This is a genomic window from Blautia sp. AF34-10 (assembly GCF_003477865.1).
Lineage (GTDB): Bacteria > Bacillota > Clostridia > Lachnospirales > Lachnospiraceae > Fusicatenibacter > Fusicatenibacter saccharivorans.
This window is the reverse complement of the sequence record NZ_QUED01000012.1, coordinates 57,672-115,342: the sequence shown is the minus strand read 5'-3', so window position 1 is coordinate 115,342 and position 57,671 is coordinate 57,672. Positions and strand designations below refer to the sequence as shown.

General features: G+C 49.8%; 52 protein-coding genes, 1 other RNA gene, 7 pseudogenes and 1 riboswitch (2 of these 61 cut by a window edge). Of the genes and pseudogenes, 56 read left to right on the top strand and 4 right to left on the bottom strand.

The annotated features are described in order from the left end of the window. The 3 genes and pseudogenes from DWZ60_RS09395 to DWZ60_RS20775 form a co-directional block, all read left to right on the top strand. Window positions 1–98 carry the end of a substrate-binding domain-containing protein gene (locus tag DWZ60_RS09395; protein ID WP_119221560.1) on the top strand. It extends 547 nt beyond the left edge of the window, so the window shows 98 of its 645 coding nt (coding positions 548–645); the start codon falls outside the window, past its left edge; its stop codon occupies window positions 96–98. A 32-nt stretch (window positions 99–130) separates the two neighbouring features. Further along, window positions 131–1,717: pseudogene (locus DWZ60_RS09390) on the top strand (xylulokinase); the annotation flags it as partial. A gap of 39 nt (window positions 1,718–1,756) precedes the next feature. Next, the gene (locus DWZ60_RS20775; RefSeq protein ID WP_022461490.1) at window positions 1,757–2,452 is read left to right on the top strand and encodes an L-ribulose-5-phosphate 4-epimerase; all 696 of its coding nucleotides are present in this window, start codon (window positions 1,757–1,759) and stop codon (window positions 2,450–2,452) included. Between the two features lie 113 nt (window positions 2,453–2,565). Here the strand turns inward: DWZ60_RS20775 and DWZ60_RS09385 are convergent, their stop codons facing one another. Further along, a complete protein-coding gene (locus DWZ60_RS09385) occupies window positions 2,566–3,594 on the bottom strand; it encodes a LacI family DNA-binding transcriptional regulator (protein WP_119221558.1) in 1,029 nt (342 codons plus the stop codon). A 311-nt stretch (window positions 3,595–3,905) separates the two neighbouring features. Here DWZ60_RS09385 and DWZ60_RS09380 point away from each other — a divergent pair, with 311 nt between their 5' ends. The 5 genes from DWZ60_RS09380 to DWZ60_RS09360 all read left to right on the top strand — a co-directional run bounded on the left by DWZ60_RS09380 (window position 3,906) and on the right by DWZ60_RS09360 (window position 9,929). Continuing rightward, on the top strand, window positions 3,906–5,309 hold the full coding sequence (locus DWZ60_RS09380; RefSeq protein ID WP_119221557.1) for an ABC transporter substrate-binding protein: 1,404 nt from the start codon (window positions 3,906–3,908) through the stop codon (window positions 5,307–5,309). Further along, complete coding sequence (locus tag DWZ60_RS09375; protein WP_022461493.1) at window positions 5,306–6,178, top strand: carbohydrate ABC transporter permease; 873 nt, start codon at window positions 5,306–5,308, stop codon at window positions 6,176–6,178. Before DWZ60_RS09380 ends, DWZ60_RS09375 begins: the two co-directional genes overlap by 4 nt. Beyond that, complete coding sequence (locus DWZ60_RS09370) at window positions 6,178–7,038, top strand: carbohydrate ABC transporter permease (RefSeq protein ID WP_119221556.1); 861 nt, start codon at window positions 6,178–6,180, stop codon at window positions 7,036–7,038. Before DWZ60_RS09375 ends, DWZ60_RS09370 begins: the two co-directional genes overlap by 1 nt. Before the next feature lie 117 nt (window positions 7,039–7,155). Further along, window positions 7,156–8,475 carry a glycoside hydrolase family 32 protein gene (locus DWZ60_RS09365; protein ID WP_119221565.1) on the top strand — a complete coding sequence of 440 codons (1,320 nt, stop codon included), beginning with the start codon at window positions 7,156–7,158 and terminating at the stop codon, window positions 8,473–8,475. 134 nt (window positions 8,476–8,609) lie between these two features. Continuing rightward, entirely contained in the window at window positions 8,610–9,929 is a 1,320-nt protein-coding gene (locus DWZ60_RS09360; protein WP_117509063.1) for an aspartate kinase, read from the top strand. Between the two features lie 61 nt (window positions 9,930–9,990). Here DWZ60_RS09360 and DWZ60_RS09355 read toward each other — a convergent pair whose 3' ends face one another. After that, entirely contained in the window at window positions 9,991–10,221 is a 231-nt protein-coding gene (locus DWZ60_RS09355; protein WP_117509062.1) for a hypothetical protein, read from the bottom strand. Window positions 10,222–10,320: 99 nt separating this feature from the next. Between DWZ60_RS09355 and pyrH the strand changes: the two genes are divergently transcribed. From pyrH to pgeF, 19 genes and pseudogenes are all read left to right on the top strand, one after another. Continuing rightward, window positions 10,321–11,019 carry a UMP kinase gene (gene pyrH / locus DWZ60_RS09350; RefSeq protein ID WP_022461497.1) on the top strand — a complete coding sequence of 233 codons (699 nt, stop codon included), beginning with the start codon at window positions 10,321–10,323 and terminating at the stop codon, window positions 11,017–11,019. Window positions 11,020–11,229: 210 nt separating this feature from the next. Continuing rightward, a complete protein-coding gene (frr, locus tag DWZ60_RS09345; protein ID WP_373141022.1) occupies window positions 11,230–11,748 on the top strand; it encodes a ribosome recycling factor in 519 nt (172 codons plus the stop codon). A 67-nt stretch (window positions 11,749–11,815) separates the two neighbouring features. Further along, window positions 11,816–12,553 carry a polyprenyl diphosphate synthase gene (uppS, locus tag DWZ60_RS09340; protein ID WP_022461499.1) on the top strand — a complete coding sequence of 246 codons (738 nt, stop codon included), beginning with the start codon at window positions 11,816–11,818 and terminating at the stop codon, window positions 12,551–12,553. A gap of 5 nt (window positions 12,554–12,558) precedes the next feature. Continuing rightward, window positions 12,559–13,350: a phosphatidate cytidylyltransferase gene (locus tag DWZ60_RS09335; protein ID WP_022461500.1), complete on the top strand. Its 792-nt coding sequence runs from the start codon at window positions 12,559–12,561 to the stop codon at window positions 13,348–13,350. Window positions 13,351–13,400: 50 nt separating this feature from the next. After that, a complete protein-coding gene (locus DWZ60_RS09330; protein ID WP_117760369.1) occupies window positions 13,401–14,555 on the top strand; it encodes a 1-deoxy-D-xylulose-5-phosphate reductoisomerase in 1,155 nt (384 codons plus the stop codon). Window positions 14,556–14,561: 6 nt separating this feature from the next. Further along, window positions 14,562–15,854: an RIP metalloprotease RseP gene (gene rseP / locus DWZ60_RS09325; protein ID WP_022461502.1), complete on the top strand. Its 1,293-nt coding sequence runs from the start codon at window positions 14,562–14,564 to the stop codon at window positions 15,852–15,854. A 73-nt stretch (window positions 15,855–15,927) separates the two neighbouring features. Next, window positions 15,928–17,181, top strand: a complete 1,254-nt coding sequence (locus DWZ60_RS09320; protein WP_117804040.1) for a peptidoglycan-binding protein — start codon at window positions 15,928–15,930, stop codon at window positions 17,179–17,181. Between the two features lie 160 nt (window positions 17,182–17,341). Next, window positions 17,342–17,686, top strand: a complete 345-nt coding sequence (ylxM, locus tag DWZ60_RS09315) for a YlxM family DNA-binding protein (protein ID WP_330377042.1) — start codon at window positions 17,342–17,344, stop codon at window positions 17,684–17,686. A gap of 2 nt (window positions 17,687–17,688) precedes the next feature. After that, window positions 17,689–19,037 (top strand): annotated as a pseudogene (gene ffh, locus DWZ60_RS09310) (signal recognition particle protein). A 54-nt stretch (window positions 19,038–19,091) separates the two neighbouring features. Further along, window positions 19,092–19,337 carry a 30S ribosomal protein S16 gene (gene rpsP, locus DWZ60_RS09305; protein ID WP_022461506.1) on the top strand — a complete coding sequence of 82 codons (246 nt, stop codon included), beginning with the start codon at window positions 19,092–19,094 and terminating at the stop codon, window positions 19,335–19,337. Window positions 19,338–19,358: 21 nt separating this feature from the next. After that, a complete protein-coding gene (locus tag DWZ60_RS09300; protein ID WP_022461507.1) occupies window positions 19,359–19,589 on the top strand; it encodes a KH domain-containing protein in 231 nt (76 codons plus the stop codon). 176 nt (window positions 19,590–19,765) lie between these two features. After that, a complete protein-coding gene (rimM, locus tag DWZ60_RS09295) occupies window positions 19,766–20,272 on the top strand; it encodes a ribosome maturation factor RimM (protein WP_022461508.1) in 507 nt (168 codons plus the stop codon). An 18-nt stretch (window positions 20,273–20,290) separates the two neighbouring features. After that, window positions 20,291–21,415, top strand: a complete 1,125-nt coding sequence (trmD, locus tag DWZ60_RS09290; RefSeq protein ID WP_119221555.1) for a tRNA (guanosine(37)-N1)-methyltransferase TrmD — start codon at window positions 20,291–20,293, stop codon at window positions 21,413–21,415. Between the two features lie 88 nt (window positions 21,416–21,503). Continuing rightward, window positions 21,504–21,851: a 50S ribosomal protein L19 gene (gene rplS / locus DWZ60_RS09285; protein ID WP_022461510.1), complete on the top strand. Its 348-nt coding sequence runs from the start codon at window positions 21,504–21,506 to the stop codon at window positions 21,849–21,851. Between the two features lie 81 nt (window positions 21,852–21,932). Then, window positions 21,933–22,493 (top strand): signal peptidase I, encoded by a 561-nt coding sequence (gene lepB / locus DWZ60_RS09280; RefSeq protein WP_243038274.1) that lies wholly within the window; start codon window positions 21,933–21,935, stop codon window positions 22,491–22,493. A gap of 24 nt (window positions 22,494–22,517) precedes the next feature. Next, window positions 22,518–23,360, top strand: a complete 843-nt coding sequence (gene ylqF / locus DWZ60_RS09275) for a ribosome biogenesis GTPase YlqF (protein WP_055226467.1) — start codon at window positions 22,518–22,520, stop codon at window positions 23,358–23,360. Further along, entirely contained in the window at window positions 23,361–24,161 is an 801-nt protein-coding gene (locus DWZ60_RS09270) for a ribonuclease HII (protein ID WP_119221554.1), read from the top strand. 34 nt (window positions 24,162–24,195) lie between these two features. Next, window positions 24,196–24,558: a YraN family protein gene (locus DWZ60_RS09265; RefSeq protein WP_022461514.1), complete on the top strand. Its 363-nt coding sequence runs from the start codon at window positions 24,196–24,198 to the stop codon at window positions 24,556–24,558. A gap of 13 nt (window positions 24,559–24,571) precedes the next feature. Beyond that, window positions 24,572–25,426 (top strand): peptidoglycan editing factor PgeF, encoded by an 855-nt coding sequence (gene pgeF, locus DWZ60_RS09260; protein ID WP_055226466.1) that lies wholly within the window; start codon window positions 24,572–24,574, stop codon window positions 25,424–25,426. 97 nt (window positions 25,427–25,523) lie between these two features. Here pgeF and DWZ60_RS09255 read toward each other — a convergent pair. Next, window positions 25,524–26,686 (bottom strand): annotated as a pseudogene (locus DWZ60_RS09255) (ribose-phosphate pyrophosphokinase). A gap of 211 nt (window positions 26,687–26,897) precedes the next feature. Here DWZ60_RS09255 and DWZ60_RS09250 point away from each other — a divergent pair. From DWZ60_RS09250 to DWZ60_RS09215, 8 genes and pseudogenes are all read left to right on the top strand, one after another. Beyond that, window positions 26,898–28,291 (top strand): annotated as a pseudogene (locus tag DWZ60_RS09250) (DUF512 domain-containing protein). Beyond that, window positions 28,245–29,573 carry a ribosome biogenesis GTPase Der gene (gene der / locus DWZ60_RS09245; RefSeq protein WP_022461518.1) on the top strand — a complete coding sequence of 443 codons (1,329 nt, stop codon included), beginning with the start codon at window positions 28,245–28,247 and terminating at the stop codon, window positions 29,571–29,573. Before DWZ60_RS09250 ends, der begins: the two are co-directional and overlap by 47 nt. Before the next feature lie 6 nt (window positions 29,574–29,579). Beyond that, entirely contained in the window at window positions 29,580–30,227 is a 648-nt protein-coding gene (gene plsY, locus DWZ60_RS09240; protein WP_117509053.1) for a glycerol-3-phosphate 1-O-acyltransferase PlsY, read from the top strand. Between the two features lie 3 nt (window positions 30,228–30,230). Further along, a complete protein-coding gene (locus DWZ60_RS09235) occupies window positions 30,231–31,244 on the top strand; it encodes an NAD(P)H-dependent glycerol-3-phosphate dehydrogenase (protein ID WP_022461520.1) in 1,014 nt (337 codons plus the stop codon). Window positions 31,245–31,431: 187 nt separating this feature from the next. Continuing rightward, complete coding sequence (locus DWZ60_RS09230) at window positions 31,432–32,955, top strand: 4Fe-4S dicluster domain-containing protein (RefSeq protein ID WP_022461521.1); 1,524 nt, start codon at window positions 31,432–31,434, stop codon at window positions 32,953–32,955. Window positions 32,956–32,980: 25 nt separating this feature from the next. Then, on the top strand, window positions 32,981–34,003 hold the full coding sequence (locus DWZ60_RS09225; protein ID WP_243038273.1) for an ABC transporter substrate-binding protein: 1,023 nt from the start codon (window positions 32,981–32,983) through the stop codon (window positions 34,001–34,003). Next, window positions 33,981–34,763, top strand: a complete 783-nt coding sequence (locus DWZ60_RS09220) for an ABC transporter permease (RefSeq protein ID WP_119221553.1) — start codon at window positions 33,981–33,983, stop codon at window positions 34,761–34,763. Before DWZ60_RS09225 ends, DWZ60_RS09220 begins: the two co-directional genes overlap by 23 nt. Beyond that, window positions 34,760–35,416: an ATP-binding cassette domain-containing protein gene (locus DWZ60_RS09215; protein WP_118666283.1), complete on the top strand. Its 657-nt coding sequence runs from the start codon at window positions 34,760–34,762 to the stop codon at window positions 35,414–35,416. Before DWZ60_RS09220 ends, DWZ60_RS09215 begins: the two co-directional genes overlap by 4 nt. Window positions 35,417–35,464: 48 nt before the next feature. Here DWZ60_RS09215 and DWZ60_RS09210 read toward each other — a convergent pair whose 3' ends face one another. Next, window positions 35,465–36,286 (bottom strand): aldo/keto reductase, encoded by an 822-nt coding sequence (locus DWZ60_RS09210; RefSeq protein ID WP_055226455.1) that lies wholly within the window; start codon window positions 36,284–36,286, stop codon window positions 35,465–35,467. A 363-nt stretch (window positions 36,287–36,649) separates the two neighbouring features. Here DWZ60_RS09210 and DWZ60_RS09205 point away from each other — a divergent pair, with 363 nt between their 5' ends. From DWZ60_RS09205 to DWZ60_RS09115, 21 genes and pseudogenes are all read left to right on the top strand, one after another. Beyond that, window positions 36,650–37,000, top strand: a complete 351-nt coding sequence (locus DWZ60_RS09205) for a hypothetical protein (protein WP_055218122.1) — start codon at window positions 36,650–36,652, stop codon at window positions 36,998–37,000. A 14-nt stretch (window positions 37,001–37,014) separates the two neighbouring features. Beyond that, complete coding sequence (locus tag DWZ60_RS09200; protein ID WP_022462432.1) at window positions 37,015–37,197, top strand: CooT family nickel-binding protein; 183 nt, start codon at window positions 37,015–37,017, stop codon at window positions 37,195–37,197. Between the two features lie 135 nt (window positions 37,198–37,332). Then, on the top strand, window positions 37,333–38,265 hold the full coding sequence (locus DWZ60_RS09195) for a methylenetetrahydrofolate reductase (RefSeq protein ID WP_119221552.1): 933 nt from the start codon (window positions 37,333–37,335) through the stop codon (window positions 38,263–38,265). 38 nt (window positions 38,266–38,303) lie between these two features. Further along, on the top strand, window positions 38,304–39,074 hold the full coding sequence (locus tag DWZ60_RS09190; RefSeq protein ID WP_022462430.1) for an ATP-binding protein: 771 nt from the start codon (window positions 38,304–38,306) through the stop codon (window positions 39,072–39,074). Between the two features lie 126 nt (window positions 39,075–39,200). Beyond that, window positions 39,201–41,092 (top strand): annotated as a pseudogene (gene cooS / locus DWZ60_RS09185) (anaerobic carbon-monoxide dehydrogenase catalytic subunit). A gap of 62 nt (window positions 41,093–41,154) precedes the next feature. Further along, window positions 41,155–41,340 (top strand): nucleotide-binding protein, encoded by a 186-nt coding sequence (locus DWZ60_RS21210; RefSeq protein WP_330422219.1) that lies wholly within the window; start codon window positions 41,155–41,157, stop codon window positions 41,338–41,340. After that, window positions 41,337–41,942, top strand: a complete 606-nt coding sequence (locus DWZ60_RS09180) for a hypothetical protein (protein ID WP_330422218.1) — start codon at window positions 41,337–41,339, stop codon at window positions 41,940–41,942. The genes DWZ60_RS21210 and DWZ60_RS09180 overlap by 4 nt, the downstream gene beginning before the upstream one ends. Window positions 41,943–41,957: 15 nt before the next feature. Then, window positions 41,958–44,085 (top strand): annotated as a pseudogene (acsB, locus tag DWZ60_RS20770) (acetyl-CoA decarbonylase/synthase complex subunit alpha/beta). 297 nt (window positions 44,086–44,382) lie between these two features. Beyond that, on the top strand, window positions 44,383–45,324 hold the full coding sequence (gene acsD / locus DWZ60_RS09170) for an acetyl-CoA decarbonylase/synthase complex subunit delta (protein ID WP_117509163.1): 942 nt from the start codon (window positions 44,383–44,385) through the stop codon (window positions 45,322–45,324). Between the two features lie 37 nt (window positions 45,325–45,361). After that, on the top strand, window positions 45,362–45,544 hold the full coding sequence (locus DWZ60_RS21205; RefSeq protein ID WP_330422215.1) for a (Fe-S)-binding protein: 183 nt from the start codon (window positions 45,362–45,364) through the stop codon (window positions 45,542–45,544). Beyond that, window positions 45,541–46,596: an acetyl-CoA decarbonylase/synthase complex subunit gamma gene (acsC, locus tag DWZ60_RS09165; protein WP_330422214.1), complete on the top strand. Its 1,056-nt coding sequence runs from the start codon at window positions 45,541–45,543 to the stop codon at window positions 46,594–46,596. The genes DWZ60_RS21205 and acsC overlap by 4 nt, the downstream gene beginning before the upstream one ends. Window positions 46,597–46,809: 213 nt before the next feature. Continuing rightward, complete coding sequence (acsE, locus tag DWZ60_RS09160) at window positions 46,810–47,595, top strand: carbon monoxide dehydrogenase/acetyl-CoA synthase methytransferase subunit (protein ID WP_022462424.1); 786 nt, start codon at window positions 46,810–46,812, stop codon at window positions 47,593–47,595. A gap of 139 nt (window positions 47,596–47,734) precedes the next feature. Then, window positions 47,735–49,660 (top strand): corrinoid activation/regeneration protein AcsV, encoded by a 1,926-nt coding sequence (acsV, locus tag DWZ60_RS09155; protein ID WP_117509044.1) that lies wholly within the window; start codon window positions 47,735–47,737, stop codon window positions 49,658–49,660. Window positions 49,661–49,754: 94 nt separating this feature from the next. Next, window positions 49,755–50,426, top strand: coding sequence for a DUF3786 domain-containing protein (locus tag DWZ60_RS09150; RefSeq protein WP_055226447.1), 672 nt, complete (start codon window positions 49,755–49,757; stop codon window positions 50,424–50,426). A 61-nt stretch (window positions 50,427–50,487) separates the two neighbouring features. Beyond that, the gene (locus DWZ60_RS09145) at window positions 50,488–51,120 is read left to right on the top strand and encodes a cyclodeaminase/cyclohydrolase family protein (RefSeq protein WP_117812876.1); all 633 of its coding nucleotides are present in this window, start codon (window positions 50,488–50,490) and stop codon (window positions 51,118–51,120) included. Between the two features lie 87 nt (window positions 51,121–51,207). Beyond that, a complete protein-coding gene (locus DWZ60_RS09140; RefSeq protein ID WP_022461835.1) occupies window positions 51,208–52,059 on the top strand; it encodes a bifunctional 5,10-methylenetetrahydrofolate dehydrogenase/5,10-methenyltetrahydrofolate cyclohydrolase in 852 nt (283 codons plus the stop codon). Between the two features lie 171 nt (window positions 52,060–52,230). After that, window positions 52,231–53,699, top strand: a pseudogene (gene spoIVA / locus DWZ60_RS20765) (stage IV sporulation protein A). A 104-nt stretch (window positions 53,700–53,803) separates the two neighbouring features. Further along, window positions 53,804–53,998, top strand: a non-coding RNA gene (gene ssrS, locus DWZ60_RS09130) — 6S RNA. 70 nt (window positions 53,999–54,068) lie between these two features. Next, window positions 54,069–55,112, top strand: coding sequence for an aldose epimerase family protein (locus tag DWZ60_RS09125; RefSeq protein ID WP_055218365.1), 1,044 nt, complete (start codon window positions 54,069–54,071; stop codon window positions 55,110–55,112). A 576-nt stretch (window positions 55,113–55,688) separates the two neighbouring features. Next, window positions 55,689–55,889, bottom strand: a riboswitch (cobalamin riboswitch). Window positions 55,890–55,990: 101 nt separating this feature from the next. Beyond that, entirely contained in the window at window positions 55,991–57,430 is a 1,440-nt protein-coding gene (locus DWZ60_RS09120) for a SpoIID/LytB domain-containing protein (protein ID WP_117800944.1), read from the top strand. A 78-nt stretch (window positions 57,431–57,508) separates the two neighbouring features. Further along, on the top strand, window positions 57,509–57,671 hold the 5' portion of the coding sequence (locus tag DWZ60_RS09115) for a LacI family DNA-binding transcriptional regulator (protein WP_055226539.1). 815 nt of this gene lie beyond the right edge of the window; only the first 163 of its 978 coding nucleotides appear in the window; it begins with the start codon at window positions 57,509–57,511; the stop codon falls past the right edge of the window.

Here is a 57,671-nt window from a genome sequence, read left to right as displayed (position 1 = left end):
CGGAAGAAGAAAGCAGCGTCAAACGCCTGATTTCCCCGGAACTCATCGTAAGAGAATCCACCGCAGGAAAAAATCTGTCAACAGAGACGAAAAAATAGAAAAGAACCCAAGGGAGGAAAAAACAATGGGAATGGATGCAAAAACAGCAATCCTCGAACAGAAAACAGCACTTGGTATTGAGTTCGGCTCAACCAGAATCAAAGCCGTCCTGATCGGCGCAGACAACGCCCCGATCGCATCCGGAGATCACGAGTGGGAAAACCGCTACGACAACGGCGTGTGGACCTACACCCTCGAGGACATCTGGACGGGCCTGCAGGATGCCTATACCAAAATGGCAGCTGATGTCAAAGAAAAATACGACATCACCCTGACCCGCGTCGGAGCCATCGGCTTCAGTGCCATGATGCACGGCTATATGGCATTTGACAAAGCAGGAAACCTCCTCGTGCCGTTCCGCACCTGGAGAAACAATATCACAGAAGAAGCAAGCGAGAAACTGACCGATCTTTTCGGATTCCACATCCCGCAGAGATGGACTATCGCCCATCTGTATCAGGCAATCTTAAACGGTGAGCCGCATGTGGCAGATATCGACTACGTGACAACCCTTGCCGGATACATTCAGTGGAAAATGACCGGCGAGCGTGTCGTTGGTGTCGGCGAGGCATCTGGAATCTTTCCAATCGATTCTGAAACCAACACTTACTTTGCCGACATGATCGCCAAATTTGACGAGGCAGTCGCAGACAAAGCATATTCATGGAAAGCACTCGATGTTCTGCCGCACGTTCTGACCGCAGGTGACAATGCCGGTGTTCTGACAAAAGAAGGTGCCGCACTTCTCGACATGTCCGGAAATCTGGAAGCAGGCATTCCGCTCTGCCCGCCGGAGGGAGATGCCGGAACAGGTATGGCAGCAACAAACAGCGTCCGCGTCAGAACCGGAAACGTGTCTGCCGGAACTTCCGTTTTTGCTATGATCGTTCTGGAGAAGAACCTCTCTAAAGTATACCCGGAGATCGATATGGTAACAACCCCGTCCGGTCATCCGGTTGCCATGGTGCACTGCCAGAACTGTACTTCTGATCTGAATGCATGGGTCAATCTCTTCCGTGAATTTGCGCAGACCTTCGGCATGGAAATCAGCACGAATGATCTGTTCGGCAAGCTGTACAACAAAGCCCTGGAGGGTGACGCAGACTGCGGCGGACTCCTTGCCTACAACTACTTCTCCGGCGAGCACGTAACCGGTTTCAACGAGGGCCGTCCTGTCTTCGCACGTACTCCGGATGCGAAATTCAATCTGGCAAACTTTATGAGAGTCAACCTGTTTACTTCCCTTGGCGCCCTGAAAGTCGGCCTTGATATCCTGATGAAAGAGGAGCATGTGCAGGTCGACCAGATTCTCGGCCACGGCGGTCTCTTTAAGACAAAAGGTGTCGGCCAGAAGATCCTCGCAGGTGCCATCGACGCACCGGTTTCCGTCATGGAGACAGCAGGAGAGGGCGGAGCCTGGGGCATCGCACTGCTGGCTTCTTATATGATCAACAAAGAAGAGAATGAAACACTCGAGGATTACCTAGATGCAAAAGTCTTCGCAGGAAATGCCGGAACCAAGATGGATCCGGACCCGGCAGACGTCGCTGGATTTGAAGTATTCACCGAGCGCTACAAAAAAGGCCTGCCGATTGAGCGTGCAGCAGTAGAGAGCTTAAATGAACCATCGTTTGGGAAAGACAGAGAGGACAACACAATGTTAGAAGAACTGAAAAAAAGAGTATACGAAGCCAACATGCTTCTTCCAAAATACGGACTGGTTACCTTTACCTGGGGAAATGTCAGCGAGATTGACCGGGAAAGCGGTCTGTTCGTCATCAAACCAAGCGGCGTGGATTACGACCTGCTGACACCGGACGATATGGTTGTCATGGATCTGAACGGAAACAAAGTAGAAGGACGCTACCGTCCGTCTTCTGACACCCCGACCCATCTGGAGCTGTACAAAGCATTTCCGGAGATCGGCGGCATTGTTCACACCCATTCCTCCTATGCGACAAGCTGGGCACAGGCGGGAAGAAGCATTCCGTGCTACGGAACAACCCATGCAGACTACATCTACGGTGAAGTACCGTGCCTGCGCTGCCTGACAAAAGAAGAGATTGACGAGGCATACGAGGAAAACACCGGCCATCTGATCGTCAATGAGTTCAAACGGATGGGAAAAGATGTAAAAGCCGTTCCGGCCGTTCTTTGCAAGAACCACGGACCGTTCACCTGGGGCAAAGATGCGCATGAGGCTGTTCACAATGCTGTTGTCCTCGAAGAGGTTGCCAAAATGGCATACCGTGCCGAGACCATCAACCCGAGAATCCAGCCGGCACCGCAGGAGCTGCAGGATAAACACTATTACCGTAAGCATGGTGCAAATGCTTATTACGGACAGAACTAAAAAAGAGTAAGAAGATAAGAAAAGTGTCATCCACAAACTGCAGGGCACACAGCCCGCAGGTGGATGACACTTTTTGATAAAAACATTTTTATGATAGAAATCTGTTTTTAAAATCAAGTAGTCGTCTGACGCCGGATCAGAAGCGGCGGAACGGTCTTGTGAACCGGCTCGGCAAGCGGCACCGGGTGGCGTTTTTTCCGTTCCTGCATCTGGGAGACCAGAAGGGAAACAGCCTCGTCTGCAATCTGGTCAATCTGCTGGCCGACAGTGCTGATCGGATAGATAGCCTGCTCGGAAATCGGCGCACCGTCGAAGCCGATGAGTTCGTAATCGTCCGGCAGGGTATGGTATTTGCGGATCAGAAGATTTAAAAGAATATTGGCATGATCATCGTTGGAGAGGAAGATGCCCTTTTTCTGACCGGCATATTTTTGTTCGATGTTGTCAAAGATTTCCTGTAGCGGTGCTGCGGCTTCCTGATAGGAGAGTCCGAAATCCCGAATGATAACCTCGTGCGGTACACCGGCCTTTACACAGGCATCCTGGAAACCGGCGCGACGGCGGTAGGCAGGAACATTTTCTTTGGTCGGTGAGTTCAGATGAATCAGGACATCACAGTGGTTATGAATCAGAAGCGAAGTCGCTTCGTGCGCGCCGAGGTAGTTGTCTGTATTGACACTGCAGACGAACTGGTCTTCGCGCTCAATTGTAACGACCGGGATCTGCAGATCGGAGAGTTCGCGGGAGGAGAGTGTATGGGAGAGGACGATGAGGCCCTCGATTTTGTACGACATCAGCTCCTGAATGTAGCGGCGCTCCGTCTCGTCGTGGCCGTTTCCGGCGAAGACGAGGAATTTATAGCCATATTTCTTATAAGAAGCAAGAATCTGATTCAGCATCTCGGAATAGTAATTCATGGAAAGACTCGGAATCAGAACGCCGACGAACTCCGTCTGGCCGTTCGCAAGAATTTTTGCTACTTTGTTTTCTTTATAATTCAGTTTATCCAGTGCATCGGAAATGATCTGCTGATTTTCCGGTGTCAGGGAATCCGGGTTGTTGAAATACCGGGAAATGGTTGTTTTGGAAAAATGCGTGTACTGTGCAATATCATTAAAGGTTACATTTTTTTTTCGTGCCATAAGTTCAAGTGTCCTTTCCTTCAAAAGTGTTGCGTGAATCATGTAAGCTTTCAGAAAAAACAAATAATATATGAAGATAGTATAACATTTCTCGCCCGCCGGAACAAGCGGGAATCGGTCAAGTAACCGGTTTTGTAAAAGTTCCACAAAAGCCAAAAACAAAATTATGGAAAATCACGAAAAGTAAAGAAAATATTGACGAAACCCACTGCCAATGCTATGATAAAGGCAATGAAAGTAACCGGTTACTTGACCGGTTACACAAAACGAAGGACAGAACCCGCTGTCCAGAGATAACAGGAGGAATTGTGATGAGAAAGAAATTTAGTGCCAGGGCGGCAGCTCTTGGAATGTCCGGCGTGCTTCTTACTTCTGCACTGACCGGATGCACCTTCGGCTTCGCAAGCGATCCGGATGACCCGAACGCAGTAAAAGAAGAAGTGCCGATCGACATGACCACCGACACCTTCCAGTACGATACGTCGCTTTCCGGAACGAGTATCGTCATCATGAACACAAAAGCAGAAATCCAGACAGCACTGGAAGAGATTGCAAAAGTGTTCGAGGAGAAAGCAGGCGTACATATTGAGATCATGCCGGTAACGGACGGCGATTCTCCTTATACCAAAGTAGTCAGCCTCTACAACTCCGGAAACCCGCCGACACTTTCCATTCTGGATACGACCGATGTCATTGCACTGGCAGAAGAAAAAGCAGCCGACTTAAGCAATGAAGCATGGACCGGCGAGGCAGAAGAGTACCTGACCAAAATCAACGGAAAGGTTTACAGCTTCCCGCTCTGTATCGAGGGCCGCGGTATTATCTACAACAAGAGCGTGATTGAAGATACCTTAGGTACCGAGTTCGATCCATCCGATATCAAAACCCAGGACGATTTCGCAGCACTTCTCCAGAGCCTGCGGGACAACGGAATGAAGAATCCGATCTCCATGGCAAAAGAAGACTGGTCCCTTGGAGCACACCAGCTGCAGTACATCTACGAGACATACAACGGAACCTCCGACGGTGCAGCAGAAGTCATCAACGAGCTGAAGGACGGAACCTTATATCTGCCGGACTACACCCGCATGAACGAGTTCCTGAATACCTTTGACCTGTTAAAAGAGTACAACGTAGCAAAAGGCGATCCACTCGGCGCAGATTACGATGAGATGGCAATTGATCTGGCAGACGGAAAAACCGCTTTCTGGTTCAACGGAAACTGGGCATGGCCGAACCTTGAGGAGGCAGGAGCCGAGACGACCGACGAGTACGGTTTCCTTCCATACTTCCTGAACAATGATCCGGACGACTTCGTCAACAGCAAAATCCAGGCATCCCCGTCCAAACAGATCATGCTGGATGATATCGTGGCTACCGACGAGCAGAAAGCAGCAGCAAAAGAGTTCCTGAACTGGCTGGTTTACAGTGAGATCGGACAGCAGATGGTTGTAAAGACCTGCAGCCTGATCCCTCCGTTTAAAAACAACCCGAACGAGCCAAGCGATCCGTTAAGCCGCGACATTTACGAAAAAGTACAGAACGGCGGAGCATTCAACGCATCTGCGATCGTGCCGAACGATCACTGGTCTGTCCTTGGTGCGGCAATACAGAAATATCTGGCCGGAAGAAGTGACCGCGAGGAACTGATAGATTCCATCCAGCATACTGGGATGAGCAGTAAGCCGGAGGATATGAAGGAGGAACGAAAATGAAATCAAGCAACAAGGGAAAAGATTTCTGTGTATTTGCGCTGCCGGGCCTGTTCTGCTTCCTAGCAGTCGTCATGGTACCGTTTATCTACGGTATTTACCTGACCTTAACCGACTGGAACGGTGTTTCCAGCGTGAAAAACTTTGTAGGACTTTCCAACTTCGCAGCCGTTATGCGCGACGCGCAGTTCTGGAAATCCCTGCTGTTAACCTTTAAATATGTCATTGCGGTTGTTGTTCTCGTCAATGTGATCGCCTTTTTACTGGCTTATATCCTGACCCGCGGCATCAAAGGTCAGAACTTCTTCCGCGCCGGATTTTTCACCCCGAACCTGATCGGCGGTATCGTACTTGGATACATCTGGCAGTTCGTATTCTCCCGTGTTTTCGTCAGCATCGGTGAGACCACAGGATGGAGCCTGTTTGAAATTTCCTGGCTTTCTACCCCGAACAAAGCATTTGCAGCGCTGGTGCTCGTTTCAGTATGGCAGCTGGCAGGCTATATGATCCTGATCTACGTTGCCGGCTTTATGGGACTTTCCGAGGACGTGCTCGAGGCGGCAAGCATCGACGGTGCATCCGGCTGGGTAAAAATGAAAAACATTATCCTTCCGCTGATGATGTCCTCCGTTACTATCTGCCTCTTCCTGACCCTGTCCCGTGCGTTCATGGTATACGATGTCAATCTGTCCTTAACCGGCGGTGCTCCGTACGGAACCACCGAGATGGCAGCCATGCACGTATATGAGAAAGCATTCACATCGAGACAGTTCGGTGTCGGCCAGGCAGAAGCCTTTATCCTGTTTATCATTGTAGCCTGCATCAGCGGTATTCAGGTATACACCACCAAGAAGAGGGAGGTTGAAGCATAATGAATCAGAAGAAAATTGGCGGAACAAAGAAAAAAGTAACTGACGCGCTGGCTATGCTCCTTATGATCATCGTTTTCTGTGCGTTCATGTTCCCGTTTGTCATGGTTATCATCAACTCCTTAAAACAGAAACGTGATATCATCAAGAGCCCGTTCTCCTGGCTGTTTACGATCAAAGGTCTTTCGTTTGACAACTTTGTAAAAGCATTCAATCAGATGAACTTCCTGAATGCCTTCAAGAACTCTCTGGTTGTAACCGTAACAGCAACCGTGCTGGTTACGGTACTCGCAGCCATGCTGGCTTACTACATCGTGCGTAATGTCACCGTATTTTCCAATATCATCTTTGCACTGATGGTTGCATCCATGATCATTCCATTCCAGGCAATCATGATCCCGCTTGTCAGTGTATACGGCGGAACCTTAAACATTCTGAACCACAGACTGACCCTGATCTTCATGCACACCGGATTTTCCATGGCGATGTCCGTGTTCATGTTCCACGGATTCATCCGCGGAAGTATCCCGCTGGCGCTGGAGGAGGCCGCTTACATCGACGGCTGTACCCACACCCAGACCTTCTTCCGCATCGTGTTCCCGCTGTTAAAGCCGATCATTTCCACCATGGTAATCATGAATGCGATGGCATTCTGGAATGACTTCCTGCTGCCGTCCCTGGTGCTGACCGACAAAAAGCTGCTGACTCTGCCGCTTTCCACCTACAGCTTCTACGGAACTTACTCCGCAGATTACGGAACCATCATGGCAGGTCTTCTGCTCTGCGTCATCCCGATCCTGATTCTGTACGTGGCACTGCAGAAACAGATCATCAACGGTGTCGTAGCCGGAGCAGTCAAATAAGTAAATCATAGAAATCAAGAACAAGCCGGGCAAAGGAGGGCGGAATTAAAAATGCTTTCTTTTTCCGGCTTTTCTTATCGGAGACAACAAGAAAGAGACAGAAAGGAAATCAAACACATGAAAAACAGATTACACGTAAAAGCGCCGGGCAACTGGGTGAATGACCCGAACGGCATGATTTATTATAAGGGACAGTATCATCTTTTTTATCAGCATTTTCCGTACGCGCCGCGCTGGGGTACCATGCACTGGGGCCATGCGGTGAGTCCGGATCTGATTCACTGGGAGCATGTCGGCGTTGCCCTGTTCCCGAGTCTTTCCGAGGACCAGAACGGCTGCTTTTCCGGAAGCGCAGTAGAAGAGAACGGCGTGATGCATCTCTTTTACACGGGTGTTCACTATAATCAGGTAAATCCGAAGGATATTCATCAGTGCCTTGATCAGGATTTTACCTCGGCGCAGCTTCACCTTACTTCGAAGGACGGTATGCATTTTGATGTCTTCGGGGATAAGGAGGTTGTTATCCCGGCACTCACCGATCCGGAAATCGGCGACAATACGCACACGCGTGACCCGAAAGTCTGGAAGGGAAGCGACGCATGGTATATGGTGCTTGGAAGCACGACGAAGGATCACAAGGGCGAGGCATTATTCTATAAGAGTGAGGATCTTTCCCACTGGCATCTGGCCGGACAGGCGACGACGAAACAGAAGCTCGGCTGGATGTGGGAGTGCCCGGATCTCTTTAACGTAAACGGACGCAGCGTCTTTGTATTCTCCCCGATGGAACTGATCGAGGGCACCGACGGCTATGCGGATCGGGCGATCTGTATGCTGCCTGAGTTTGATGAAAAAACCTGCACAATGAAATTTCCGGAGAACTGGCAGCTTCTGGACTGCGGCGGTGACCTCTATGCACCGCAGACCATGACGGATGCGGACGGAAACCGGATTTCCATCGCATGGCTTCGGATGCCGGAACCGGTAGATGGTATATGGCAAGGCATGTTCTGCCTGCCGCGTGTGGTGGATGTACAGAACGATCATATTTACTTCCGTGTTCTGCCTGCCATCCGCGACGGATTCTGCAAAAAGACGGATTCCCTCGTTTCGGCATGCGGAGAGTGTGCCATGATCCGCGCCGAATTAAAAGAGGGTGAAAGCCTGGAAATCGGCGGCTATAAGATCTGGCGGCAGAGCGGAAAAGTCTGCGCAGACCGCACGGATGTCTATCCATCCGGTGCAAAAGGATGGCTTCATGCCGAGACGCCGCAGTTAAAAGAGGGCGATCTTCTTGAGATTTTCGTGGATCCGAATATGATCGAAATTTATGCAAACAACGGCGAGTACGTATTAAGCCAGGCGGTTTACGGGCTTGGAGAGACATTCTCCTATAAAATGGAGAAAAAACCGGAAATTTATCTGTGGAATGAATGAATCAGCCAAAAAAGTTCTTGACGCATACGGGATTTTGTTCTAATCTAGTACGTAACAGCTTTCTAACGTTAAAGTGACGGGCTGAAAAACGAGATTTCGAAAGATATCCGAAAAGAACGCAAGGAGAGATTATTATGAAGAAAGTAGTAAAATTCGGCGGCAGTTCCCTCGCGAGCGCAGAGCAGTTTAAGAAGGTCGGAGACATCATCCGCGCAGATGAGGGAAGAAGATACGTGGTACCTTCCGCTCCTGGAAAACGAAATTCTGCTGATACGAAAGTAACCGATATGCTGTATGACTGCTATCGCACTGCAGTTGCCGGAAGAGATTTCAAGAAGAAACTGCAGAACATCAAAGCGAGATATCAGGAGATCATCGACGGTCTGAACCTCAGCCTGGATCTTTCCCCGGAATTTGAAAAAATCGCAGAAAACTTTGCCGCAGCAGCCGGAGAGGACTACGCCGCATCCCGCGGAGAGTACCTGAACGGTATCGTGATGGCAAATTATCTGGGATATACGTATATTGATTCTGCAGAAGTGATCTGCTTCGACGAGAACGGAAACTTCCTTGCAGACAAGACTGACGAAGTGCTCTCCGAGCGTTTAAAAGATCTGGATAACGCAGTCGTTCCTGGATTCTACGGCGCAAAACCGGACGGAAGCGTAAAAACCTTCTCCCGCGGCGGATCCGATATCACTGGTTCCATCGTGGCAAAGGCCGTACACGCTGACATCTACGAGAACTGGACCGATGTTTCCGGTTTCCTGGTAACCGATCCGCGTATCGTCAAGGATCCGGAAGTCATTTCCACCATTACCTACCGTGAGCTGCGTGAGCTTTCCTACATGGGAGCTACCGTCCTTCATGAGGACTCCATCTTCCCACTCCGTCAGGAGGGAATCCCGATCCACGTGCTGAACACCAACGCACCACAGGATCCGGGAACCATGATCGTGGAGAATACCTGCAGTAAACCGAAATTTACAATCACCGGTATCGCAGGAAAGAAAGGCTTCGCATCCATCACGATTGAGAAGAGCATGATGAATACCGAGATCGGCTTTGGCAGAAAAGTACTTGGCGTCTTTGAGGATAACAATCTTTCCTTTGAGCATATGCCGTCCGGCATCGATACCATGACGGTATTTGTTCATCAGAGTGAGTTTGCAGCAAAAGAACAGCAGGTTATCGCAGGACTGCATCGTGCCGTACAGCCGGATTCTATTGATCTTGAATCCGATCTGGCGCTGATTGCTGTTGTAGGACGCGGTATGAGAAGAACGAGAGGCACAGCCGGAAGGATTTTCTCTGCACTGGCGCATGCACACGTTAATGTCAAGATGATCGATCAGGGTTCCAGCGAGCTCAACATCATCATTGGCGTTGAAAACCGCGACTTTGAAACAGCAATCAAAGCAATTTATGATATCTTTGTCGTAGCGCAGATCTAAAATGAATCTATAAAAAATCTCTGTCAGGAGTCTGAACTTCCGACAGAGATTTTTATGGTTTTTATGCCGCCGTATCGCGGAATTCTTTTCGAATGGTGAATGTAAAAATACAGATTACCACACAGCAGATGATCCAGGCCGTCGGTTCGCAGAAGCCGCCGCAAGCGTTCACCTCTCTCCACGGGAATGTCAGCGGATTTTCAAAGCGTATCTGCACCGGACGCCGATGGAATGATGGAATATCTGCAGTGGAGACGGATTCTCGCAGCGGCAGACGATCTGCGGAACACAAACGAATTTTGCCCTTGTCGTTTTTGGGAACAGATGGTATAATCATTTCATAAATGCAAGACATTTGTGAAAAAATATCATAAAGGAACGAGGATGCAAGATGAAACGACGAGTATTACTGAAATTGAGCGGAGAAGCTCTTGCAGGAGAGAAACACACCGGTTTTGACGAGCCGACTGTCACAAAAGTGGCAAAACAGGTAAAAACTCTGGTAGACCAGGGGATTGAAGTCGGCATCGTAATCGGAGGAGGAAACTTCTGGAGAGGACGCAGTTCCGAAAATATCGACCGTACCAAAGCAGACCAGATCGGTATGCTGGCAACCGTTATGAACTGTATCTATGTATCAGAAATCTTCCGTTCCCAGGGAATGATGACCGCAGTTCTGACTCCATTCCCATGCGGAGAGTTCACAAAAGGATTTTCCAAAGACCGTGCAAACAAATATTTCCAGCACAACATGGTTGTATTCTTTGCCGGCGGTACAGGCCATCCATATTTCTCAACCGATACGGCAACCGTACTTCGCGCGATTGAGATCGAGGCAGACGAGATTCTGCTTGCAAAAGCAGTAGACGGTGTCTACGACAGCGATCCGAAAACAAACCCGGATGCAAAGAAATTTGACGAGATTTCCATTCAGGAAGTCATTGAAAAGGATCTGAAAGTGGTAGATATGACCGCATCCATCCTTTGCAAAGAAAACAAAATGCCGATGCTGGTATTTGGTTTAAATGAAGAGAACAGCATTGTAAATGCTGCAAACGGAAAAATTAACGGCACAAGAGTAACGGTATAATTAATAAAAATTCAGCAGTAAAACACTTGCTGTTTTACTGCGTAAGAAAATGATTCAGGTGTGAGCAGCTCTCCTTTTGCGAAGCAAAACTTTAAATGAGAGCTGCGAATGTCACAGTTCGCAGAACTGTGACCGTATAAGAGATAGCAGGAGGACAAATTTAATATGGCAAATCAGATCGACGAGAGAGTAAAACCGTTTGAGGTAAAAATGGGCAAATCCATTGCAAGCCTCGATTCCGAATTCGGAACCATCCGCGCAGGCCGTGCAAACCCGCACGTACTGGACCGCATTACTGTAGATTACTATGGAACACCGACTCCGCTGCAGCAGGTGGCAAACATCTCTGTTCCGGAAGCACGTATGATCCAGATCCAGCCGTGGGAAGCATCCCTGGTAAAAGAGATCGAAAAAGCGATCATGATGTCTGACCTTGGCATCAACCCGTCCGATGACGGAAGAGTCATCCGTCTGGTATTCCCGGAGCTTACCGAGGACCGTCGTAAAGAGCTGGTAAAAGAGGTAAAGAAAAAAGCAGAGGGCGCAAAGGTAGCCATCCGCAACATCCGCCGCGATGCCAATGATGCGTTCAAGAAACTTGCCAAAGAGGACGTTTCCGAGGACGAAATCAAAGAGCTCGAGGAGCAGACCCAGAAATTAACAGACAAATACATCAAAGAAGTAGATCAGATGGTGGACGTAAAATCCAAAGAAATTATGACCGTGTAATACAAAGAAAACGAGGGGCTGCCTGTCATTTGCAGGCAGCCTGTTATCGTTTACGGAGGAAAAAAGTATGGATAATGAATTAAAAGTGCCGAATCACATCGCCATCATCCTGGACGGAAACGGCAGATGGGCGAAAAAACGCAATATGCCGCGCGGCTACGGCCATATCGTCGGATGCGACAATCTGGAAAAAATGTGTGACGTGATCAAAGACATGGGTGTCAAATATCTGACCGTCTATGCGTTCTCAACCGAGAACTGGAAACGCTCCCGCGCCGAGGTGGAGGGCCTCTTAAAGCTGTTCCGCCAGTATCTGAAACGATGCATCAAAAAAGCACATAAAAATCAGATGCGCGTCAAAATCATCGGAGATCCGAGCGCATTCCCGCAGGATATTCAGGACAGCATTCATGAACTGGAGGAGTGCTCCAAAGATTACGATCACATGTACTTCCAGATCGCAATGAACTACGGTTCCCGCGATGAGATTCTGCGCGGCATGACCCGCATGATCGAGGATGTGAAAAACGGAACTCTCGCAGAGAATGCGTTTGATGAGAACGGAAAACTGACGGAGCAGTGTTTTGAGAGCTACCTCGACACCGCCGGAATCCCGGATCCAGATCTTCTGATCCGTACAAGCGGCGAGCAGCGCCTTTCCAACTACCTGATGTGGCAGCTTGCCTACACGGAATTTTACTTTACCGAGGTTCCGTGGCCGGATTTCCACGAAGAGGAATTGAGAAAAGCCATCGAACAATATAATAACAGAGACCGGCGTTACGGCGGCGTGAAGGAGGAATAAAAAAGATGTTTAAGACAAGACTGTTAAGCGGCATCGTGCTCGTCCTTGTGGCGCTGCTTACGATCTGCAGCGGCGGAACCGTGCTCTATATGACGGTTCTGTGCCTGTCGCTGATCGGTGCAGGAGAGCTGTTCCGCGTGATGAAGGTAAGAGAAGATAAATGGAATCTGTTGGAAATTACGGGCTATGCGGGCGTTGTGATTTTCTATCTGTCCCTGCTGCTTCATGACCCGATGTACCAGATGCTCGCGCTGATCCTGGATCTCGTGCTTCTGATGGCAGTATACGTATTTACTTATCCGAAATACAACGCCAATCAGGTGATGCCGGCGTTCTTTGCGATTGTCTATGTCGGCGTAATGCTTTCCTATGTATATCAGACCCGTATGCTGGACGGCGGAAAATTCCATGTATGGCTGATTTTCCTGTGCTCCTGGGGCTGCGATACGTGTGCATACTGTGTCGGCGTACTCTTTGGAAAACATAAAATGGCGCCGGTTTTAAGCCCGAAAAAATCCGTAGAAGGAGCTGTCGGCGGTGTCGTCGGAGCGATTCTGCTCGGCATCATCTATGCGGCTGCGACAAAGGGCGGCATGGTGGAATACGCCATCATCTGCGGTGTCGGCGCGCTGATCTCCATGGTCGGAGACCTTGCGGCATCCGCAATCAAACGAAATCAGGGCATCAAGGATTACGGAAAGCTGATTCCGGGCCACGGCGGTATTCTTGACCGCTTCGACAGCGTGATCTTTACCGCACCGATCATCTATTTCCTGTCGGTGCTTCTGATTCATTAAAAAAGCTTCCCCTACAGCATAAACGGGAAGCAGATGGGAGAAACTGGAATATGAAGAAAATAGCAATTCTTGGTTCAACCGGTTCGATCGGAACCCAGACCCTCGATGTCGTGCGTGCCAACGGCGATCTTGAGGTGGTCGGCATCAGCGCCGGAAGTAATATTACACTGCTCGAGCAGCAGATCCGGGAATTTCATCCGAAGTTTGCGGCAGTCGGCGATGAGGCGAAAGCGGCAGAACTCCGTGACAGAGTGAAGGATCTTCCTGTAAAAATCGGCAGCGGCATGGACGGCATGATCGAGCTTGCCACGATGCCGGAGAGCGAAATCCTTGTGACAGCGATCGTCGGCATGATCGGCATTCGCCCGACGGTTGCGGCGATGAAGGCAGGAAAAGACATTGCATTGGCAAACAAAGAGACACTGGTAACGGCGGGACACATTATTATGCCGCTGGCAGAGGAATGCGGTGTGCAGATCCTTCCGGTGGACAGTGAGCACTCGGCGATTTTCCAGTGCCTGCACGGGGAAAACAGAAAAGAAATTGAAAAACTTCTGATTACTGCATCCGGCGGTCCGTTCCGCGGAAAAACAAGAGCGGAGCTCGAAAACGTAACGGTAGAGCAGGCGCTCCGTCATCCGAACTGGTCGATGGGGCACAAGATCACGATTGATTCCGCGACACTCGTTAACAAAGGACTGGAAGTCATGGAAGCAAAATGGCTGTTCGGTGTTGATCTCGACCACATCCAGGTTGTGGTACAGCCAAAGAGCATTATCCATTCCATGGTAGAATTTAAAGACGGCGCTGTCATGGCACAGCTTGGCACACCGGATATGAAACTGCCGATCCAGTACGCACTGTATTACCCGGAGCGCCGCTTCCTTGCAGGCGACCGCCTCGACTTTGCGGCGCTGACACAGATCACGTTTGAAGAACCGAATATGGATACCTTCCTCGGCCTTCCGATGGCAATGCAGGCGTCCCGGACGGGCGGCTCCATGCCGACGGTCTTCAATGCGGCAAATGAACGCGCCGTTGCACTGTTCCTCGCGAAGAAGATCCGTTTCCTCGAGATTTACGACGTGATCGCCGGTGCAATGGAAGCACACAAAACGATTGCCGATCCGACGCTGGAGCAGATTCTCGCGGCGGAGCAGGAGACGTATGAATGGATTGCGAACAGATATAAGATGGGAGAATAAGACAGCATGATTGTAAAAATCCTGATAGCCGTACTCATTTTCGGAATCACCGTCATTATCCATGAGCTGGGGCATTTTCTTTTGGCGAAAGCGAATGGTATTACCGTGACGGAATTTTCGATCGGCTTTGGCCCGACGGTGGTAAAGACAGAAAAAGGAGGAACGGTCTATTCCTTAAAACTTCTGCCTTTCGGCGGTGCGTGCCAGATGCTCGGCGAGGACGGTGAAGAGGAGGGGGAAGGAACCTTTAACAGCAAATCCGTGTGGGCAAGAATTTCCGTCGTTGCGGCGGGACCGGTGTTCAACATGATTCTGGCATTTTTCTGCGCAATCTTTGTGATCAGTTACGCGGGAAGTTCCCCGGCGCGCGTCACAGAAGTGGCAGACGGTTCGCCGGAGGCAGAGGCAGGCCTGGAAGCGGGAGATATCATCACTTCCTATGAAGGAAGACATATTTCCATCGGAAAAGAGCTGAACTCTGTGATGACGGTACGGGGTGTGCCGACGGATGAGATTACGCTGGAGGTTAAAAAGGCCGACGGGGAAAAGAAAACGATCACATATGAACCGACGGTGACAACGCGGTATATGATGGGCTTTAACTACGATGACTGTGACCGCGGCATGGAATTCACGTATGTGCAGCAGAATATGCCGCTTGCCGCTGCGGGTGTTGTCGCGGGCGACCTGCTCGTATCGATCAACGGAGCGCCGATCACCTGTGTGGCAGATTTTACTGCTTACCAGACAGAGCATCCTTTCGATGGAAGCGCTGTGACGCTGGAGTATGAGCACAGCGGAAAGACGAAAGAGATTACGGTGACACCGGTTGAAAATACGTATGCGAATGTACAGTTTTCGTATCAGCTCCGGGAGAAACAGTCCCCGATCGGCGTGCTGAAATACAGCGTGCTGGAGATCAAATACTGGGTGCGCACCGTCATTGACAGCGTCAGTATGCTGATCACCGGACAGTATTCTGTGAACGATCTTTCCGGCCCGGTCGGCGTGGTGGATGCGATCGGAACCGCCTATGATGATGTAAAATCGCAGGGCGTTTTGGTTACGGTGATGACGATGCTGAACATGGTGATTCTGCTGTCATCGAACCTTGGCGTCATGAACCTGCTGCCGCTCCCGGCACTCGACGGCGGACGGCTTGTTTTTCTGATCATAGAAGCCATCCGCAGAAAACCAATCCGGCGAGACCTGGAGGGTATGGTTCACTTCGCGGGCCTGGTGCTTCTGATGGCGTTGATGGTCTACGTCATGATCCACGACGTCCAGCGGATCCTGTAAATCGAAAAATGAAAAGCAACAAAGCCTCATATTCTGCATACCATAAAAGGAGTGCAGGATATGGGGCTTTTTTATGAAAAATTTGCGTATGCAGCAGGAAATGACTGACCGCGGGCGGCTGGAAATCCGGGTAAATACAAGAATCCAGGCGCGGCCTGTTTCCGGGGCGCGGGTGACGGTTTCGTATACGGGAGATCCGCAGAATGTGATCGAGGAGCTGATTACCGACGGGGACGGCAGAACGGAGACGCTGGATCTGGCGACGCCGCCGCTCGAGTACAGTCTGGAACCGAATGTGAATCAGCCGTATTCCGAATATACGGTGAAAGTGGAGGCGGAAGGGTATGAACCGGTTGAAGTGACGGGCTCCGAGCTTCTTTCAGGAGAACAGTCCGTCCAGCAGGTGGACCTCAAACTGGCAGAGGGCGCAGCGTTTGCGGATGTGACGATCCCGGACCATACGTTGTTCGGCGAATATCCGGCGAAAATTCCGGAAAGTGAGATCAAGCCGACGAGGGAGAGCGGTGAGATTGTGCTGTCCCGTGTCGTGATCCCGGAGTATATCATCGTCCACGACGGAGCGCCGACCGACAGCACGGCACGCGACTATTATGTGCGGTACCGCGACTACATCAAAAACGTGGCGTGCTCGGAAATCTATGCAACATGGCCGGATGCGGCGATCCGGGCGAATATCCTCGCAATCATGTCATTTACGCTGAACCGTGTCTATACAGAATGGTACCGCAACAAGGGATACGATTTTACGATCACTTCGTCGACGGCCTACGATCACAAATGGATTTACGGCAGGAATATTTTCGACAGCATTTCCCTTGTGGTCGATGAGATTTTTGCTGATTACCTGTCGCGCCCGAATGTGAAACAGCCGATTCTGACGCAGTACTGTGACGGAAACCGTGTGAGCTGCCCGAACTGGATGAGCCAGTGGGGGTCCAAAAACCTGGCGGACCAAGGGTATTCAACGATTCAGATTCTCCGCAATTATTATGGAGACAATATGTATATCAACACGGCGGAGGAGATTTCCGGCATCCCGTCCTCCTGGCCGGGGTATGACCTCACCATCGGCTCGTCCGGGAACAAGGTACTGCAGATACAGGAGCAGCTGAACGTGATTGCGGAGGTGTATTCATCGATTCCGACGGTCTATGAAAATGGCTATTTCGATGAAGAGACGCAGGACGCCGTCGAAGCGTTCCAGCGGCTGTTCGGCCTGCCGGTTTCCGGCATTGTGGATTATCCGACGTGGTACAAAATTCAGTCGATTTATGTGGCTGTGACGAGGATTGCGGAGCTGCAGTAGGTATACAAAAGTCTTTATAAGGGGCGTGTTTTCTGCGAAAAAACGCGGAAAATGCGCCTTTTCTGCGGCTTTTGAAACGGATCAGAAAAATTTTAAAACTGTCAAGAAAAAATACTTGACACCCAGCATCATTTCGTGTATGATAACCAAGGTGATCGCAATGGAAAAAATATTGGAACAGACATTACTGTATGATTTTTACGGCGAACTTCTGACTGAACATCAGCGTCAGGTATATGAGGACGTGGTGCTCAACGATTTTTCCCTGAGCGAGGTTGCGGCAGCGCGGGGCATTTCCCGCCAGGGAGTCCACGATCTGGTCAGACGCTGCAACAAGACACTGGAAGAGTATGAAGAAAAGCTTCATCTGGTACAACGCTTTGTGCAGATCCGGGAGAATGTAAACGAGATCCGAAAGCTGACAGATCCTTCTGGTGATACCCCGAAAGAAGATGTGATGCAGCGGATTGCAGCAATTGCATCGGATATATTAGAGGAGCTTTGAGCATGGCATTTGAAAGTTTAACCGAGAAACTCCAGAATGTTTTCAAAAATCTCAGAAGCAAGGGCCGCCTGACCGAGGCGGATGTAAAGACTGCGCTGAAGGAAGTAAAAATGGCACTTCTCGAGGCGGATGTCAGCTTCAAAGTAGTAAAACAGTTTATCAAATCCGTACAGGAGCAGGCAGTCGGACAGGACGTCATGAACGGACTGAATCCGGGTCAGATGGTCATTAAAATCGTAAATGACGAGCTGGTTAAGCTGATGGGTTCCGAGACAACGGAAATCGCACTGCGCCCGGCGAGTGAAGTTACCATTATTATGATGGCAGGTCTTCAGGGAGCCGGTAAAACAACCACAACCGCAAAGATTGCAGGAAAGTTAAAAGCCAAGGGAAGAAAACCTCTCCTTGCAGCCTGCGACGTATACCGCCCGGCAGCGATCAAACAGCTGCAGGTCAACGGAGAAAAGCAGGGCGTGGAAGTGTTCGCTATGGGAGATAAAAACCGTCCGGTGGATATCGCAAAGGCAGCGCTGGTGCATGCAAAGACAAACGGCTTTAACGTATTGATTCTGGATACCGCAGGCCGTCTGCACATCGATGAAGAGATGATGCAGGAGTTACAGGATATCAAAGCGGCTGTTCCTGTGGATCAGACCCTTTTGGTAGTAGACGCTATGACCGGACAGGACGCAGTCAATGTGTCCGAGATGTTCAACAACAAGGTTGGCATTGACGGTGTAGTACTTACAAAATTAGATGGTGACACCAGAGGCGGTGCGGCACTTTCGATCCGCGCAGTTTCCGGAAACCGATTCTCTATGTCGGCATGGGAGAAAAGCTCTCGGATCTGGAGCAGTTTTATCCGGACCGTATGGCATCCCGTATCCTCGGCATGGGCGATGTCATGAGCCTGATTGAAAAAGCGCAGGCGAACATCGACGAAGAGAAAGCAAAAGCCATGGAGCAGAAGATGAAGAAGGCACAGTTCGACTTCAATGATTATCTGGATTCCATGGAGCAGATGCGCAATATGGGCGGCATCTCCAGCATCCTGAATATGCTTCCGGGCGTCGGCGCGAAGATGAAAGGCCAGGACCTCGAGAGCATGGTGGATGAAAAAGATATGGCGAGAAAGGAAGCCATCGTGCTTTCCATGACGCCGAAAGAAAGAGAAAATCCGGATCTGATCAACCCGTCCAGAAAGCAGAGAATTGCAAAGGGCGCCGGGGTTGATATTGCGGAGGTAAACCGTTTCATCAAACAGTTTGAACAGTCAAGAAAAATGATGAAACAGATGACCGGAATGGTCGGTAAGGGTGGTAAAAGAGGAGGATTCAAACTTCCCTTTTAGCATAAAAGAAAAAATATAAATAAATACATGAATTTACAATGGAGGTAAAGAAAAATGGCAGTAAAAATGAGATTAAGAAGAATGGGACAGAAGAAAGCTCCTTTTTATAGAATCGTTGTAGCAGATTCCAGATCCCCAAGAGACGGACGTTTCATCGAGGAGATCGGAACTTACGATCCGAACCGCGAGCCGAGCGCAATCAGCTTCAACGAGGAGGCTGCTAAAAAATGGCTGGCTAACGGCGCACAGCCGACCGAAATCGTTGCCAAACTCTTAAAACAGGCTGGTATCGAGAAATAATTCATACGGGGGTATCTTGTAATGAAAGAACTTATCGAAGTAATTGCAAAATCTCTGGTTGATCATCCATCTGAGGTAGTTGTGACAGAAACCGTCAGCGGTGATGACCTTCTGCTGGAACTCAAAGTAGATCCGTCAGATATGGGAAAAGTCATCGGACGTCAGGGACGCATTGCGAAAGCAATCCGTACGGTTGTAAAAGCAGCTTCCTCAAAGAGCGACAGAAAAGTTGTCGTAGAAATTTTACAGTAAGTAAAAGATAGGAAAAGGAACCGACAGTTGTTGCCGGTTCCTTTCTTTACGCGGGCAACGAGACAAAGTCCGTGCTTGCACGGGACCTTGGCGACTGCCGCGATAACTTGAGAAACTCGCAAAGCGTGTTTCTCAAGTCGCAATACACAGTAGAACTGGTTGGAAAGGGTTTTTGAATGGAAGAATATTTGCAGATTGGCGTAATTACCACAACCCACGGCGTACGCGGTGAGGTAAAGGTATACCCGACGACAGATCCGGAGCGTTTTCTTTCTCTGGACCGCGTTTTTCTCGATACAGGAAAAGAAAAAAAAGAACTCCATGTAACTGGCGTGCGTTTTTTCAAACAGCTTGCCATTGTAAAATTCAAAGGAATTGACAACATCAACGATATCGAACGGTATAAAGGCTGCAGCCTCTATGTGACGAGAGAGGATGCCATTCCGCTGGAAGAGGACGAATACTATATCGCAGACCTGCAGGGAATGCAGATGTACACCGAGGACGGCGAACTGTTCGGCACGCTCCGCGATGTGATGGAGACCGGTGCGAACGACGTCTATATTGTAGATTCGAAAGAGCACGGAGAGGTTCTGATTCCGGCGATCCATGACTGCATTCTGGATGTGGACCTGGATGAGCAGAAGATGACGATTCACCTTCTTCCGGGCCTGATTGACTGATAAAGAGAGTAAAGAACGATGAAATATCATATTCTGACGCTGTTTCCCGAGATGATCGAGCAGGGGCTGCACACCAGCATCCTCGGAAGAGCCATCAACAACGGCTATATTTCCCTCGAGACGACGAATATCCGGGATTTTTCAGCAAATAAATTCAACCGCGTGGACGATTACCCGTACGGCGGCGGTGCGGGCATGGTCATGGAGGCGGAGCCGGTGTTCCGCGCCTACCAGTCGGTAGCCGAAAAGATCGGGAAAAAGCCGCGCACGGTCTATCTGACACCGCAGGGAAAAGTACTGAACCAGACGATGGTGGAAGAGCTGGCGCTTGAGGACGATCTTGTGCTGCTCTGCGGCCACTATGAGGGCATCGATGACCGCGTACTGCAGGAAGTGGTAACGGACTATATCTCGATCGGGGATTATGTTTTAACAGGCGGAGAACTCGGTGCAATGGTGCTGGTGGATGCGGTATCGCGGTTTGTGCCGGGTGTCTTAAGCAACGAGGAATCTTCGCAGTTTGAGTCACTGCAGGACAACTTGCTTGAGTATCCGCATTACACAAGACCGGAGACATGGCACGAGAAAAAAGTTCCGGAGGTGCTTCTTTCCGGTGACCACAAAAAGATCGAAGCATGGCGCCATGAGGCCTCTCTGGTGCGGACAGCCGAGCGGCGGCCGGACCTTCTGGAAAATGCATTCCAGATTTCCTACGCATGCAATGAAAAAGAGGAATCGTCTGCCTGGGCGCACGATCTTTTGGCAGGCATGACACGCTATGGTGTAAGCCTTGATCTCGGACGAAAGAAGATCCGGAAACAGAAAAATCTGTTTGATGACCATGATCTGCTGATTCTGCAGCTTCCGGGAACGCTTGAGGAGGGTATGAAAGCAAAGAGCGAGTATATCCGCAGCTTTGCCGGAAAAGAAACACCGCTGGTGTTTTTGTGCCCGGACGGATTCTCGGAAGAGGAAGAAAAACTCGAAGAGCAGCTGGAAAAAAACGGTTTCCGTCTGGTCGCACGGCTTACCGGCATACCGTCCGCGGACGGCCTGCAGCGGTTTTCTTTCGCGCTTCGCAGTCTGCTGTACAGCGGCGAATGGAAAGTGAAAAAAATACTTGCATCTGCGGATGCATTATAGTATAATGTATTTTGTTGTGAGTAAAGAGATGGTCCGCTGTTGCAAAAAGGCATTAAGAACATCCAGGGTAAAAAAAGGAGATAAAGAAATGAACGACATTATTAAGAAAATCGAAGATGCACAGTTAAAAGCAGAAGCACCGGAGTTCCGCGTTGGTGATACCGTTAAAGTTTACGGTAAAATCAAAGAGGGTAACCGCGAGCGTATCCAGGTATTCGAAGGCGTTGTCCTGAAAAGACAGGGCGGCGGAAGCAAAGAGACCTTCACTGTTCGTAAGAGCTCTAACGGCGTAGGCGTTGAGAAAACATGGCCGGTACACTCTCCGAACGTTGAGAAAGTAGAAGTTATCAGACGTGGTAAAGTAAGACGTGCGAAACTGAACTACTTAAGAGACCGTGTTGGTAAAGCAGCGAAAGTGAAAGAGCTGGTAAAATAATAAGTCGTTAAAAGGATGGCCGGAGGAACATGAGCAATTGTGTTTCTCCGGTTTTGTCTTACGGAGAATTACACTATGGGTATGAATACCAGATATGTAAAAGAATATTTCTACAAGAAAAAGATCCGTTCCATGCTTGTATGGAATCTGGAAATCATCGCAGCGATTCTTCTTGCGGCGGCATTTTCCTGGTTTTTCTGCAGAAGTGTCGTGGTGCAGGAGGGCTCGATGGAGCCGACTCTCGTGCCGGGGGAGCGTGTGCTGATGGACTCCGCCTGGTACCGCTTAAGTTCTCCGAAACGCGGGGATATCATCGCGTTCCGGACGAGTGAGGACAAGAAGGCGAGCATCCACATCAAGCGTGTGATTGCGCTGCCGGGCGAGACGGTACAGATCAAAGACGGACAGATCCTCATCAACGGGGAAGTCTATAATGAAAAAGATGAATTTCCGGCCATCACAAACGCGGGACTTGCCTCCGAGCCGATCACGGTCGGGAAGGGACAGTACTTTGTGCTCGGCGACAACCGGAACAACAGCGAGGACAGCCGCCACAACGGCATGGGACTCGTGGATTCGGACCGCATTGTCGGAAAGCTCTGGTTTACGATTTCGCCGTGGAAGAAAATCGGTTTCGTGTAAACGCAGCATAGAAGGAGAAGAAACATGAATTATCAGTGGTACCCGGGTCATATGACGAAGGCCCGCAGACAGATGCAGGAAGACTTAAAGCTCATCGACCTGATGATTGAGCTGGTCGATGCGAGAGTTCCTGCAGCGAGCCGCAACCCGGATATAGATGAACTTGGAAAGAACAAAGCACGGCTGATCCTGCTGAACAAATCGGACCTTGCCGATGAGCGCGGAAACGATGCCTGGATGGAATATTTCAAAGGAAAGGGATATTCTGTTGTGAAGGTCAATTCCCGTTCCGGAGCCGGCATGAAAGCGATCAACAGCGCCGTACAGGAGGCCTGCAAAGAGAAAATCGAGCGCGACCGCAAACGCGGCATCCTGAACCGTCCGGTCCGCGCGATGGTTGTCGGTATTCCAAACGTCGGAAAATCGACATTTATCAATGCGTATGCGGGCAGAGCCTGTGCGAAAACCGGAAACAAACCGGGCGTCACGAAGGGAAAACAATGGATCCGTCTGAGCAAACAGCTGGAGCTTCTGGACACACCTGGTATCCTGTGGCCGAAGTTTGAGGACCAGCAGGTGGGACTGCATCTTGCGATGATCGGTTCCATCAACGATGAGATCCTGAACGTGGAGGAGCTGGCGCTGTCCGTCATCGATTATCTGACGGCAGAATACCCGGGAACGCTGGAGAAACGCTTTGGCTTTGAAGGCATGACGGATCGTGTGGAAATCCTGGGTGAGATTGCGCGTGTGCGCGGCTGCCTGAAAAAGGGAAATGAGCTCGATTACGAAAAAGCAGCACGGCTTCTGATGGATGATTTCCGGAGCGGAAAGCTCGGCAGAATCACGCTGGAAAAACCGGAATAAATGGATTTATCAAAAAAAAATGCGGAGAACAACGATGACAGAGAAAAAACAATCGATATCCGCCATACGGGAAATTTTTGCGGCAGCTCGGAGACGGAGCTGCCCGCCCTTTATCTGGAATACGAAGAGGATTCCCGTGCCGGCGTACAAAATCTGATTCAAAAATACCAGAAACAGGAAGAGGCCTTGAATAAAGAGCGCGAGCGCACGGAACAGATGAAGATCTACGAGCACAAATATGAGGATCTTGGCTGGATCTGCGGCATCGACGAGGTCGGAAGAGGCCCTCTGGCGGGCCCTGTGGTCGCAGGTGCGGTCATTCTGCCGCGTGACAGTAAAATCCTGTATCTGAACGATTCCAAGCAGCTGACGGCCAAAAAACGCGACGAGCTGTACGATGTGATCATGCGCGAAGCAGTGGCCGTCGGCATCGGCTATGCCTCCCCGGCGCGGATCGACGAGATCAATATTTTACAGGCAACGTACGAGGCGATGCGGGAGGCGATCAGCAAGCTTTCCGTGAAGCCGGATGTACTCTTAAACGATGCGGTGAAAATCCCGCAGGTGGACATCCGCCAGGTGCCGATCATCAAGGGAGATGCCAAGAGTGTTTCGATTGCGGCGGCAAGTATTGTTGCGAAGGTGACAAGGGACCGCCTGATGGAAGAGTACGACAAGGTGCTTCCGGGCTACGGTTTTGCATCGAACAAGGGCTACGGTTCGGCAGAGCATATCGCTGCTTTAAAAGAAATCGGCCCGTCACCGATCCACCGGCAGTCGTTTATCGGCCATTTCGTGTAAAGGCACCGCATCAAAAAAGGAGAGGGTATCGCATTTGAACCAGCGGGAAGTAGGAACGAGACAGGAGAGCCGTGCGGCAGAATATCTGGAAAGTCTGGGATATCACATCCTGGTGCGGAATTTCCGGTGCCGCTTCGGTGAGATCGACCTGATCGCAAAACAGGACGACACATACATTTTTATCGAAGTAAAATACCGCACCGGCCGGACAGCCGGAGACCCGACAAGCGCCGTGGATGGAAAGAAACAGAAGAAAATTTCAAAAACAGCAGATTACTACCGCATGCTCCACCAGATCCCGATGGATGTGCCCTGCCGTTTCGACGTCGTGGCAGAGACACCGGAGGAGATCCGCGTCTATGCGAACGCGTTTTATTATCAGGGGAGCGGCTGGTAGGAAGGGAGTTTTTATGATACCAATTCAATGGAAACAAAACGATAAAAAAACGATGCATGTCAACGAGGCGGAAAACGGCGTGGTCTATCTGACCTGGCCGGCGATTGAGAAAATTGAGGGCATCCGCCATGCATTTTCCACACGGATCGGCGGGGTGAGTAAGGAACATCTTTCCAGCATGAATCTCAGCTTTTCGCGCGGCGACGATCCGGCGAATGTGCGGGAGAATTACAGAAGATTCTGTGAGGCGGCGGGGTTTGAAGTGGAAAACATTGTTACCTCCGATCAGGCACACACGACGAAGGTCCGTTATGTGACGAAAGCAGACTGCGGCAGCGGCGTGACAAGAGACCGCGATTTTCATGATATTGACGGTATGATCACTGACGAGCCGGGCGTCGTACTTGCGACATTCTATGCGGACTGCGTGCCGCTCTACTTTGTCGACCCGGTGCACCGTGCAATTGGACTTTCACATTCCGGCTGGCGTGGAACGGTCCACAAGATGGGACAGGCAACGCTCGATGCGATGCACGAACGGTTTGGAACAGAAGCAAAAGATGTGATCGCAGCCGTCGGCCCGTCGATCTGCCAGGACTGCTACGAGGTGAGCGGTGACGTGATCGAAGAGTTCCGGGCAGCATTCCCGGAAACACTGCATGAGAAACTGTTCTACGGAAAACCAGATGGAAAATACCAGTTAAATCTCTGGGAGGCGAATCATCAGATCCTTCTTGCAGCAGGAGTGCCGGAGAAGCAGATTCATCTGCCGAACCTCTGCACCTGCTGCAACCCGGATTTCCTGTATTCCCACCGTGCATCGAAGGGAAAAAGAGGAAACCTCGCGGCATTCCTTTCCCTGGTCTGAAAACAGGATCGAAAACAGAATAGAAAGCATCAAAAAACGGACCTGGAAAAAACAGATCCGTTTTTTTGCTGTATGCATCCGGCGGACACAAAATCGATTATCTGTGTTTTGCCAGCAGCTTATTGATTTTCTCTGTCGTAGACTGTACTTTTGCAACGGATACGTCGTGGTTAAGCGTATCGATAATGCTTGCCATATATTTGCTCATCTCAGCCGGCTCATACCAAGGACGGGAAACGAGTTCCGGTGTACGGTAGGTCAGGTCGGTGGTGATGACTTTGCTGATATAGCCTTTCTCATAGTAAGCATCGAATTTCTCCAGACCATCGGTGAAGAGGCCGAAGGTGGTGCAGACAAAGACGTGGTCAGCGCCGCGCTCTTTGACCTGTTTTGCAACGTCAAGCATACTCTCACCGGAGGAGATCATATCGTCGATGATGACAACATCTTTTCCTGCTACGGAATCGCCGAGGAACTCATGTGCACGATCGGGTTTTTTCCGTTTACGATGGTGGAGTAATCTCTTCTCTTATAGAACATACCCATATCGACGCCGAGCACGTTGGAGAAGTATACGGCACGCGCCATCGCTCCCTCGTCCGGGCTGATGATCATCAGATGATCGTTGTCGATCGTCAGATCCGGAACGGAACGAAGAAGGGCTTTTAAAAACTGGTAGGTTGGCATGAAGTTGTCAAAGCCGCCGAGCGGAATTGCGTTCATGACACGAGGATCGTGTGCGTCGAAGGTGATAAAGTTGGAAACACCCATGTTCATCAGCTCCTGCAGAGCAAGTGCGCAGTCGAGAGACTCACGTTTGGTGCGCTTATGCTGTCTTCCTTCATAAATGAAAGGCATGATTACGTTGATCCGGTGTGCTTTTCCCGTTGCAGCAGCGATGATACGTTTCAGATCCTGATAATGGTCATCCGGTGACATGTGGTTCTCGTAGCCGCAGACCTTGTAGGTGATGCTGTAGTTGCAGACATCAACCAGGATGTAAAGATCGGCACCGCGGACGGATTCGTTGATCTTTCCTTTTGCTTCGCCGGAACCGAAACGCGGGCACTCGCAGTCAATCAGAAAAGAATCCTCGGAATATCCGGAAAAGGAAACCCCGTTGCGGCGCTCGGCGAGCTCTTTACGGAACTGAACCAGATACGAATCGACTTTTTTTGCCATTTCCATACTGCCCGGCAGAGCTGCGAGCTTTAACGGGGCGACCGGAATGGAATTTTCAAGTAAATCTAAATTAGCCATACAAACCTCCAGTAATCGACATATTTTACAAAGCTTTTTCTTCCTATTTATATCATCGAAACAAAGGGCGCGTCAAGCAAAAAACGAAAGAATCCTTGCTTTTTGTGCAGGTTGTTGTTATTATAATGAATGAATGTCCGCTGGCTATGCAGAGTTCTGCTGCCTTTCGGACAGAAAATGAAGGAAAAGGAAAGGCCATAACGTAATATCTGTGAAAAACAAAACGAAACACATCATAAAGAAAATAGAACCGGGCAGTATTGCCGAAGAGCTTGAACTGGAACCGGGAGACGAACTGCTTCGTGTCAACGGGGAAGAAATCGAGGACGTTTTTGATTACCATTCCAGACCAACGACTCCTATCTGGAACTCACGATCCGGAAGAAAAACGGGGAAGAATGGGATCTGGAGATTGAAAAAGAGTACGACGAGGAAATCGGCATCACATTCGAGAACGAGTTCATGGATCAGTACCGTTCCTGCAGCAACAACTGCATTTTCTGCTTCATCGATCAGATGCCGCCGGGAATGCGTCCCACCTTGTATTTTAAGGATGACGATTCGCGTCTGTCCTTCCTGCAGGGAAACTATATTACACTGACCAACATGAGCGACCACGATATCGACCGGATTATCCGCTACCATCTGGCACCGATCAATATTTCGTTCCAGACAACGAACCCGGAGCTCCGCTGCAAAATGCTGCACAACCGTTTTGCGGGCAATATCTTTCCGAAGGTCCAGCGCCTTTACGAGGCGGGAATCGAGATGAATGGACAGATTGTGCTCTGCAAGGGATACAACGACGGCGCAGAGCTGGAGCGCAGTATTTCGGATCTGTCAAAATATCTGCCGCATCTGAAAAGTGTTTCGGTTGTCCCGGTCGGACTTTCGAAGTACCGCGACGGACTGGCGCCTCTGGAACCGTTTACCAGGGAGGATGCAAAAGAAGTTCTTGCCACGATTCACAAATGGCAGAAAAAGCTGTATGAACAGTGGGGACTTCACTTTATCCATGCTGGTGATGAATGGTATCTGCTGGCGGGAGAGCCGATCCCGGAGGAGGAAAATTACGATGGCTATATCCAGCTGGAAAACGGAGTGGGAATGCTCCGGCTTCTGGAGGACGAGGTTGCGGAAGAACTTTCGAAACGAGAAGGGGATGACCGTCACCGCCATGTAACGATTGCGACCGGAAAAGCTGCGGCGCCGTCGTTGGAAAAACACATGCAGAAAATTCGTGAAAAATATCCGAATGTACAGGCGGAGGTTGTCACGATTATCAACTATTTCTTTGGAGAATCCATTACCGTATCCGGTCTGATTACCGGAAAGGATCTGATGGAGCAGTTAGAGGGAAGAGATCTTGGCGACTGCCTGCTGCTTCCGTGCAACATGCTCCGTTCGGGAAAAAACGTCTTTCTCGACGATGTGACGGTGGAAGAGGTGGAAGAGCGCCTGAAAACACCGGTACAGATTATCGATGAGCCGGGCAGCGACCTGGTGAAAGCCGTTGTGGAGGAAAACCAGGAGACGATACACAGAAGGAGAACAATGTATGAGCAAGCCGATTGTAGCAATTGTGGGCCGGCCGAACGTGGGTAAATCCACCCTGTTTAATGTATTAGCCGGAGACAATATTTCGATTGTAAAAGACACACCGGGTGTAACCCGTGACCGTATTTATGCCGACGTGGAGTGGCTGAACCACAAATTTACGCTGGTAGACACCGGCGGTATTGAGCCGGAATCCAAAGATATCATTCTCTCCCAGATGAGAGACCAGGCGCAGATCGCCATTGATACCGCAAATGTCATCATCTTCATCACTGACGTCCGTCAGGGCCTTGTAGATGCCGATGCAAAAGTAGCTGATATGCTCAGAAGAAGCCGCAAGCCGGTTGTGCTGGTGGTCAACAAAGTCGACAACTTCGACCGTCAGATGATGGATGTTTATGAATTCTATAACCTCGGCATCGGAGAGCCGCACGCCATTTCCGCATCCGGAAAGCTCGGCATCGGCGATATGCTCGATGAGGTGACAGGATACTTTGATCCGGAGATGGAAAACGAGGAGGAGAGCGAGATTCCGCGCATCGCCATTGTTGGAAAACCGAACGTCGGAAAATCCTCCCTGGTCAACAAACTGCTGGGCTCGAACCGTGTCATCGTATCCGACATCGCCGGAACGACGCGCGATGCGATCGATACCACGATCATGCACAATGGAAATGAATATATTTTCATCGATACCGCAGGCCTTCGAAAGAAAAACAAGATCAAAGAGGAGCTGGAGCGGTACAGCATCATCCGTACCGTATCTGCCGTAGAGCGCGCAGATGTCGTTGTTCTTCTGATCGATGCAACCGAGGGCGTCACCGAGCAGGATGCCAAAATTGCCGGTATCGCCCATGAGCGTGGAAAAGGTATGATCATTGCGGTAAATAAATGGGATGCCTTGGAAAAAGATGACAAGACGATCTACCGCTTTACCGAAAAAGTAAGAAATACATTGGCTTACATGCCGTACGCAGAGCTTTTGTTCATCTCTGCGAAGACAGGACAGCGTCTTCCGAAGCTGTTCGAGACGATCGACATGGTTCTGCAGTACCAGAACCTGCGCGTACAGACCGGTGTCCTGAACGAGATTCTGACCGAGGCAATGGCAATGCAGCAGCCGCCGTCAGACCGTGGAAAACGACTGAAAATCTACTACATGACACAGGTTTCGGTCAAACCGCCGACATTTGTTATTTTCGTCAACGACAAAGAACTGATGCATTTCTCCTATGTTCGATATCTGGAGAATAAAATCAGAGAGTCGTTCGGCTTCCGCGGCACACCGCTGAAATTCATCATCAGAGAACGAAAAGAGAAGGAGCAGTAAAGAGTTATGGTACGGATCATATGCCTTTTGATCGGATACGCATTTGGCCTTTTTCAGACCTCATATATTTATGGAAGGACGAAGGGAATTGATATCCGGGAACACGGCAGCGGAAACGCAGGAACGACCAACGCGCTCCGGACTTTAGGGAAAAAAGCAGGCGCCATCACGCTTGCCGGCGACTGCATCAAATGCATTCTGGCGGTCCTGACGGTACGCCTGATCTTCGGTGCATCGCACCCGGAAATGCTGAAACTGCTGACGGTGTATGCTGCGGCTGGAACGATTCTCGGCCACAACTTCCCGTTTTACTTAGGCTTCCGCGGCGGAAAAGGAATCGCTGCGACCGCGGGTCTGATTATCTCGTTTGACTGGAGAATCACGCTGGTCTGTGCAGCGCTGTTTTTCCTGAATCTTGCAGTAACACACTATGTTTCCCTCGGTTCCATGATGGTTTACGTTGTCTTTTTTGCGATGGCCGTTATCATGGGACAGGCGGGCTGCTTTGCGCTGGAACCGCCGTATCTCTATGAGATGTACGTGGTGATCGCACTTCTTGCCGTGCTTGCCTTCTGGGAGCACCGTGCAAACATCAAGCGCCTCATCGCGGGAACAGAGCGGAAAACGTATTTATCCAAAAAGTCGGAGAAATAAAATATGGCAAAGATTAGTATCATCGGAGCAGGAAGCTGGGGAACCGCCCTCGGCCTCCTGCTCTGCAACAACGGGCATGACGTGACGATCTGCTCGGAAAATGAAAAGGAAATTGAGAGCTTAAAGGAACACAGAGAGCATCTGACGAAGCTTCCGGGCGTAAAACTGCCGGATGAAATGAAGTTCACCTGCGATGTGCGCGGCTCCCTTTCCGGACAGGACATCCTTGTGATGGCAAAAGCATCCCCGTACGTGCGAACCACATGTAAAAAGTATGCGGCGGATATTCCGGACGGCCAGCTCATCGTCAATGTGGCAAAAGGCGTGGAAGCCGATACCCTGATGACGATGTCTCAGATCATCGAGGAGGAAGTGCCGGGAGCGAATGTCGTTGTTCTCTCTGGACCGAGCCACGCAGAGGAAGTCGGCCGCGGCCTGCCGACCACGATCGTTGTCGGCGCGCATGACCGCGAGAGCGCACTGTATGTGCAGAATGTGTTCATGAGTCCGGTCTTCCGCGTTTACACAAGCCCGGACATCACGGGAATTGAACTTGGCGGAGCTCTGAAAAATGTCATCGCACTGGCAGCCGGAACGGCGGATGGTCTTGGCTACGGCGACAATACGAAAGCGGCTCTGATTACCCGCGGGATCGCGGAAATTGCACGGCTCGGCACGGCGATGGGTGCCCATGCGGAAACCTTCTACGGTCTTTCCGGTATCGGCGACCTGATTGTAACGTGTGCTTCCGTTCACAGCCGGAACCGGAAAGCCGGATACCTGATCGGCCAGGGCAGAACGATGCAGCAGGCGATGGATGAGGTTCAGATGATCGTCGAGGGCGTCTATTCCGCAAAAGCGGGTCTTACCCTGTCGAAAAAATTCGGAATCGAAACGCCGATCATTCAGGCCGTCAATCAGGTTCTGTTTGAAAACAAAAACCCGAAACAGGCTGTGGATGAACTGATGCAGCGTATGAAAAAAGACGAACTCGCCCCGGATCTCTGGGAGCGGTAAAAATAAGAAACCTGTCACTTCTGTGAAATGATACAGAGACGGCAGGTTCTTTTTTGTGCAGACCGAAATTTTTCAGCAAAAATACGGGAAAAAGATGACAATACTTTCGAAATCAAGTATAGTAATAGAAAGCGGAATAATTTTAACTGAAAAGATGCGGAGGAAAATACAGCAGGAGGAAGAAAGAATGAGAGGAGTAGAAACAAGAATTCAGGAAATCCGCCATGCCATTTTTACGGAAGTTGCAAAAATGGCGTATGACGTGGACTCTCCGGTGGAAAAGACGATCGAGGAAATTCCTTACCGTGTAATTCCCGGTGAGGTCGGAAATTTTAGAAATGATGTGTTTCTGGAGCGGGCGATTGTAGGAGAGCGGCTTCGCCTTGCAATGGGACTTCCGTGCAGAAGCGCGGCAGAGCACGCCCCGATCTCGGACAATATCAAACTGGCGGACCAGGCGGAGACGTATTATACACCGCCGCTCATTAATGTCATCAAATTTGCATGCAACGCCTGTCATGAAAAACGGGTTCTGATCACGGAGGGATGTCAGGGGTGTCTTGCACATCCGTGCGTGGAAGTCTGTCCGAAAAAGGCCATTACGCTGGACCGCACCAATGGACGATCCTATATTGATCAGGATAAATGCGTCAAATGTGGTCAGTGTGCCAAGGTATGCGGATACCAGGCTATTATTATTCAGGAGCGTCCGTGTGCGAGAGCCTGCGGAATGGATGCCATCGGTTCAGACGAGAACGGAAAAGCGGATATCGATTACGAGAAATGTGTATCCTGCGGCCAGTGTCTCGTCAACTGCCCGTTCGGCGCTATTTCGGACAAATCCCAGATCTTCCAGGTAATCCGTGCGATCCAGTCGGGAGAGCGCGTCTATGCAGCGCTGGCACCGGCGTTTGTCGGCCAGTTCGGACCGAAAGTAACGCCTGGAAAACTGCGTGCGGCGATGAAAAAGCTCGGCTTTGCGGATGTCTTTGAAGTTGCGATCGGAGCGGATCTCTGTGCGGCACAGGAGGCAGAGGATTTTGTGAACGAAGTTCCGGAGAAACTGCCGTTTATGGCGACATCCTGCTGTCCGGCCTGGTCTGTAATGGCGAAGAAACTGTTCCCGGATTACGCTAACTGTATCTCGATGGCACTGACCCCGATGACGCTGACGGCGCGTCTGATCAAGAAACACAATCCGAATGCGAAGGTTGTCTTTGTCGGACCGTGTGCGGCGAAAAAACTGGAGGCCATGCGCCGGTCTGTCCGCAGTGAGGTGGACTTCGTTCTGACGTTTGAAGAGATGTCGGGCATTTTCGATGCGCGCCAGGTAGATGTGAGTGCACTTGAGGAAGATCCGGACGGCGTCAGCGATGCATCGGTGGACGGAAGAAACTTTGCTGTCTCCGGCGGCGTTGCAAAATCTGTGGAAAATGTAATCCGTGAAAAATACCCGGACCGCGAAATCAAGATGGCAAATGCAGAAGGTCTGAAGGAATGCCGGAAACTGCTGACAATGGCAAAGGCCGGAAAGTACAACGGTTATCTTCTCGAAGGCATGGCCTGTCCGGGCGGATGCGTGGCAGGAGCCGGCACGATGCAGTCAATCAAAAAGTCGCAGGCGGCAGTCAACAAATATGCGGCGCAGGCAAAACACAAGATTTCCAGCCAGACAGAATATGTAAAAGAACTGGACAAGCTGGTAGACTAAAAAGAACAGCAAGGTGGAGACAAAAGTGAAAAAGAAAAGAAAGATGGGCTTTGCGGCAGCGATTCTTGCAATGGTACTTCTGTTTGCAGGATGCGGCCAGACAGAGACAAAGACGGAGAGCAGCACAGCGGCATCGGAAACAGAAGATGAGACACTGGTCCATGTGCTTGCATTAAAAGGACCGACCAGCATGGGAATGGTAAAAATGATGAGCGATAACGACAGCAAAGAGTCACCTGCGGACACGTTTGAACTTGCCGCTGCCCCGGATGAGGTCAGCGCAAAACTGGTACAGGGAGAGGTGGATATCGCCGCGGTTCCGGCGAACCTTGCAAGCGTACTCTACAACAAGACAAACGGCGGCGTGCAGGTGCTCGCAGTCAATACGCTCGGTGTCCTTTATATCGTCGAGGACGGCGATACCGTACATTCTATTGCGGATCTGAAAGGCAGAACCATTTATGCGGGCGGCAAAGGTGCAACTCCGGAGTATGCTTTGAATTATATCCTCGAAAAGAACGGCCTCGTACCGGGTGAGGACGTAACGATCGAGTGGAAGAGCGAACACGCCGAGTGCGTGGCAGCACTTGCAGAAGATGCCGATGGAATCGCCATGCTGCCGCAGCCGTTTGTAACGACGGCACAGACGAAAAAAGAAACGCTGCGCACCGCACTTGACCTGACCGAAGAATGGAACAAAATCCAGAAGTCCGAAGGAACAGCGGGCACACTGGTGACAGGTGTTACCGTTGTGCGCACTGCCTTTGCCAAGGAGCATCCGGAAGCAGTTGCAGACTTCATGGAAGCTTACCAGGCATCCGTATCCTACGTAACCGAAAACACGGATGAGGCGGCAGAACTGATCGGGGATTATGACATTGTTCCGGAGGCAGTCGCAAAGAAAGCGCTTCCGGCATGCAACATTGTCTGCATCACTGGTGATGAGATGAAAGAGAAGCTTTCCGGTTATCTCGGTGTACTCAAAGACCAGAACCCGGAGGCAGTCGGAGGAGAACTTCCAGGAGATGACTTCTATTATTCCGAATAAAAACAAAAAAGAGAAACAGAGAAAAACGAAGCGCTGGCCGATCGTGTTCTGGCTTATGATCTGGCAGGCGGTAAGCGTTTTTGTCGGGCAGGAGATCCTTCTGGCATCTCCTGCCGCTGTTTTGAAACGCCTTTTTACGCTTGTAACAGAACCGGTCTTCTGGCAGTCCCTGCTGTTTTCCGGAGCACGCATCGGAGCCGGATTCCTTCTTGGTGCGGCGGTGGGAATTGCAGGAGCTGCACTTGCCGGTCGGTTTTCCATTGCAGAAGAACTCCTGACGCCGCTGGTTGCAGCAGTGAAAGCAGTGCCGGTCGCTTCTTTTGTGATTCTGATCCTGATCTGGGTTTCGTCGAAGAATCTTTCGGTTGTGATTTCGTTTCTGATGGTATTTCCGATCCTGTATACAAACACGCGGAACGGCCTGCGGGAACTGGACACAGCGCTTTTGGAGATGACAGACGTTTTTCAGGTTCCGCGGCCGGTGCGGCTGCGCTGGGTGATCCTGCCGCAGCTGTACCCATATATCCGGACGGGATGTTCACTTTCCCTCGGCCTTTGCTGGAAGGCCGGAACGGCAGCAGAAGTAATCGGCATTCCGAACCGATCCATCGGAGAGCATCTGTATCAGGCAAAAATATATCTCGACACACCGGGACTATTTGCCTGGACGGCAGCGATCGTGTACGTCAGCTTCTGTCTCGAAAAAGCTGTTTTAAAAGGAATGGATCTTGCAGAAAAAAGGATGCTGGTGATGAAATGAGAGAAGATACGATTGAAATCTGCCATCTGAAAAAAGCGTATGGAGAACACGTTATTTTTTCGAATCTTACGATGGAACTGAAAAAAGGAGCAGTGACCTGTCTGATGGCTCCTTCCGGGGCGGGAAAGACAACCCTGCTGCGGATTCTGGCAGGCCTGGAGCAGGCGGACGGCGGAAAAATCGGGGGACTGGAAGCCTTAAGAAAAAGTATGGTTTTTCAGGAACCGCGGCTGGCAGAAGAACTGACAGCTGCAGCCAATATCCAGCTCGCGGTAAGGCGCCGCATGTTTGGAAAAGAAAAAAGAAGCTTCCGTCATCTTTTGGAGGAGATGGAGGAACTCGGCCTTTCGGGCTGTGAAAACCAGGCTGTATCGGAACTGTCGGGCGGCATGCGCCAGCGGGTGGCGGTTCTGCGGGCCATGCGCATGGACGCAGATTTCCTCCTTTTGGATGAGCCGTTCCGGGGACTGGATGCGGGGACGAAAAAGAAAACGATGAACTATATCCGCAGAAAAGGAAAAGAAAAAACGATGCTTCTGGTCACGCATGATTTAGAAGAAGCCGAAGCAATGGGGGACTGGATCTGCACCTGCAGCAGACTGGATGGTATCCTCGAAATAAAGAGAAACAGAAAAAGCAGCACAGAAATCTGAAATGGAAAGAAACGGATTTTCTGTGCTGCTTTTGCTGTGAATCCGCAGTTACAGCAGGTCATCCGGTATGGAAGCAGAGCGGAGCTGTTCGTCCATCGTGTCGATGAGCGCCATGTCGGCTTCAGAAAGTTCGAAGTCGAAGACATCCGCGTTGGTAAAAATGCGGTCTGGATGTGTCGATTTCGGGATGACACTGATGCCCTGCTGGACGAGGTAGCGGAGACCGATCTGCGCTTCAGTGCGTACATACTTTTCTGCCAGCTGCTGCATAATCTCACGGTTCAGATAAAGACCTCTTGCGAGTGGCGCATACGCTTGAACGGCGATTCCATGTGAACGGCAGAAAGCGATGAGCGGTTTCCGGTTCCAGAGCGGATGACATTCGATCTGGTTGACGGCCGGGATGACGCCGGAAAATTCAAAGAGGGCGGTAAGGTGCGGCTCCTCGAAGTTGCTGACGCCGATCGATTTTGCACGCCCGGATTCGCGGATTTTTTCGAGTGCGCGCCACGTCTCCGGGTAGCAGCCCGGCACCGGCCAGTGAATCAGGTAAAGATCAACGTAGTCGAGACGGAGACGGTCGAGGCTGCGGTTGAAGGCACCTTCGATATCACCGACCCGCTGCGCGGTATTCCATACCTTTGTGGTAATAAAAAAGTTTTCCCGCGGAATCCCGCTTGCGCGGATCCCGCGGCCGATGCTGTCCTCATTTTTATAGGAGGAGGCGGTATCGATCAGACGGTAGCCGTATTTTGCCGCGGTGACAATTGCTTTTTCTGCCTCTTTTTCTGTCGATTTGTAAGTGCCAAGCCCCAGAAGCGGCATCGCTCTGCCGTCGTTCAATGTAATGGTTGGAATAGAAAGTGCCATAAAAACCCTCCGTATCTTGAATCAAAAAAAGATTCTGCCGTATTTCTCTCATAATTATGTTTAGTATAACATGAAAATTTAAAGAAATCAGACCAAATATATTAAAAAAGTTTAACACAATCGGGAAATGAAAAAAAATAACAAGCCATGCAAGAAAAAAGAAGGATGCCAGGACGGCCTGTACGGCGAATTGTACAGAAATTTTGTGGAGGCCGTATTGATTTTGTGCATGAAATAGAGTATAATAAATTTGAATTGATATTTATTTATCATTCCCTGTACAATCTGCAGGACGTTTCAGGAAAACAAAAGCGGACGAAACGGACGGCAGAGCAGAAAAACGGGGACAGAGGAGGCCATATTATGCATTTATTATATGACGAGAATGGAAATCCCATTCCGCACGGAGCTCACGACGAGCACCATCATCACCATGACCATCATCACGAGGGAGAAGACTGCGGACATGCCTGCAATGCATGCGGTTCCGAAGAAAAATGCAAGGACGAGAATCTTGCCCTTTTAACCTATATGCTGCAGCACAATGAACATCACGCAGCAGAACTCGACGAGATGGCCGACAAACTGGAAAAAGCCGGAATGGCGGACGCCGCAAAACAGATCAGGGAGGGAGTATCCGATTTCCAGAAAGGCAATATGCGCCTGTCCCTTGCACTGACACTTGTAAAAGAGCATTTGAAAGAAGTTAAGTAGAGGAGGCGTAAGCTATGTGCCTTGCAACGGTATACAAAAATCCGGAAAACACAGTTGTCTGTAAAAATGTGAGCCGCATCGATGTCGATGGAGAATACGTTCTGATCCGTGACATCATGGGTGAGGAGATCAGACTGCAGGGTAAGATCAAAATGGTAGATCTTGCAAACAGCATCGTAGAGCTGGACTGTGAATGATAATTGGTTGACGGAACCAGTTATTCTATAAAAGCGGTTTTAGGCCCCCGGGCTCTGCAAATCGGAACAAACAGAACAAGCGAACCGGGACTTAGAATAGGAATATATTATATTAAAGCGGAGGTAAATTGAATTATGAAACTTTCAGAAGAGATGAAAAACAAGACCCTTCTGTCTTTTGAGCTGTTCCCGCCAAAGACAGAGAAGGGACTGCAGAATCTGCCGGGTACCATCGACCAACTGATGAAATATAACCCGTCTTACATTTCCTGTACATACGGAGCAGGCGGCGGCAACGTCGGAGCAAACCGTGAAGTATGTCAGATGATCAAAAATGCCGGAACTACACCGGTTACTCATTTCACCGTTATCAAAAACACAAAAGAAGGAATTAAAGAACAGCTGGATCAGTATCTGGCTGACGGCGTAGACCACATGCTGGCACTGCGCGGTGATATTCCGCTTGGCGAGACCACAACCTGCGGTGACTTTGACTACGCTACGGATCTTGTAAAATTCGTACGTGATACCTACGGCGACAAATTTGAAATCGCTGTTGCAGGTTCACCGGAAGGCCACATCTCCTGCAGAAGTCTGGAGTCTGATATCGCAGTTCTGAAACAGAAACAGGACAACGGAGCTGACTACATCATGACACAGCTCTGCTGGGATATGGAGCAGTTCAAATACTGGCTCGATGCAATCCGTAAAGCAGGAATCACCATGCCGGTAGACGTTGGAGTTATGCCGATCCTGGATCAGGCAGCTACCATCAACATGGCACTTTCCAGAAACGGCTGTGTTATGGACAGAGAGCTTTCCAGAATGATCTCCAGACACTGGCTGTTCCCGAACCCATTTGCAGCAAAAGATGCAGAGGGCAAACCGTTCGACGTATTCTACGACAAGAAAGTTGCAGAGTTCAAAGAAGAGGGTATCGAATATACCGTAAAACAGATTGATGCATACCGTGCACTTGGTGTCAATGGAATTCATCTGTATGCACTGAATAAATGGAAAGACGTATCTGAAATCATCGACAGATCCGGCCTTTGCACACTGGTTTAATGAATTAATTACTTGAATTTGGGAGGCATCCGATTTTTATGGCACACGTAATAGCTGTCGCCGGAAAAGGCGGCGTTGGAAAAACAACATTATGCGGCTTGCTGATCCAGTATCTCTGCGAGTCAGGAAAAGGTCCTGTTCTTGCAGTTGATGCGGACGCAAACTCAAACCTGAATGAGGTACTCGGTGTAGAAGTAGAAGCTACCCTTGGAGATATCCGGGAGGAGATTGCCCGTGCAGAGATGGCATCCAAAAACCCGATTCCGGCAGGTATGAGCAAGGCAGATTATGCGGAATTTAAATTTGCAGGCGCTCTGACTGAAGAAGATGATTTTGACCTGCTTGTGATGGGAAGAACACAGGGAAAAGGCTGCTACTGCTTCGTCAATGGACTTCTGCAGAATCAGCTTGCAAAGCTGTATCCGAATTACCCCTTCATGGTTGTGGATAACGAGGCAGGCATGGAGCATATCAGCCGTGGTATACTTCCGGGAATGGATACAGCTATTTTGGTCAGTGACTGCTCAAGAAGAGGAGTACAGGCCGCTGCGAGAATCGCGGAGCTGATCAAAGAATGCGATATGAAGCCGAAGCAGGTAGGACTGATCGTAAACCGTGCGCCGAATGGCGTGTTAAATGAGGGAACCCGTGAGGAGATTGAAAAACAGGGATTAACTCTCCTTGGCGTTGTTCCGCACGATGATCAGGTTTATGAATATGACTGTGACGGAAAACCAACCGTACGTCTGCCGGAAGACTCTCCGGTACGCGCGGCATTAAAGAAAATCGTAGAAAACCTTGATTTATAAAAACAGAGAATCTGCCCTCCGCTTTGTACACGCTGCAGACGGAGGGATATTTCAAAAGTAAAATATCCCCCATGGGAGGATGTTTTTACCATAAAAATATTAAAATACAATCTTGAGGAGGACAAGATGAGCGAATTCAAATTAACAAGCGTAGAAGAATTCGAACAGGCCACGAATGAGCTCCTGGAAAATGGTGCAAAGGTTGGCGCTGACGCATGGCAGTTTCGTGTAAAAAACCAGACCCCGCACTGTAAATTCGGTGAGCAGGGAACCTGCTGCCGTATCTGTACGATGGGACCTTGCCGTATTACACCAAAGGCACCGAGAGGAATCTGCGGATGCGATGTACACGGTATTGTAGGACGTAACTTCCTGCGCTTTACAGCAGGCGGTTCCGCAACACATTCCGATCATGGCCGTGAGATCTGCCACACACTGCATGAGGCTGATCCAAACGGAAACTACAAAGTAAAAGATCCGGAGAAACTGATCCGTATCGCAAAAGAGTGGGGCGTAGAGACAGAAGGAAAAGATATTTACGATCTGGCACATGAGATGTCTGAGCTGGCTCTTTTAGAGTATGGTAAACCGTTTGGAACACAGAGATTCCTGAAACGTGCTCCGCAGCACACACAGGAAATCTGGGAGAGAGAAGAAATCGCACCGCGTGCGATTGACCGTGAGGTTGCATGTTCTCTTCATATGACTCATATGGGATGTTCTTCCCTTCCGGAAGCACTCGTTCGCCAGTCCCTTCGTTCCGGACTTTCCGATGGATGGGGCGGCTCCATGATGGGTACCGAGTTCTCTGACGTACTGTTCGGAACTCCAAAGCCGATCGAAACCGAGGCAAACCTTGGTGTTATGAAAGAAGATGAAGTAAATATCATCGTTCATGGCCATGATCCGTCACTTTCCGAGATGATCTGCGAATACGCAGACGATCCGGAGATGATCGCATATGCAAAAGAAATGGGAGCAAAGGGAATCAACGTGGCAGGTGTCTGCTGTACTTCCAATGAAGTAGCAATGCGCCGCGGCGTGCCGATGGCAGGTAACTTCCTGCAGCAGGAAAACGTGGTACTGACCGGTGCCTGCGAGGCCATCGTTGTTGACGTACAGTGTATTTTCCCGGCCCTTGGACCTTTAAGCAAATGTTTCCATACTAAATTCGTTACCACCAGCCCGATTGCGCAGATGCCGGATGCAGAATACATTCGTTTCAACGCAAAAACAGCAGGTGAGAATGCAAAAGCCATCGTAAAAATGGCAATTGAAAACTTTAAAAACCGGAAACCGGAGCTGGTACATATCCCGCATATGAAGCAGAAAGCAACCGTTGGATACTCTTTTGAGTCCATCATCAAGACTCTGGATAAAGTAACCAATTCCCAGGTTGACCAGACCGGAACTCTGATGCCGCTGTGGCAGTGTGTGGCATCCGGCGTTATCCGCGGTGCAGTTGCCATGGTAGGATGCAACAACCCGAAAGTCCGTCCGGACACCGCTCACATCGAGCTGATGAAGAAGCTGATCGCGCACGACGTTATCATCGTTGCTTCCGGATGCTCTGCACAGGCAGCAGCAAGAGCAGGTCTGATGGACAAACGTGCTAAAGATCTCTGCGGTGCAGGTCTGAAACGTGTCTGCGAGCTGGCTGATATCCCGCCGGTACTCCACATGGGATCCTGCGTTGATATCTCCCGTATGATGGTTCTTGTAGCAGAACTTGCTAAAATCGGTAATGTCAATATTTCCCAGCTTCCGGTTGTCGGATGTGCTCCGGAGTGGATGTCTGAGAAAGCAGTTTCCATCGGAAACTATGTTGTAGCAACCGGTATCGATACTTACCTTGCGTAGAGCCGTATGTATCCGGATCCACTGAGGTAACAGGACTTCTGACCAACGGTGTCCGCGACTGGGTTGAGGCAGCTTACACAGTAGAAAAAGACATCGACAAGCTGGGCGATGCAATGCTCGCACGAATCGAAGAGAAACGTGCCGCACTCGGCGTATAAAAAGGACAGGGCGGTCCCTGACGTAAAAAGAGACCGCCCTTTTTGAAGTGAAAAGGTGTAAAATGAAAATAGCAGTAACTGGAAAGGGTGGCGTAGGAAAAACAACCATCGCAGCGACCCTTGCAAGACTTTATGCAGAAGAAGGCCATCCGGTTCTGGCTGCAGATGTCGATCCGGATGCCAATCTGGGCCTTGCGCTTGGATTTCCGGAAGAAATCTCGATTCGATCATTCCGATTACCAAAATGAGAAAACTGATCGAAGAGCGCACCGAGGCAAGTGCAGACAACCGGTTTTACAAGATAAATCCGAGAGTAAGTGATATCCCCGATAAATACAGCAAAGAGTACAATGGAGTCAAACTCCTGACGCTTGGCACCGTGGAGACGGCCGGAAGCGGCTGTGTCTGCCCGGAGCATGTGATGCTGCGGAGAATCATCAACAGCCTGGTCCTTCACAGAGGGGATGTTGTCATCCTCGACATGGAAGCAGGCCTTGAGCATCTGGGAAGAGGAACGACGGAGGGCATGGATATGTTCATCGTAGTCATCGAGCCGGGTGCAAGAAGTATTCAGACCTATAAGAATGTCAAACGTCTGGCCGAAGAGCTTGGCGTTCATCAGGTTCATGTCGTGGCAAACAAAGTACGCGACGAAAAAGATGAGGCATTCATACAGGACCGTATCCCCCCGGAGGATCTTCTGGGCATGGTCCACTACAACCCGGAAATTATGGAAGCGGACAGGGAAGGTTCGTCTCCATATGATTACAGCGCGGCTGCAGTAGAAGAGATACGGAAAATAAAAACAAAAATCGATAAGTCAAACATGCCTGGCATGGAAAAAGTGTGATAGGAGGAAAAACACATGACATTATTCGAGAGAGTATTTGGCGGAAATGATGCAGTATACGGTCTTACCGAAGCTGCCATTGATGCCGCAATCGCAGCAAACGGAGAGGAAAAAGCAGTCAGCTTCCCGGACACTGCTTACGCACTTCCGTGTTACTATGCTGTAACAGGAGTAAAGGTTACCAACTTAAAAGAGATGAAAGAGGCTCTTGGCGTGGTAAAATCTCTGATGACAAGAGAAAATCAGCTGAATGATGTATTTATGTCCGGTGTTGCAACTGCACTCTGCGCAGAGTTCATCGAGGCAATTAAATACATCGACGGTGCAAAACCATATGATGAGCCGTGCTACGGCCATTTAAGCGATGCCATCATCCGTGAGCTTGGTGTGCCGCTTGTAACAGGCGATATCCCGGGCGTAGCTGTTATCCTTGGAAGCGCTCCGACCGCACAGGAAGGCGTGGATCTGGTTAAGAGCTATCAGGCACAGGGTATTCTTGTAACACTGGTTGGCGGAATCATTGATCAGTGTCAGGAATTAGGATACAAGACCGGCGCAAACGTACGTGTCATCCCGCTTGGAAAAGACGTAACATCTGTAATCCACGTTGTATCCGTAGCAATCCGTGCAGCCTGATCTTCGGTAACGTAACTGCAGGCGATGCAGGCGCACTGATGACCTACACCAAAGACCGTGTACCGGCATTCGTAAATGCTTTTGCTCCTCTGGATGATGTGATCGTTGCATGCGGCGCTGGTGCGATTGCACTTGGTTTCCCGGTTATCACAAACGATGACAAAGACGTTCCGGCTATTCCGAAGAGTCTCATTATCCAGAAGGACGTTTCCAAATTCAACGCAACTTCTCTGGAAGCCCGCGACATCAAGATTAAAATTACAAACATCGATATCCCGGTTGCATTCGCATCTGCATTTGAGGGCGAAATCATCCGCCGCGGTGATATGCAGGTTGAGTTTGACGGTTCCCGTGTAGACTGCTGCGAGCTGGTTCAGACAAAAGATGCTTCCGAAGTAGAAGATCACAAGATCGAGCTGATCGGACCGGACATCGACGAGTTCGAGGTAGGTTCCAAGCACAGCATTGCATACGTTGTTGAGGTTGCCGGAAAGAGCATGCAGCCGGATTTCGAGCCTGTATTTGAGCGTAAATTCCACAGCTACCTGAACTGCATCGAAGGTGTGATGCATACCGGACAGCGTGATATGATCCGTATCCGTGTCAGCAAAGAAGCTTTCAACGCAGGCTTCCGTGCAAAACACTTCGGAGAAGTTCTGTACGCACAGGTGAAGAACGAGTTCGAGGCTGTTGTTGACAAATGTCAGGTTAAGATCTACACCAATCCGGAAGACTGTACCAAGATCCGTCACGAAATTGCAATTCCGGTATTCGACAAACGTGATGAGCGTCTGTCTACCATGACAGATGAATCCGTACCGGTATACTACAGCTGTATCATGTGCCAGGCATTCTCCCCGAGCCATGTATGTGTTGTTACACCAGAGCGTCTCGGACTTTGCGGTGCTGTTTCATGGCTGGATGCAAAAGCTACCAACGAGCTGGATCCGAACGGACCTTGCCAGGTTATCACAAAAGAAAAAGTAATCGATGAGAGAATCGGTGAGTACGAGGATGTTAACGAGGCTGTTCGTAAACTTTCCCAGGGCGCTCTTGATGATGTATCTTTGTACTCCATCATGGAAAACCAATGACATCCTGCGGATGCTTCGAGTGTATCTGTGGTATCGAGCCGTTCTCCAACGGTGTCTGCATCGCAAACCGTGAGTACGCAGGCATGACTCCTCTGGGAATGACCTTCTCCGAGCTGGCTTCCATGACAGGCGGCGGTGTTCAGACTCCTGGATTCATGGGACACGGCAAACACTTTATCGCTTCCAAGAAATTTATGAAAGCAGAAGGCGGCGTTGCCCGTATCGTATGGATGCCGAAAGAGCTGAAAGAGCAGGTTGCAGAGAAACTGAATGAAACAGCAAAAGAGCTGTACGGTATCGACAACTTTACCGATATGATCGGTGACGAGACCATCGCAGAAGATCCGGAGACACTGGTTGCATTCCTGACCGAGAAAGGTCATCCGGCACTTGGCATGGATCCAATGATGTAATTCGTATTTTACAGGCTTATCCTGTGAAAGAATAAGCAGACCGGCATGGCTTGGGAGGGGATTCCAAAGCGGAGGAGGAAGCCCTTTCCGGCACATGCCGGCAGCTGTAAAGTGATTTTCTGGAAAAAAACGGCTGACGAAGAGAAAACGGATACTTTTTGTCAGAAAATCTTGGAAAATATCCTGGTAAATCTTGCATTCTCCGGGAAAAAACGTTAAAATAATAACAGGTGTGTCCATGAAGCGGAATCATGGAGATATGCCTGTATGGAATTTATTTTTAAGGAGGCTTTTTTTATGCCGTTTAATCGCAAACCACAAAAGTTTAATGCAGCAATTAAATCCGTTGTAATCGGCAGCGGAGACAAAACCGTAACTCTTGGCGGAGAAAACGTATTACCATTCTATGCTTTCGACGGTGAAATCAAAAACGGACCGAAGGTCGGCGTTGAAATCACAGACCTTGGTATGGAAGGAGAACCGGAAAGCGTAAAAGCATACTATGAAGGTGCAGCTACCATGGGCGAGATTGCAAAAAAAGCAGCAGCTATGGAAGGTGCAGATTTCCTCTGCCTTCGTCTGGCAGGCGGAGACCCGAACGGTCTGAACAAATCGGTAGAAGAACTCATTGAGACAGTCAAAGAGGTTGCTGATGCCGTTGACGTGCCGCTTGTTGTAGAAGGATGTAAAAACGTTGAGAAGGATTCCGAACTGCTCACAAAAGTAGCAGAGGTCCTTCAGGGAAGAAACGTTCTTGTTATGTCCGCAAGAGAAGAAGATTACAAGGCAGTTGGTGCAGCCGCAGGTCTGGCATACAGCCAGAAAGTCGGCGCTGAGTCCGCTGTAGATATCAACCTTGCAAAACAGCTGAATGTTGTTATGACCCAGCTTGGTGTCAGCGCGGACAGCATTGTTATGAACGTAGGTTCTGCAGCAGTCGGATACGGATATGAGTACGTAGTATCTACACTGGACCGTATCAAAGCAGCAGCATTATCCCAGGACGATAAAATGCTGCAGATGCCAATTATTACTCCAATCGCTTCTGAGACATGGAATGTAAAAGAGGCAATGGCAACAGAAGAGGAATCTCCGGAATGGGGAAATCAGGAAGTACGAGGAATCTCTATGGAGATTCAGACAGCAGCCGCATCTCTGGCTTCTGGTTCTGATGCAGTTATCCTCAAACATCCACAGTCTGTTGCAACCATTTCCAAAATGATTCAGGAACTGATGTAATCAGTACGTAAGGAAGAGATTAGGAGGATAAAGAATTATGGCATTATCAGGTATTCAGATTTTTAAAATGACCCCAAAGAAAAACTGTAAAGAGTGCGGATGTCCGACCTGTATGGCATTCTCCATGAAGGTTGCACAGGGCGCTATGGATATTTCAGCGTGCCCATATATGTCTGACGACGCTATGGCACAGCTTTCCGAGCTACCGCACCGCCAATGAAGACCATCAAAGTCGGAACCGGCGACAGTGAGTACACCCTTGGCGGAGAGACGGTTCTCTATCGTCATGAGAAAACATTTGTAAGCAAAACCCGTTATGCAGTATCTCTCTGCAGCTGCATGTCTGACGAAGAGATCGACGCAAAACTGGAAGAAGACAAAAAAGTTGATTACGACCGTATCGGTGAGCGTATGTGCGCAGAGATGCTGTATGTAAACTATGCCGGAAATGGCGTAGACAAATACGTATCTCTTGTAACGAAAGCAGCAGCAACCGGAAAAGTTCTGGTACTTGGCTGTGAGGACGCAGAAGCTGCAAAAGCTGCTCTGGAAGTATGCAAAGCAGGCAAACCGATCCTGAATGGTGCAAATGCATCCAATTATGAAGAGATGAGCAAACTTGCCACAGAGGCAGGCGTTGTTCTCGGCGTAAGTGGCGCAAACATTGATGAGCTTCACGACACCGTAGAAGCAATCGAGAAACTCGGCAACAAGAACCTTGTTCTTGATACCACAGAAGCGACCATCAAAGAGACCTTTGCTACTACCGTACAGGTAAGACGTGCATCCTTAAAGGATACAGACCGTACCTTTGGTTATCCGTCTATTGTAAATCTGGCAAAAATTGCACAGGGCGACAGATATATGCAGCAGGCACTGCTTTCCCTGTTCACCATGAAATACGGTTCCATTATTGTTCTTGAGGAAATGGGATACGCAGAGGCACTTCCGGTATTCGGACTTCGCCAGAACGTATTTACCGATCCGCAGAAACCGATGAAAGTAGAGCCGGGCATCTACCCGCTGAACGGCGCAGATGAAAATTCGATCTGCCTGACCACAGTAGACTTTGCTCTGACCTATTTCCTGGTATCCGGAGAGCTCGAGAGATCCGGAGTTCCGGTAAACCTTGTAATCAACGACGCCGGCGGACTTTCTGTACTGACATCCTGGGCAGCAGGTAAATTCTCCGGTAACTCTATCTCCAAATTCTTCAAAGAGAATGTAGAAGATAAAGTAAAATCAGAAAAGTTATCATTCCTGGTAAAGTAGCCGTATTAAAGGGCGACATTGAGTCCAAACTTCCTGGATGGGAAGTAATCGTTGCTCCGCTTGAGGCAGTTCAGCTTGTGAAATTCATGAAAGATCTGCAGGCAAACGGAGAACTGTAATACATAAAAATTCCGGGAGGAACTCCAGACAAGCGGAGTTCCTTCCGTGAAAAAAATAATTATGGGGGATTCCCAAAAGAAAAGGAGAAGAGATATGGCAAAATTTGTAACCATCGGCGAAAGACTTTCCGTTACAGCTCCTACTGTAAACAAAGCATTCGCAGCAAGAGATGAAGAGCCAATTTTAAAGAGAGCAAAACAGCAGCTGGATGCTGGTGCCGTTTACCTTGATGTAAACATCGGACCGGCTGAGAATGATGGAGAAGACATCATGAAATGGGCTGTTGAGCTGCTGCAGAGCAATTTTGACAATGTTCCGCTGGCTCTGGATACATCCAACAAAAAAGCAATTGAGGCTGGTATCTCTGTATACAACCGTTCCAAAGGAAAACCGATCGTAAACTCTGCAGATGCTGCAGGAAGAATCGAGTACGTTGACCTTGCGGCTGCAAACGATGCAATCGTTATTGCACTTTGCAACGGCGAAGGAATTGCAAAAGACAACGACGAGCGTATGATGTACTGCCAGACCCTTCTGGAAAGAGGTATGGAGCATGGTATGGAGCCGACCGATCTGTGGTTTGACCCGCTGTTTCTGGTTGTAAAAGGAATGCAGGACAAACAGATGGAAGTTCTTGAGTGCATCAAGATGTTCAGTGATATGGGACTGAATTCTACCGGCGGACTTTCCAACAACTCCAACGGTATGCCGAAAAACATCCGTCCGATCATGGATTCCGCACTTGTAGCTATGGCTATGATGCAGGGTCTGACCAGCGCCATCGTTAACCCGAATGACCTGAGACTGATGGAGACCATTAAATCCTGTGACGTATTCAAAGGCAACACTCTGTACGCAGATTCTTATCTGGAGCTTTAATCTTTAAATCTCGCAGGTTTTCCCCTGATGGTGCCGTAGCGTTTGCGAAAACCTGAGGCACCATCAGGGGTTTTTCTATCTAAAAGCGGAAAAATAAAAAAACAGCGGAGAATATATACGACTGGGGGATTTACAGATTATGGCAAAAGTAACCTTTCGATTTGAAGAGGGAGAACCGGTAGTCACCTACGCAACCGAGGGTGAGCGCCTTCTTGAAGTAGCGCAGAAGAGCAATGTGCCGATCGATGCACCGTGTTCCGGAAACGCATCGTGCGGTAAATGCCGCGTTCGTCTTGTGAGCGGTGAGCTGGATTCCAAAATAACCCGCCATATTTCTGAGGAAGAATATCAGAATGGCTGGAGACTGGCGTGCGTCAGCACCGTCAAAGGCGATGTTGAAGTGGAAGTGCCGGACATTGCATCCGCTTACCGGAGCCGCATGAAAGTGGCAGACCTTAGTTCACCGAGTGAAATTGCAATTTTTGAAGATACGAAAAAGAAAATTACAGACGCCGGTCTGGAGCTGAAAAACAGCATGCAGGTGATTACAATCTCAATGGAAGAGCCTACTCTGGATGATACGATGCCGGATAACGAGAGAGTAACCTGGGCTGTACAGGCAGCGACGGGGCTTGACCGGGTACGGATTCCGTACTCTGTACTGAAAAAAATGCCGGATGTCCTTCGGGAATCCCATTTTCAGGCACAGTGTGTCGTCCGGGTTACGCCAAATGACGTCTTTTTATACGATATGCTTCCAATGGAAGCAAAAGCAGTTGTCGGCGGTCTCGTTGTCGACATTGGAACAACGACAGTTTCTGCACTGATCGTGGATATGCTGAGCGGAGAAATCCTGGCAAAAGCCTCTTCCGGAAACGGACAGATCCGGTATGGTGCGGATGTTATCAACCGTATCATTGAATCCCAGAAACCGGGAGGCCATGAAAGACTGCAGAATGCAATCATCAAAGAAACCTTAAACCCGATGATCTCCAACATGTGCCGTGCAGCGAAAATCAGCAGTCAGCAGATTTACCGTGCGGCGATTGCCGGAAACACTACCATGGAGCATCTGATGATGGGCATCAATGCAGATCCGCTTCGGATGGAGCCGTATATTCCGGCCTTCTTTAAGACAAACTCACTGTTTGCATCGGATGTCAATCTTGCGATTCATCCGGACGCCCATATCATTCTGGCACCGAACATCGGAAGCTATGTGGGCGGAGATATTACTGCCGGCGCGTTGGTCAGCATGATCTGGAACCGGCCGGAGATGAGTCTTTTTATTGACCTTGGTACCAATGGCGAGCTTGCATTTGGAAACTCTGACTTTATGGTAAGCTGTGCCTGCTCGGCCGGACCGGCCTTTGAGGGCGGCGATATCAGCTGTGGCATGCGTGCGACCGACGGTGCGATTGAAAAATGTACGATTGATCCGGAGACGATGGAACCTTCGTACCATGTTATCGGAGATGAGGGTACGAAACCGATCGGCCTTTGCGGTTCCGGTATCATCGATGTGATTGCGGCGCTGTTCCGCGCGAAGATGGTCAATCCGAAGGGTAAATTTATCCGTGAGGGAAAACGGATCCGCCACGACAAATATGGCATGGGAAGCTATGTCATTGCGTTCGAGGAGGAGGCTGGAAGTGTCCGCGATGTTGAGATTACCGAGGTCGATATCGACAACTTTATCCGCGCCAAGGGCGCGATTTTCTCAGCGATCCGTACGATGCTGAACTATCTGGATATGGATGTTTCCATGATCGAGGAGGTTTACGTAGCGGGCGGTATCGGAAGCGGCATCAACATGAAAAATGCCGTTACCATCGGTATGTTCCCGGATATTCCGCTGGAAAAATTCCATTACATTGGTAACTCTTCCCTGACCGGTGCGTATTCAATGCTTTTATCGACAGCAGCAGAGAAGAAAACGTATGAGGTTGCCCGGAACATGACATATCTGGAACTCTCTACGGTACCAACCTATATGGATGAATTTGTAGCGGCGTGCTTCCTGCCGCACACAGACACGACGATGTTTCCGTCTGTGGAAGCATAAAACGGAAGCAGAACTTTCTGTTACGATTCAAGGTAAAACACATGTGGTTTTGCTTTGAATTGTGGCGAACCTTTTTGAGAGGAATTGGATTTACATGGCAGTAGACTTAAATTACGAAAAAGACAGCAAAGAGCGTATTCCGTATGAGCATTATCTGGAAGTGTATCAGAATGCAGATCCAAAAGAGATTTCCAGCCGGTGTGACGTTCCGTATGATGCGGAAAAACAGGAGTTTACCGTTTCCCTGATGGGTGTTTCCTACCGGATTTCGTGGCCGGAGTACAACGTATTTCATATTGGAGATGATGGAAGCGTTTCGCCGATAATTGGCTGGTATCCACTCGAGAAAAAACCGAATGCAAAAATTTTGGTATTGCGCTATCTGACCGAGGGCGGAGCTGCCCCATCCACCGGAAAATTTCTGACATACCGGGAGATTCCGTGGGGAGAAGTTTATTTTAAACAGTTCCAGGGAAGATGCCTGTTCCGTCTTGCGTTTGGCTTTGGCGGAAAGCTGGATGCATTCCGTGAGATCATGGAACGTGTCGGCGCTCAGGCGATTTCATCCGGTGATGTCGGATATGAGCTGGAGTTTATGAAAGGGCTTTTTGTACGACTGATTTTATGGGCAGGAGATGATGAGTTTCCGCCGTCCGCGCAGATCCTCTTTTCGGACAATTTCCCGGCTGCATTTACGCAGGGAGAGGATATGGCGGTTGTGGGAGATGTCACAATTGATATGCTGAAGGCTCTGGCTGCAAAATAGTTATGGTTTGAGGCCATCAGGATGGCTTCTGGATCGAAAAAAATAAGCGGAGGAAAATAACATGGGATTTTCAACAGTACCTTGCAATGAGTTTGTAGAAGTGCTCGGTTCCAAAGCACCGGTTCCGGGCGGTGGCGGAGCTTCTGCACTGGTTGGCGCTGTCGGCACAGCGCTTGGCAACATGGTTGGTGCGCTGACAGTAGGTAAAAAGAAATATGCGGATGTCGAAGAGGAAATGAAAGAGCTGATGGCAAAAGCAACCACGCTTCAGGACGAACTGCTTCACCTGATCGAGCGCGATGCAGAAGTGTTCGAACCGCTCTCCAAAGCATACGGCATGCCGCGCGAGACAGAGGAGGAGAAGGCAGAAAAAGCAAGAGTCATGGAGATTGTGCTGAAGGATGCCTGCTCTGTTCCAATGGAAATTATGGAAAAATGCTGCGAAGCAATCGACCTGATCGTAGAATTTGCAGCAAAAGGTTCTGCACTTGCGATCAGTGACGCAGGTGTTGGCGCAACATTCTGCAAAGCAGCCTTAGAGGGTGCTTCCCTGAATGTATATATCAACACGAAATCTATGAAAAACCGGGAATATGCAGAAGAACTGAATCGAAAATGCGATGAAATGCTTGCGGTCTATACCGTAAAAGCAGACGAGATTTTCCGGAACGTACTGGGAAGACTGAAAGCCTGAAAACAAACGACCAGAGAAGCTTCCCGGCAGCAAGCGGGTTGAAAAAGGAGTTCTCTTTGACCGAAAAGAAAAGCGGAGGATAAAAAAATGGCAAAACAGTTATTAGGAAAAGAAGTAACAGCAGCATTAAATGAGAAGATCAAAGCAAATGTAGCAGAGCTGGAAGCAAAAGGAGTAAAACCAACCCTCGGAATCATCCGTGTCGGAGAGAGAGAGGATGATCTTTCCTACGAAAGAGGAGCAACCAAACGCTGCGAGACCTTAGGCGTTGCATACGAGAAATTCCTTCTTCCGGCAGACGTTACCCAGGAAGAGCTGATGGCGACCATCGACAAAGTAAACAAAGATGATTCTATCCATGGCGTTCTGATTTTCCGTCCACTCCCGAAACATCTCGATGAGGCAGCTGTTATTAAAGCACTCTCCCCGGAGAAAGATGTAGATGGTATCACAGACGGTTCCATGGTAGGTGTATTCGCCGGAACAAAACAGGGCTTCCCGCCATGTACTCCGCAGGCCTGCATGGAGATCCTCGACCACTACGGTATCGACTGCACCGGCAAAAAAGCTGTTGTCGTAGGCCGCAGCCTCGTTGTAGGAAAGCCGGCAGCCATGATGCTGTTAAAGAAAAACGCAACCGTAACCATCTGCCATACCAGAACGAAAGACATGCCGTCTGTAGTCAAAGAGGCAGATATCGTGATCGTAGCAGCAGGCCGTGCAGGTGTTGTGGATGATACCTACCTGCGTGCAGGCCAGACCGTTATTGATGTCGGAATCAACGTAAACGAAGAAGGAAAACTCTGCGGAGACGTTGCATACGCAAAAGCTGAGCCGATCGTTGAGGCAATCACACCGGTTCCAGGCGGTGTAGGATCCGTTACCACATCTGTTCTGGTCGGCCATGTGGTAGAGGCTGCCATGAGAAAAAACAGCTGATCATAGGCTGAAGATAAGAATGTGACAGAAAAAAGGCACTGTGCGTCCGAAAAAAGGGCGGCGGTGCCTTTTTTGCGTGCGCGGCAGTGCAGTTTTGGTGATAGGAGAGGGGGCCGGCTCATAGAATATAACAGTACATAGCAACAAAGATCAAAAGGGGGACAACAGCGCATGGATGCATATTCAGTATACCGCGATATTCAGAAACGAACGAAGGGCCAGTTCCTGATCGGAGTGGTGGGGCCTGTACGGACGGGAAAGTCCACCCTGATCCGCCGTTTCCTGGAGGTGCTGGCACTGCCGTATCTTTCGGAAAAGGAACAGGCGGAGGTACGGGATGCCCTGCCTTTAAGCGGGGAGGGAAAGACGATCACAACGGTGGAGCCGAAATTTGTGCCGAAAGACGCCGTGGAGCTGCAGCTTGGGGAGGGCGATCCGATCCGGCTGCGACTGATCGACTGCGTCGGCTTTCTGGTGCCGGACGCGGCGGGAAATCTGGAAAATGAGAAGGAGCGGATGGTGAAAACACCGTGGTCCGAGCAGGCGATTCCGTTCCGGGAGGCGGCGGAGATCGGTACGAAGAAGGTGATCGCAGAACATTCCACGATCGGTCTTATGGTGACGTGCGACGGATCGTTCGGCGAGCTGCCGCGGGAGAATTTTCTGCAGGCGGAGGAACGGACCGTTGCGGAGCTCAAAAAGCAGGGAAAGCCCTTCCTGATTCTTGTGAATGCGAAAAAACCGTACCGGGAGGAGACACAGCGCAGGTAAAGGAGCTTGAAACAAAATTCGGCGTGGCAGCGATGGCGGTGAACTGCGACCAGCTCCGCAAAGAAGATATTCTGCATATGCTCGAAAAGGTGCTGTATGAGTTTCCGCTTCAGCAGATGGAATTTTATATTCCTAAATGGGTGGAGCTTCTTGCCGATGACCATCCGCTGAAGGCAGAGCTGCTGCAGAAGATCCGTGAGATGTGCAGGGAAAAGACGCGCCTGAAGGATGCAGTGGGCGGAAAAACAGCGATTGCCAGTCAGTATGTCAGCCAGACACTGCTGCAGTCGATGGATCTTGCGAGCGGTACGGTGAAGGTGCGGATTGAGGTGAAAGAGCAGTATTATTATGAAATGCTGAGTGTACTTGCCGGCGTGGAGATCAAAGGCGAGTATGATCTGGTGCAGACGATCCGCGAGCTGTCGGCACAGCGGGAAGAGTACCGCAAGGTAGAGGACGCGATTCATGCGGTGCGCGGATGCGGCTACGGCGTCGTGATTCCGGGGAGGGAGGAGATTCAGCTGGAGGAGCCAGCCGTGATCCATCAGGGAAACAAATACGGCGTGAAAATTAAATCGGTGAGCCCGTCGATTCATATGATCAAGGCCAACATCGAGACGGAGATTGCGCCGATCGTCGGAAGTGAGCAGCAGGCGGAGGATCTGATCGCCTATATCAAAGAGAGCGCAAAGAGCCCGGAGGGAATCTGGAATACCAACATTTTCGGCAAATCCGTCGAGCAGCTCGTTGACGACGGCATCCGCAGCAAAATCGCCCAGATCACCGAGGATGGCCAGGCAAAACTCCAGGATTCCATGCAGAAAATTGTCAACGACAGCCGGGGCGGAATGGTGTGTATTATCATTTAATACAAAAGCTGTTCGAATATTTTTGAGTAATTGTGCAATAATACTTGAAAAGCGAACCAAAATAGCGTATAATCCGAATTGTGAAAAGAAAAGAAGAAAAATGTAACTTCCTGGAATGTTCGATGATCTCATTATTTTGAACCTACATTTACTTTAAACGGGAGGCTTATTATTGTCATGTGGATGTCAGGCCACCCTGGAAACAGACGTCAGTGGAAGGCAGAAATGGTGACTGCGGCTACCCACCTAGCTTGCGTTGCTAGGAGTCAAAGTATGGGAAACGGCATTCCGGGGTTACAAAAGAGAAAAAAGAGAATCATGAAAATGGTTCTCTTTTATACGTTACATACAACCAAAAGGAGAAGGAACATGAAAAAACAGGGTTTTGGAACAACAAAAGACGGAAAAGAAGCATTGCTCTACACGCTCTCCAATAAAAACGGAATGGAAATCAGTGTAACCGATTACGGCGCACATCTGGTATCGGTTCTCGTTCCGGATAAGGATGGAAAGAAGAGAGACGTTGTCCTTGGATTTGACTCCGTAACCGGCTATGAGACCGACGGAAGCCATTTTGGAGCCACCATCGGAAGAAACGGAAACCGTATCGCGGGAGCAGCATTTGAACTGCACGGAAAAACATACCAGCTGGCAAAAAATGAGAACAACAACAACCTGCACAGCGGCCCGGACGGATACGATTACCGCCTCTGGAACGTAGAAGAGGCGGATGACAGCGCCGTTACCTTCGTTCTGATGAGCCCGGACGGAGACCAGGGATTCCCGGGAAACTTTGAAGTGTCCGTTACGTATACCCTGACCGATGAGAACGCCGTAGAAATCCACTATGAGGGAAGCTGCGATCAGGATACCGTTGTCAACATGACAAACCACAGCTACTTCAACCTGGCAGGCCACGATGCCGGATCTATTGAGAACCAGACACTTGTCTTAAAAGCGGAGCAGTTCAGCCCGGTGATCGATTCTGCATCCATCCCGACCGGCGAGCATGCACCGGTACAGGGAACCCCGATGGATTTCACCAGCGAGAAAGCAATCGGAGCAGAGATCGAAGCAGATTTCGAACAGCTCAAACTGACCGGCGGCTACGACCACAACTTTATCCTGGACAAGGCTGTCGAGGGAAGCATTGAGCTGATGGCAGTCGCATCCTGCAAAGAGAGCGGCATCACCATGGAAGCCTTCACGGATCTGCCATGCGTTCAGTTCTACGCCGGAAATTTCATTGCTCCGGTTACCGGAAAGAATGGGGTATTCTATGACAAACGCAACGGCTTCTGCCTGGAATCTCAGTATGTGCCGAATGCCATCAACCAGGAGGGTGAGGAGAAACCGATCCTCGAGGCAGGCGATACTTACGACACCACAACCGTATACAAATTCATTTTCTAAGATCCTATTTTATAGCAATCCTCGAAAATAATGCAAAAAATTCAGCACCGCAGAGCGTGAATTACTGCGTCACAGATTTGAAGGCGTACCTCGGTACGCCTTCAAATCTGTTCCTTGCAATTCGCGCTCTGCAGCACTGCCTTTTTTGCATTATTTTCGGGTCTTGCTATAGAAACAGCATAAAAAAGCTCCCTTCCTGCAGCGTCCTGTGAAAACAGGAGCGCAGGCGGGGAGCCTTTTTATGGGAAAATATGCAGAAAACGAATTCTGAAAAAACAGAAAAAGAAAAGACCCTGTTTTCGAATCCAACAGAATCTTACCAGTTATGTCATATTCTTTTCAGAGGTGGGTAACCGCTTCGCCATCTGAATCAACCTGCAAGCGGAATAGCAGACACCTTTAAGCGGAGGATGGTGCCTGACTAAGAACAGGCGAAACCAGAATCTGAAACGGTTTACCCGGCCGTTTAATGCAATGCATAAATCTCGCTCGAAGGTTTCTAAAAATCTAATCGAAAATTTTCAGACATTCCATATCCCATAATAGTCTTTGAATGGAAGCTTTCAGCGGAAGCATCAACCCTATGCATACAGAGCAGGTTTCCTGACTTACAGATCATCGTTCCACATTCCTTCTCATATGTTGCGGACATACAATGGATTTGTTATGCTTCACTCCCTGATTACAGTGACCGGATCGCCCAGGAATCTCACCTGAATTCCCTCTCTCACCAAAAGACGGATCTTCTTTTGATGCACTCTGGATGTTGATATGAAATTTATACACAACCGTACTATATACCATAGGGCGGTATTTGTCAAGGAAAAATCGCAAAAAGAAAAGGAATCGGACAAAAAGCCGTGTGCATAGAATGAGATATGAAGAGAAAAAATGATAAATTGGAACTGATACTGTTAGGAGTGGGGATTCTCCTGCTGCTGTTATTGTTTGTTGTGAAGCGCCGTCTGGATGCGCCGGAAGAGACAGCGACAGCAGAAAGCAGGACGGAGACGATGGAAGGCAAAAAGCAGGAGGAGACGATACAGAACATGGAACAGGAAAACGCGGCTTTTCTGAACAGTAAAAAGGAAGAACAAAAAGAAACAACGGCAGCCGGACCGGTGCAGATCCGTGTCCTTCTGACAGACTGCGGAAAGCTGGGATACGCACAGAAACAGGTGTCCCTGCGTGGAAACGCAAGCCTTTCCATGAACGACGGCGCATACATAGCTTCCCCGCAGGAGACGATCTGTGTGACGGAACAGGAATGCGGGGAAGTTGTGCATGTGGTGCCGGCCGATGAGACGGCGGGAACGGCGGTTTCCCTTACGGGAAAGCCGGAGGACGAGACGGTTTATCCGGGAAGTTTTGTCATCTATAAAAGCGAAGAGGGACTTCTCGTTGTAAATGAACTTGATCTGGAAATGTATCTTCGGTATGTCGTGCCGAGTGAGATGCCGTCCTCCTATGAAAAGGAGGCATTAAAAGCACAGGCGGTCTGTGCGAGAACGTATGCGTGTGCCAGGATTCGTGAAAAAACGTGGGAGAACTACCACGCGGATGTAGACGACAGCGTGGAAAGCCAGGTCTACCACAATATGGAAGCGCAGCCGGAGACAGACGCTGCGGTGGCGGAGACAGAAGGAAAAATCATTACCTGCGGCGGGGAACCAATTCAGGCGTATTTTTTCTCAACCTCCTGCGGGAAGACGAGTACGGATGAAGTGTGGAATACGGCGGAGACGGCAGAATATCTGAAGAGCGTGACGGTAGGCGGGGAGAAGCAGGAACCGGAGACGGAGGAGGCGTTTGCATCGTTTATCACCAAAAGGGACAGCACAAGTCTGGAAGTGGAGGACGGCTGGTACCGCTGGCAGGTGACGATTCCGGCGGATGTGCTGTCAGAACGGGCAGCGGATCAGAAAATCGGGGAGATCACGGGGATTGAGGTGCGGCGGCGGTCAGAGGGAGGTGCGGCAGAAACCGTCCGTATCGAGGGAGAAAAAGGATCCATGGAAATCGAGGGAGAGTATCAGATCCGAAAGTTCCTCTCGGCGAAAGGCTGGCCGATTCAGAAAAATGACGGAACTGTAAGCTGTGAGATGGAGCTGCTTCCGAGTGCCTGCTTTATCGTGGTTCCGGAAAAAGAAGGGGAAACGGCTGTCTCCTTTACATTTTACGGCGGCGGCTACGGCCACGGCGTCGGCATGTCACAGAACGGTGCGAAACATCTGGCAGAGCAGGGAAAATCGTATGAGGAGATTCTCCGCTATTTTTACCAGAACATCGAAATCGGCGACTGCCGTTCCCTTTTTTAAAAAAATCACCGAAAACAGATTTTTTGTGCTATAATGGGCGAAAGTGAAAAACAGTTAGAAAATGACGAGGAGAGAAACATGGCGACAATCAAGGACATAGCGGCACGCGCCGGCGTTACGGCGACGACGGTTTCCCGCGTGATCAACAACCGCGGATACATCAGTGAAGAGACAAGAAAAAAAGTAACGCAGGCGATGCAGGAGATGAATTACCAGCCGAATGAGCTGGCGCGTTCCCTGG

What these genes read in the sequence shown, in the direction of transcription:
- DWZ60_RS20775 (WP_022461490.1), top strand. Translation starts at nt 1,757, where the DNA reads ATGTTAGAAGAACTGAAAAAAAGAGTATACGAAGCCAACATGCTTCTT.
- DWZ60_RS09385 (WP_119221558.1), bottom strand. Translation starts at nt 3,594, where the DNA reads ATGGCACGAAAAAAAAATGTAACCTTTAATGATATTGCACAGTACACG.
- DWZ60_RS09380 (WP_119221557.1), top strand. Translation starts at nt 3,906, where the DNA reads ATGAGAAAGAAATTTAGTGCCAGGGCGGCAGCTCTTGGAATGTCCGGC.
- DWZ60_RS09375 (WP_022461493.1), top strand. Translation starts at nt 5,306, where the DNA reads ATGAAATCAAGCAACAAGGGAAAAGATTTCTGTGTATTTGCGCTGCCG.
- DWZ60_RS09370 (WP_119221556.1), top strand. Translation starts at nt 6,178, where the DNA reads ATGAATCAGAAGAAAATTGGCGGAACAAAGAAAAAAGTAACTGACGCG.
- DWZ60_RS09365 (WP_119221565.1), top strand. Translation starts at nt 7,156, where the DNA reads ATGAAAAACAGATTACACGTAAAAGCGCCGGGCAACTGGGTGAATGAC.
- DWZ60_RS09360 (WP_117509063.1), top strand. Translation starts at nt 8,610, where the DNA reads ATGAAGAAAGTAGTAAAATTCGGCGGCAGTTCCCTCGCGAGCGCAGAG.
- pyrH (WP_022461497.1), top strand. Translation starts at nt 10,321, where the DNA reads ATGAAACGACGAGTATTACTGAAATTGAGCGGAGAAGCTCTTGCAGGA.
- frr (WP_373141022.1), top strand. Translation starts at nt 11,230, where the DNA reads ATGGGCAAATCCATTGCAAGCCTCGATTCCGAATTCGGAACCATCCGC.
- uppS (WP_022461499.1), top strand. Translation starts at nt 11,816, where the DNA reads ATGGATAATGAATTAAAAGTGCCGAATCACATCGCCATCATCCTGGAC.
- DWZ60_RS09335 (WP_022461500.1), top strand. Translation starts at nt 12,559, where the DNA reads ATGTTTAAGACAAGACTGTTAAGCGGCATCGTGCTCGTCCTTGTGGCG.
- DWZ60_RS09330 (WP_117760369.1), top strand. Translation starts at nt 13,401, where the DNA reads ATGAAGAAAATAGCAATTCTTGGTTCAACCGGTTCGATCGGAACCCAG.
- rseP (WP_022461502.1), top strand. Translation starts at nt 14,562, where the DNA reads ATGATTGTAAAAATCCTGATAGCCGTACTCATTTTCGGAATCACCGTC.
- DWZ60_RS09320 (WP_117804040.1), top strand. Translation starts at nt 15,928, where the DNA reads ATGAAAAATTTGCGTATGCAGCAGGAAATGACTGACCGCGGGCGGCTG.
- ylxM (WP_330377042.1), top strand. Translation starts at nt 17,342, where the DNA reads ATGGAAAAAATATTGGAACAGACATTACTGTATGATTTTTACGGCGAA.
- rpsP (WP_022461506.1), top strand. Translation starts at nt 19,092, where the DNA reads ATGGCAGTAAAAATGAGATTAAGAAGAATGGGACAGAAGAAAGCTCCT.
- DWZ60_RS09300 (WP_022461507.1), top strand. Translation starts at nt 19,359, where the DNA reads ATGAAAGAACTTATCGAAGTAATTGCAAAATCTCTGGTTGATCATCCA.
- rimM (WP_022461508.1), top strand. Translation starts at nt 19,766, where the DNA reads ATGGAAGAATATTTGCAGATTGGCGTAATTACCACAACCCACGGCGTA.
- trmD (WP_119221555.1), top strand. Translation starts at nt 20,291, where the DNA reads ATGAAATATCATATTCTGACGCTGTTTCCCGAGATGATCGAGCAGGGG.
- rplS (WP_022461510.1), top strand. Translation starts at nt 21,504, where the DNA reads ATGAACGACATTATTAAGAAAATCGAAGATGCACAGTTAAAAGCAGAA.
- lepB (WP_243038274.1), top strand. Translation starts at nt 21,933, where the DNA reads ATGAATACCAGATATGTAAAAGAATATTTCTACAAGAAAAAGATCCGT.
- ylqF (WP_055226467.1), top strand. Translation starts at nt 22,518, where the DNA reads ATGAATTATCAGTGGTACCCGGGTCATATGACGAAGGCCCGCAGACAG.
- DWZ60_RS09270 (WP_119221554.1), top strand. Translation starts at nt 23,361, where the DNA reads ATGGATTTATCAAAAAAAAATGCGGAGAACAACGATGACAGAGAAAAA.
- pgeF (WP_055226466.1), top strand. Translation starts at nt 24,572, where the DNA reads ATGATACCAATTCAATGGAAACAAAACGATAAAAAAACGATGCATGTC.
- der (WP_022461518.1), top strand. Translation starts at nt 28,245, where the DNA reads ATGAGCAAGCCGATTGTAGCAATTGTGGGCCGGCCGAACGTGGGTAAA.
- plsY (WP_117509053.1), top strand. Translation starts at nt 29,580, where the DNA reads ATGGTACGGATCATATGCCTTTTGATCGGATACGCATTTGGCCTTTTT.
- DWZ60_RS09235 (WP_022461520.1), top strand. Translation starts at nt 30,231, where the DNA reads ATGGCAAAGATTAGTATCATCGGAGCAGGAAGCTGGGGAACCGCCCTC.
- DWZ60_RS09230 (WP_022461521.1), top strand. Translation starts at nt 31,432, where the DNA reads ATGAGAGGAGTAGAAACAAGAATTCAGGAAATCCGCCATGCCATTTTT.
- DWZ60_RS09220 (WP_119221553.1), top strand. Translation starts at nt 33,981, where the DNA reads ATGACTTCTATTATTCCGAATAAAAACAAAAAAGAGAAACAGAGAAAA.
- DWZ60_RS09215 (WP_118666283.1), top strand. Translation starts at nt 34,760, where the DNA reads ATGAGAGAAGATACGATTGAAATCTGCCATCTGAAAAAAGCGTATGGA.
- DWZ60_RS09210 (WP_055226455.1), bottom strand. Translation starts at nt 36,286, where the DNA reads ATGGCACTTTCTATTCCAACCATTACATTGAACGACGGCAGAGCGATG.
- DWZ60_RS09205 (WP_055218122.1), top strand. Translation starts at nt 36,650, where the DNA reads ATGCATTTATTATATGACGAGAATGGAAATCCCATTCCGCACGGAGCT.
- DWZ60_RS09200 (WP_022462432.1), top strand. Translation starts at nt 37,015, where the DNA reads ATGTGCCTTGCAACGGTATACAAAAATCCGGAAAACACAGTTGTCTGT.
- DWZ60_RS09195 (WP_119221552.1), top strand. Translation starts at nt 37,333, where the DNA reads ATGAAACTTTCAGAAGAGATGAAAAACAAGACCCTTCTGTCTTTTGAG.
- DWZ60_RS09190 (WP_022462430.1), top strand. Translation starts at nt 38,304, where the DNA reads ATGGCACACGTAATAGCTGTCGCCGGAAAAGGCGGCGTTGGAAAAACA.
- DWZ60_RS21210 (WP_330422219.1), top strand. Translation starts at nt 41,155, where the DNA reads ATGAAAATAGCAGTAACTGGAAAGGGTGGCGTAGGAAAAACAACCATC.
- DWZ60_RS09180 (WP_330422218.1), top strand. Translation starts at nt 41,337, where the DNA reads ATGAGAAAACTGATCGAAGAGCGCACCGAGGCAAGTGCAGACAACCGG.
- acsD (WP_117509163.1), top strand. Translation starts at nt 44,383, where the DNA reads ATGCCGTTTAATCGCAAACCACAAAAGTTTAATGCAGCAATTAAATCC.
- DWZ60_RS21205 (WP_330422215.1), top strand. Translation starts at nt 45,362, where the DNA reads ATGGCATTATCAGGTATTCAGATTTTTAAAATGACCCCAAAGAAAAAC.
- acsC (WP_330422214.1), top strand. Translation starts at nt 45,541, where the DNA reads ATGAAGACCATCAAAGTCGGAACCGGCGACAGTGAGTACACCCTTGGC.
- acsE (WP_022462424.1), top strand. Translation starts at nt 46,810, where the DNA reads ATGGCAAAATTTGTAACCATCGGCGAAAGACTTTCCGTTACAGCTCCT.
- acsV (WP_117509044.1), top strand. Translation starts at nt 47,735, where the DNA reads ATGGCAAAAGTAACCTTTCGATTTGAAGAGGGAGAACCGGTAGTCACC.
- DWZ60_RS09150 (WP_055226447.1), top strand. Translation starts at nt 49,755, where the DNA reads ATGGCAGTAGACTTAAATTACGAAAAAGACAGCAAAGAGCGTATTCCG.
- DWZ60_RS09145 (WP_117812876.1), top strand. Translation starts at nt 50,488, where the DNA reads ATGGGATTTTCAACAGTACCTTGCAATGAGTTTGTAGAAGTGCTCGGT.
- DWZ60_RS09140 (WP_022461835.1), top strand. Translation starts at nt 51,208, where the DNA reads ATGGCAAAACAGTTATTAGGAAAAGAAGTAACAGCAGCATTAAATGAG.
- DWZ60_RS09125 (WP_055218365.1), top strand. Translation starts at nt 54,069, where the DNA reads ATGAAAAAACAGGGTTTTGGAACAACAAAAGACGGAAAAGAAGCATTG.
- DWZ60_RS09120 (WP_117800944.1), top strand. Translation starts at nt 55,991, where the DNA reads ATGAAGAGAAAAAATGATAAATTGGAACTGATACTGTTAGGAGTGGGG.